Genomic DNA, 57,671 nt, shown 5'->3' with positions numbered 1-57,671 from the left:
AAAGATTGAGGAAAGCGGTATGACGGATGCACAGTGCTACAAGAAAGCAAATATTGACAGGAAGCTCTTCTCAAAAATTCGCTCGGATAGATTCTATAAGCCATCCAAACCTACGGTGCTGGCATTTGCCCTCGCTTTGGAGCTGCCGCTTGCCCAGATGCAGGAGATGCTCGGCAAGGCAGGATTCACATTGTCCCATTCGAGTAAATTCGACATCATTGTAGAATATTTTGTTGAACGGGGAAACTATAATGTGTATGAAATCAATGAAGCACTGTTTGCCTTTGACCAGAGTCTGATCGGTACATAAGGAAAAAGAAATGTCGCTTTCCATGCGACCACTCCGCAAAAGAAAATCGCTATACTATGGCTGTAAGGTACGAAATCGAGCAGTCATTTGCGTGAGGAATGAGCCAAAGCTCGAGCTTGCTCGAAACCTTGGCGAATACTGCGACAGCGAGCCCGTAAGGGCGAGATCTTTTAGAAGGATAAGCATATGAGAAAGAATTTAACAGAGATCGTTTTTATCTTAGACCGCAGCGGTTCTATGAACGGACTGGAACGGGATACCATCGGCGGATTCAATTCCATGATTGAGCAGCAGAAAAAAACAGAGGGCGAAGCACTGATTTCAACGGTACTGTTTGATAATGTGAGTGAAGTCTTGCACGACCGTGTAGATGTAAAGGACATCCGACCAATGACTGACCGGGATTATACGGTTCGCGGATGTACGGCACTCTTAGATGCCATCGGCGGTGCGATTCATCACATTGGAAATATTCATAAGTACGCACGACCGGAAGATGTCCCGGAGCATACCATGTTTGTAATCACTACGGATGGAATGGAAAATGCCAGCCGCCGGTATGACAGCGAAAAAGTGAAGCAGATGATCGAGCGGCAGAAAGCGAAATACGGTTGGGAGTTTTTGTTCCTTGGTGCCAATATTGACGCGGTAGAGACCGCAAGCCAGTTCGGAATCGGTGCAGACCGTGCAGTCAACTATCAGTGCGACAGCGAAGGAACTGCGTTGAATTATGAGGTGGTCAGCGAAGCAATCAGCTCTGTCCGGTGCAGTGCCCCGTTGAACGCAGACTGGAAAAAGCGTATAGACGAGGATTACAAAAAACGTGGAGGAAAATAGAAATATGCAGGCGTATACCTACGTTTCAAAAGGAAAATTCGAATTAAGAGAGAAGCCAAAACCGACCCTGATGCAGGAGCGGGATGCTATTGTTAAAGTGACACTCGCCAGCATTTGCTCCAGCGATCTGCATATCAAGCATGGCAGCGTTCCGCGGGCAGTACCCGGGATCACGGTTGGCCATGAGATGGTGGGGATTGTGGAAGAGGTTGGAAAGGCAGTTACCAAGGTAAAACCGGGAGATCGGGTGACAGTAAACGTGGAGACCTTCTGCGGTGAATGCTTTTTCTGCAAGAAAGGGTATGTGAATAACTGTACAGATGAAAATGGCGGTTGGGCGCTGGGCTGCCGGATCGATGGCGGCCAGGCGGAATATGTGCGTGTACCCTTTGCAGATCAGGGACTGAATAAGATTCCGGATGGCGTTACGGATCGACAGGCATTGCTGGTGGGCGATGTTCTGGCTACCGGTTACTGGGCAGCGCGTATTTCAGAGATCTCAGAGCAGGACACGGTGCTGATCATCGGAGCCGGCCCCACCGGTATCTGTACCCTGCTTTCGGTAATGCTGAAAAAACCAAGACGGATTATTGTGTGTGAAAAGGATAAAAATCGTCTGCAGTTTATCCGACAGCATTATCCGGAGATTTTGTTGGTTTCTCCGGAGAAGTGTGAAGCGTTTGTACGGGCAAACAGCGATCATGGGGGAGCTGACGTTGTGCTGGAGGTTGCGGGGGCGGAAGCTACCTTCCGTCTGGCCTGGGAATGCGCGAGACCCAATGGTCTGGTGACGGTGGTTGCTCTTTATGATCAGGCACAGATCCTGCCGCTTCCGGATATGTATGGAAAAAATCTTACCTTTAAAACCGGAGGAGTGGATGGCTGTGACTGTGAAGAAACATTACGGTTAATTGCAGAGGGAAAATTGAACACAGAGCCGCTTATCACCCACACCTATCCCTTAGAAAGGATAGAGGAAGCCTATGAACTCTTTGAAGGTAAGCGGGACGGTGTAATTAAGGTAGCAGTAGAATGCTAAAAGAAGATATAGATAATTCCAATCATTAATGTACTATATATGGTATGATAATGATTGGAATTTTGTTATAACAGGGGGATTTCCAACCATTAGTATATACGATCCATGAAAAATCAGGCAAAATTATGTATAGGTAATTAAGGGATCGGTTTTATGAATCCGCTGGGTCCGGATGTGGCGACAATCCGTACTTCTGGCTGTATCGTCTTTTCGCATGGAGGCAATGGCTGCCGGAGGATTTGCCGGAGAATATGAACGATGGATGGATATGGCAGATCTGCCGACCGAAGAGGAAGAGAAGGAATTAATTGCCGCGATGTTTTCTCTGAACTAAATGATCTGACGGCCGAAGCGAGGAATAAATTTACGGAAGAGGAAAACGGTTAATGCAGTGCTTTTGAGGGACAAACTTTCGTGCATTCATAGCAGAGAATACACTCTGTTCCGTTTTTCCGCCTGCGGGTTTCCTTATTAACCTCCACGTTCATGGGGCAGACCTGCAGACACTTCCCGCAATGGACGCACTTATCCTCATCGCAGTGGACGCGCAGAAGAGAGAAATAGCTCATAGGTTTGAGAAAAACCGTAATGGGACACAGGTACTTGCAGAATGCCCGGTTATCTTGAAACAGGAAGGCGAACACAATACCGACAAGGTAATAAAGCGCATTTCCGGCCAGGAAAAGCCAGAACATGATTTGCTCCAGATGTGCCACCTGCATCAGAAACAGCCCAGACACCAACGCCAGAGACAGAAGAAACATCACATAGCGAAGGAAGCCCAGCTTTTCTTTTCGTGGCTTCTGCGGCTGATTGTAGGGCAGAAAGTCCAGCACCATAGCTGTCCAGCAGGCGTAACCGCACCAGCCACGCCCAAAAAGCAGCGGTCCGAAAATTTTTGCAACCGCGTAGTGGATAGTTGCTGCTTCGAAAACGCCGAGAAACAGGTAGTACCAGAACCCTTCGATCTGCATATTTTCACGGGAAATCACGCCAAGGTACAGCAACATATAGCTGCCCACCGCCAACTGGACGAAATGCCGGGCATATCGTTTCCCGGCGGTAAACAGTGCCGTTCCAAGCCCAAGGCAGGCTCCGATGTAGCTGAAATTCAGCAGATAGAAAAAATTGTCCTTTGTGAGCCACAGCGTAACTGCCACTGCTTCAAACAGCAGAAACAGCAGCATAGATGGCACGTATTTGTGAAGTCTGTTTGGGATTTTCGTCATCTCTTTGATCCTCTGCTTTCTTATTTTTTCTCAATGCACGGACTGCCAGGCCGGTGCAAGAGCGTGTCTGGTATCTTAGCATAAGTATAGCAGAGAAATAAAAAAATAGTAATCAGATTCTTATAAAACATCTGCAAAAAAAGTGAAACGACTACAGGCGCAGACGGTTATGACCGCCTGCGCCTGTAATCGTTTGGAGTCATGCCAGACTGTTTTTAAAAGCTGTCTGGAAATGGCCTGGACTGGAAAAGTTTGATGTATTCCTATGCATAGGGTATAATGTCTTTAGGAAAAAAGATATGATTACGAAAACAAAATATTCCGCAAACATGATAGAGAAAGCAGGTATGCTATGAAAAGAAAAATTATGATTGCTGCAGTGGCAGCTGCTGTGATTTTTGCGGTGATTGCGATCATTTCCGTTTTGGCGCAGACACCGGCATTAATCTGAGAAATCGAAATGATCTGCTGTGAAATTTCCGGCGGATCATGGAAGGATGGGAAAACTGGCGTTTTGCAAATGATTTTGCCTACTTTCATACAAAAAATACTTTGAATATCAAGAAATCTATGCTACACTGATACTGCATGACAAAATAAAAGAAAGTGGGGATTGTAGTATGAGTGGTCTGTTTCGGGCTCTTCATCGGACAAAAGTGTTTCGAAATCTGACGGAGCAGGAGTTTGCATGGGTTTTATATGATGTGGGAAATTCGGCATTTATTATGCTTGCCTGTTCGCTGATTCCGATCTGGTTTAAGAGTCTGGCAATCGGTACAGGGCCGGGAAAAATCAGTTCGGATCAGGCGACGGCGTATTATTCGATTGCCATTTCCATTGTTACGGTGGTGGTGGCACTGATCGGTCCTGTCTGTGGTGTGCTGGCAGATCATAAGGATAAGAAAAAGATCTTTTTTACCACAACGGCAGGCCTGGGCATTGCAGGATGTGTGCTGAATGGCGTTGCAACGAGCTGGGTGATGTTTTTGGTCATTTATATTGTGACAAGAGTCTGCTATAATGCATCGCTGACGATTTACGATTCCATGCTGAATGATGTGACAACGGAGGAACGTATGGATGAGGTATCCTCCTATGGCTATGCGTGGGGATACCTGGGATCCTGCATTCCGTTTCTTGTAGCACTGATTGCTTACGTGTTGGGGCCGGATATGGTCGGGGTGCTGCCGGATTTTGTCTCTAAGATGATTGGCTTTGGCGTGACGGCTCTCTGGTGGCTGGTGGTGACGCTGCCGTTGCTGAAGGAGTATCGGCAGAAGAATTACGTGGAAATGAGAACGGTTACCGTCGGCCAGACATTTGGAAAAATATTCAGAACCCTGAAAAAAATCGCAGTTTCGGACCGGAAAGTATTTTTCTTTCTGATTGGATTCTTTCTCTATATTGATGGGGTCGGAACTATCATTGATAACTGCATCAACATCGGAACCGATCTGAACCTGAATACGGTCGGACAGGTTGTTTTCCTGCTTGCCACGCAGGTTGTCGCTTTTGGAGGATCTCTGTTTTTTGCAAAACTGTCGCGGAAAAAAGATACGGTATCCCTGATTCTGATCTGCATCGCAGGCTATTTTGTTATCTGCCTCTATGCGCTGACACTGCGGACGCTGGTGCACTTTGCGATTCTGGCATTTGGAGTGGGATGCTTTCAGGGATCAATTCAGTCGTTGTCGCGGTCGTATTATTCCAAAATTATTCCGGCGGAGAATTCGGGAGAATATTTTGGCATCTATGATATTTTTGCCAAGGGCGCTTCCTTCCTTGGATCTGTAGTCATTGCAGTTGTAAAGCTGGCGGGAGGAACGATCAACGTAGCAGTTGCATGTCTGGCGGTTTTCTTTGCACTTGGATTTGTTTTTCTGAAAATTGCAGACCATCAGCCGATGGCGGGTGAAAAATAAAAGATACACAGCATAAAAAATCTCAAAACCAGGAGAACAAGAGCAACTGGTTTTGAGATTTTTTGTTTTTGACTCCGGGGTTTCACAAAGAGAGGTTACGTGTTACGATAATCAGTGAGTCGGGCTGCCGGGAATGTGGCTGCCTGAAAAAAGCACAGACAGGCCAGATCCGGAAAGCCGGAAGAGTCGATCACAAGGATGCGTTTCTGGACACCGAGGAGCTGCACATTGGTACCAGACCCCATTACACTTCTATCTGCAGACCCCGATTGCACAGATTCATGATTACAGCATGGCGCAGTTTGAGCATTGGACGAAAGAAACATTCTCTGCCAATTTTCGCAAAATGCTGACGCTGGAACAATACCGCGATCCAAAACTTGCGCAGCTTCATCATGATTATCTGTGAGAAGAACCCGGAAGCTTTTGAAAAATTTGAAGCCGCATTCCCCAAAAAGGAAAAGCTGAAACTGCTGGGGCAGCTGTTCTGATTCGAGCGATAAAGTTTGGCAGCAGAACGATGCTGAGGGGTAAGCAGGTGTGTGATAAAAGGAGAACAGGACAATGGGGGAATCCCGTGTCCTGTTTTTTTGCCCCTGAAAAGTGGAAATTTCCTATCCCCTCTGCATACAATACAGGTAGAGTATCTTTTCAAACCCGTTCAGAAAGGATGATCATTATGACGAAAGGCATTGTAAAAATAAAGAAAAACCGTGCATTTGTAGAGCAGCAGAACGGCGAGGTGGAAGTGGCTTCCGGGCAGTATGTGTATCTGAAAGTGGAAAATTGCTGGATTCCGGTGGTGGTGCGGTATTCGGCGCGGAGGAAGAAGTGGTATTTTAAGTATCTCGAGGAAATCCCGGTCTGCGGGCAGAAGGTGCTGCTGAAGGCGTAGCCGGTAAAGGGCGTTTCACGTATGTTTAACATGTGTTTAATCTTTCTGAGTCAGAAATTCATTATGCAGCTCCTGGATTCTGCGCTGTTCGGCAGCTTCCTGTTTTTCACGCTCCGATCAATACGAAGATCCCGCAAGCAGAGCGCAGATCAGCGTCAGACCGAAAACAAGAAGAAAAGAATAAAGATATGGATGACCGGGATGATTTTCATGATTCATAGGAAGCCTGGCTTTCTGAATGTAAAATTCGTAGATAAGGATTTTCTGTGTCTAAAATTCAGTATAGCAAACGGAATTTTTCGCGTCAATGGAAAGGATTGGTTTCTCGATTTCCAAATTCATCATTTACGCCGTCCCCAAAGTCTGCTAAGATAAAGAAAACTTGTTACCAAACGAGAAAACAGGAGTGATTTACATTGAAAAAGATTTTATTTATCGCAACCGGCGGCACAATCGCTTCGAAGAAGACGGAAAATGGTCTGACTCCGCAGATTACGCCGGAGGAGTTATTGTCTTATATTCCGGAGGTGGAAGGCCTCTGTGAGATTACGGCGGTGAATCCGTTTAATCTGGACAGCTCGAATGTGGTTCCGGAGAACTGGAGCACGCTGGTGAAAGTGGCGAAGGAGCATTACGAGGATTACGACGGTTTCGTCATCGCGCACGGAACTGATACGATGGCGTACACCGCGGCGGCGCTTTCCTATATGATTCAGAATTCGGAAAAGCCGATCGTCATCACCGGAGCACAGCGGCCGATCAATTTGGATATCACGGATGCAAAGACAAACCTGTCCGATAGCTTTTATTACGCCTGTGATGATGCATCCCAGGGTGTACAGATTGTGTTCGACGGAAAAGTCATCGCGGGAACGCGCGCGAAGAAGGTGCGGACGAAGAGCTACAATGCCTTTTCCAGCATCGATTTCCCGTACCTTGCGGTAATACAGGACCGCAGGATTCTGCGGTATCTGCCGATGCTGCCGTATGAAAAGCCGGTTCGTTTTTATGAAAACTTAAGCGATAACGTTTTTCTCTTGAAACTGATCCCGGGAATCAGCCCGGTATTGCTTCCGGCGATTTTTGAGCACTACGATGCGATCATTGTGGAGAGCTTCGGTGTCGGCGGTATTCCGGCGAGCATCAAGGAGCCGTTTTACGAGCTCTGCCAGAAGTACCCGGAAAAACTCATCATCATGTGTACCCAGGTTTCTCACGAGGGAAGCGATATGACCGTCTATGAAGTCGGCCATGAGATGAAAACCCTGTGCAACATTCTCGAGTCATACGATATGACCCCGGAGGCAGTCGCAACTAAAACCATGTGGCTTCTCGGCAACCGTCCGGATGATCATGAGAGCCGGGAAAAAGCATTCTATAAACCGATCAACTACGATACGGTCTGGAAATAAGAAAAAGAAAGACGGCAAAAAGGCTGTCACGGTCCGCAGGAAAGAAATGTTTCTGCTGGCTGTGAACGCCTCTTTTTCTTTTTGAGGAAAAAGAAATTTTCTGCAAAATTTTCAGACAGTACGGACGCAAAATTGATTTTTATTGGAAGAATTGTGCAAATTTCATAGAAAAATCAGAAACAGGTTGATATCTTTTGAACATTTTAGTAGAATTGAATTCATGATGCAGTGCGGAAAACGGCGGATTTTGGATGACGAATCCAACCGCTGGTTACAGTTACAACATATGTCGATATCGAGGAGACACCGACCGGCATCCGCTTAAAGAAGTATATGGAGAAATATTTCGATCCACGGATTTATATCGCAGGAGAGCTTGGCATCGGACTGAATTCGTGCTCGAACTGCCTCGGCAACTGCTACATTGAGGATGAATCCGCGTATGGAACTTTCCACGTAGGGCTTGGACGCAATATCGCGCTCGGCGGCGTGCAGAATGCGAAAGGCCACTTCGACCTGGTCTGCCGGGAACCCGATATTTTTACCGATAACCGTCAGATTATGGACCGGGGAAAGATTATTGCACCCGAGCCTGTGTTATACTAAAGGACAGAACCAGGAGACAAAAATTAAGAGACAAAAGGAGAAAAGACGATGAAAGTTTTATTAACAGGATTTGACCCATTTGGAGGAGAGAGCGTGAACCCGGCATTCGAGGCCATCAAACTTCTGCCGGATACCATCGCCGGAGCAGAGATCGTAAAAGTTGAGATCCCGACCGAGTTTACCAGAAGTATTTCCTGCGTGGAAGCAGCCATCAAAGAGCACAATCCGGACGTTGTCATCGATGTCGGACAGGCAGGCGGACGCGCATGCGTAACCGTAGAGAAAGTCGGCATCAACCTTGCAGACGCAAGAATCCCGGACAACGCCGGAGAGCAGCCGTCCGATGAACCGCTGCAGGCAGACGGCCCGACCGCATACTTTGCAACGATTCCGGTCAAAGCAATGGTTCAGAACGTCCGCGAACACGGCCTTCCGTGCCACGTATCCTTCACCGCAGGCACCTACGTATGCAACTGCGTCATGTACAATGTGCTTCACCTGTGCGCAACGAAATATCCGAACATCCGCGCAGGCTTCATCCACGTACCGTTCGCATGCGAGCAGGTAGTCGGAAAAGCAAGCACCATGGCAAGCATGCCGCTGGAAACGATTGCAAAATCTCTGGAATACTGCATCGAGGCAGTCGTAACCAACAAAGAAGAAGTAGAAGAAGCAATGGGAACTACCCACTAAAACAGACTTTCAGACCGTCGTACCGGAATTTTGGTGCGGCGGTCTGCTTTTTTTGCTATTTTCTCTTTTGCAAACTATATCTTTTGTGATACAATAAGATTCGTCAGAATTTTTATGCGAAAGGAACGAAAGAAAGAAAATGGAACAGGGTAAAATTTTTAAATTTCATAATGACCTTGATACAGACCAGATCATCGCATCCCAGTATCTGCTTCTGCCGAATCTGGATGAGATGAAAGGTCATGCGTTTGAATCGTTAGATCCGGACTTTGCAAAAAAAGTAAAACCGGGAGATTTTGTCGTAGGAGGAGAAAACTTTGGCTGTGGTTCCTCAAGAGAGCAGGCACCGGGCGTTTTAAAGGCACTTGGTGTACAGGCTGTTATCGCAAAATCCTTTGCCAGAATCTTTTTCCGCAACGCCATCAACATCGGTCTGCCGGCGATTGTCTGTAAAGACCTGCCGGATGCCGTAGAAGACGGGGACACCATGGTCCTCCATATGTCCGAGGGAACCGCAGAGGTGAACGGCAAAACGTACACCTGCACCAAACTGCCGGAATATATGCAGAACATACTGAATCAGGGAGGCTTGATTGCCTCTTTGAACCGCGAGGAGGAGTAAGAACCATGGGAATGACAATTGCAGAGAAAATTATCGCCGCTGCAGCCGGCGTTCCGGAAGTAAAACCGGGAGATATCCACACCGTAACACTGGATCGTCTGATGAGCAACGACGGAACAACTCATCTGACGGTTGATATGTACCGCAACAAATTAAACCACCCGCACATTGCGGATCCGAAAAAGCTCGTTTTCATCGTCGACCACAACGTGCCGTCCGACAGCCCGAAAACAGCAGCATCCCAGAAAAAGATGCGTGATTTTGCAAGAGAGAACAACATTGACTTCTGGGAAGGAAAAGGCGTATGCCATCAGGTGATGATCGAGAACTATGTCCGCCCGGGCGAGCTGATCTTCGGCGCTGACAGCCATACCTGCTCTTACGGAGCACTCGGCGCATTCGGCACCGGTGTCGGCTGTACCGATTTCCTGTACGGCATGGTAACGGGAACTTCCTGGGTACTCGTACCGGAAAGCGTAAAATTCAATCTTGTAGGAAAACTGCCGGAGGGCGTTTATGCGAGAGACCTGATCCTCACCATCATCGGCGAGGTCGGCGCAAACGGATGCAACTACCAGGTGATGGAGTTTACCGGTGAGGGTGCAAAAACGCTGAGCATCAGTGACCGTATGGCACTTTGTAATATGGCAGTCGAAGCCGGCGCCAAGACCGGTATCTTTGAGGCAGATGAGAAAGCCATGGAATACCTGAAAGAGCACGGAAGAGAGCCAAAAGAAGTCTTCCACAGCGACCCGGATGCAAAATACGTCCGAGAGTATACCTTTGACCTCTCCAAAGTCCGCCCGGTTGTTGCAAAGCCAGACTTTGTGGACCGCGTTGTTCCGGCAGAGGAAACGTGCGGAACGCCAATCAATGAGGCATTCCTTGGTTCCTGCAACAACGGAAGAATCGAAGACCTCCGTGTCGGCGCAGAGATCATCCGCGGAAAGAAGGTCGCAGAGGGTGTCCGTTTCCTCGTTGTTCCGGCAAGCCAGACGATCTACCGTCAGGCATTAAAAGAAGGCATCATCGACACCTTCATGGAGGCCGGAGCCATCGTCATGAACCCGAACTGCAGCGTCTGCTGGGGAAGCTGCCAGGGTGTCATCGGCGAGAACGAAGTGCTGATCAGCACCGGAACCCGTAACTTCAAGGGCCGTGCCGGTCATCCAAGCTCCAAAGTATACCTGGGATCCGCTGCTACGGTAACCGCATCCGCGATTGCCGGAAAGATTGCGACGGCAGATCAGATCTGACCATTTTCTTTGAGGGATACATAATATTTTTGGGAGAATAAACATATGGAAGCATTTACAGGAAAAGTATGGGTGCTTGGAGACGATATTGATACCGATATCATTATCCCGACCGAGTATCTTGCTTTAAAGACAATTGACGATATGAAACAGTACGGCTTTTCCCCGCTCCGCCCGGAACTGGCCGGACAGATCGAAAAGGGCGACATCATCGTGGCAGGAAAGAACTTCGGCTGCGGCTCCTCGAGAGAGCAGGCACCGGAGATCATCAAGGCGCTCGGCATTTCCTGCGTTATCGCGAAATCCTTTGCTCGGATCTTTTTCCGCAACTCCATCAATAACGGCCTTCTTCTGATCGAGCAGCCGGATCTGCACGATGATATCAAAGAGGGCGACACCATCACCGTCAAGATGAATGAGCATGTTGATTACAACGGAAAAACATACCCGATCGCAGCTCTGCCGGAGAACCTGATGGATATCATTCAGGCAGGCGGCCTGGTAAAGGCAATGCGCAAGCGCAACGGATTGGATTAAGAGCGGGAGGAAGAAACGATGGGCAATACAGTAATTGAAAAAATCATCCGCCACAACACCGGAAAAGACGTAAAACCGGGCGACATTGTGACGGTCAACGTGGACAGAGTCATGATTCATGATATCTTCATCCCGTTTGTCGGCGATAAATTCGAGGAGATGGGCTTTACCAAACTGTGGGACCCGGATAAAGTCGTTCTGATCTACGACCACCTCGTTCCGACAAGCCAGGTGGACGATACGAGACATTTCCACAAAGGCGATGAATTTGCAAAGAAATATGGCATGAAAAACGTACACAGAAGCGACGGAATCTGCCATCAGTTAATGACAGAGGCAGGTTACGTAAAACCGGGCGACGTTGTTTTCGGAACCGACAGCCACACGACGACATACGGCTGTGTCGGTGCATTCTCTTCCGGAATCGGCTACACAGAGATGGCGAGCATCCTTGGAACGGGTACGATGTGGATCAAAGTGCCGGAGACGATCAAAGTTGTCATCGAAGGCGAGCTGCCGAAAAATGTGATGTCAAAAGACATTATCCTGCGTCTGATCGGTGACCTCGGTGCAGACGGCGCAACGTACCGCGCACTGGAGTTCTCAGGAAGCACCGTAGAAAATATGACCGTGGCAAGCCGTATGACGATTGCCAACATGGCGATCGAGGCAGGTGCCAAATGTGCACTTTTTACCCCGGATGAGAAGACCGCAGAATACTGCGAGATCGAACTCAATGACTATCAGAAGAGCTTAAAAGGCGATGAGGATGCAAAATATCTGTGCACCATCACCTACCGCGCCGAGGATTTTGTGCCGGTTATGGCATGCCCGTCCCAGGTAGACAAGATCCGTGATACCAGCGTTCTCGAGGGAACCCCGATCGATCAGGTCTTCATCGGTTCCTGTACGAACGGCCGTCTCGAGGATCTGCAGGCGGCAGCCGAGGTTTTAAAAGGCAAAAAAGTAGCCGACTACGTAAAACTGATCGTAACACCGGCAAGCCGCAAGATTTATCTGCAGGCAAGCAAAATGGGCATTCTCGATACACTGGCAGAGGCAGGCGCCATGATTACACATCCGGGATGCGGCCTGTGCTGCGGAAGAGCGGGCGGAATCCTCTCTGACGGCGAGCGTGTTGTAGCAACGAACAACCGAAACTTTCTTGGAAGAATGGGTACTTCTAAAGTTGAAATTTATCTGGCATCTCCAAAGACAGCGGCAGCATGTGCAGTAGCTGGAAAAATTGTGACGCCGGAAGTGTAAACGAACTTAACAGCAGAAAGGGAAAACAGACGACATGAATGGTTCAATGTTTATCGGAACCTGGTGGGCACTCGTCCCGCCGCTGCTTGCAATTCTGCTTGCATTTGTCACAAAAGAAGTTTACAGTTCCCTGTTCATCGGATCGGCAGTCGGTGTCCTTTTGTACACCGGCTTCCATCCGTGGGATGCGTTCACAAGCTTCTTTGAAATTTTACGGAACAGCATGAACATCAACATTCTGATCTTCGATATCCTGCTTGGCATGGTTGTCGTGCTGATGGCGAAATCCGGCGGCTCGGCGGCGTATGGAAAATGGGCGGGGACGAAGATCAAAACGAAGCGGAGTGCGCTTCTGGCAACGATGGGGCTTGGTGTTCTGATTTTTGTGGATGACTATTTCAACTGTCTGACAGTCGGCTCTGTCATGCGCCCGGTCACGGACAGCCACAAGGTTTCCCGCGCGAAACTCGCATACATCATCGACTCCACCGCAGCGCCGATCTGTATTATCGCGCCGATCTCAAGCTGGGCGGCAGCCGTCAACTCGTATGTGCCGGCGGATGCGGGAATCAGTGGATTCCAGCTGTTTCTGCGGACAATTCCGTATAACCTGTATGCGATCCTTACAATTGCGATGGTCTTTTACATCTGCTACACCGGCTTTGATTTTGGTCAGATGAAGCTCCACGAGGATAATGCCGCCAAAGGTGATCTTTTCACGACCGGAGGCGAGGAGTTTGAGCAGGTTTCCGAGCAGGAGGTCAATCCGAACGGAAAAGTCATCGACCTCGTGCTCCCAGTTGCCGTGCTGATTGTATCAGCGATTGGAGCGATGGTTTACACTGGCTTCCTCGGCGGCGCGGACAATGTGATTTCCGCGTTCGCAGGATGTGATGCAGAGACGAGTCTGATTTTTGCCTCCGTCGTGACGATCCTGTTTATGATGGCGCTGTATCTGCCGCGGAAGGTCATCACCTTCAAGAGCTTTATGGACAGCCTGTCCGAGGGCTTCAAGCTGATGGTTCCGGCGGTTACGATTCTCGTCTTTGCGTGGACCTTAAAAGGCGTCGGTGATGCGATGGGCCTGGCCCAGTTTGTCGGAAGCGTCGTGGGAGACCATGCATCCGCAAGTATTTTTATCCCGGTGGTGCTGTTCGCCGTGGCGGTGTTCCTTTCCTTTTCGACGGGAACCTCCTGGGGAACGTTCGCGATTCTTGTGCCGATTGCAACGGGCATGTTCGCCGCCGGAACAAATCTGGAGATGATGATTATCTCGGTATCCGCCGTCCTGGCAGGGGCGGTCTGCGGTGACCATATTTCGCCGATCTCGGATACGACGGTTATGTCAAGTGCGGGTGCGCAGAGCAACCATCTGAACCACGTATCGACGCAGATGCAGTATGCGGCCGTTACGGCGTGTGTCTGCCTGGTGGGATATCTGATTGCAGCCGTGACCAGAACGTGGTGGATCACACTTGGCGTCAGCCTTTTTCTTCTTTTGGCTGTTTTAACCGGAATGCGCAGATTTTGCGCAAAAAAAGCGGAAAACGGCAAAAAATAAAAAAGAAAACAGAAAAACGCGTGAAATGCTTGACGGGAGAGAAAAAGAACCGTATACTAAAAAATAGAACAAACATTCACAGGACAACGGTGTCCTGCAAAGAAGAAGCGGAACGCTTTTGGAGCAGGAATGTGAATTGGAACAGAAGGAATTGGATTTTTCAAAGTCCAGTTCCTTCTGTTTATCTCTGTTAAAATTGCATCGGAGCTGTGAAATGCAGGAGAAGAAAGGAGGCATTCCGGGGCGAAAACGCTTTGGAAAAGGGAAGGACTGTTATGGTCAGAAAGATCATAGCAGACAATGGCAAAAACAAAAAGAGGGAGAAAATATATGATATTTGGAAAGTACATTAACAAATACTACCTGAAGAATGCGCCCATTCTGATTCTCGGTCTTGCAGCGCTGATTCTCGTAGATTATTTCCAGCTTTTCATACCGGAGCTGTACCGCATGGTCATCAACGGCATGAACGGCGACCCTGTTCTGGTCAACGGCCAGGCGGCGGTGTTTGATATGGAATTTCTGCTGGATCAGGTCTGCCGGCCCATGATTATTACCATTATCGTCATGGTAGTCGGCCGTTTCCTGTGGCGAGTCTGCTTTTTCGGCTCCGCGATCCGCGTGGTGACCGATCTTCGTACCTGCATGTTCGCGCACAGCAAGGAGCTGTCCCAGGAGTATTATCAGGTCAACAAAGTCGGAAACCTGATGAGTCTTTACACGAACGATCTCGATACCGTGCAGGAGTGCTTCGGCGACGGTATTCTGATGTTCTGCGATGCGCTGTTTTTAGGCCTGCTTGCCGTGATCAAAATGTGGCGCATGAACCACTTCCTGACCGGCCTTTCCATGATCCCGATGGCATTTCTGATGGCCGCCGGCACAACGCTCGGCAAATACCTGATGAAAAAGTGGGAAGAGCGCCAGGCGGCCTTTTCCGAGCTGTCCGATTTCGCGCAGGAAAACTATTCCGGTCTTGCTGTCATCAAAGCATTCGTCAAAGAGACGAAAGAGCTGATGATGTTCCGCAGACTGAACCGCGAGAACGAGGACATCAACGTAGAATATACCAAAATTTCCACACTGCTGAACATTATGGTAACGCTGTTCGTCGAGTCCGTCATCTGCGTAATCTTAGGCTACGGCGGCTATCTCGTTTACTGCGGAAGCTTCGACGCCGGCCAGCTTGTCGAGTATATCGGCTATTTCTCGGCCGTTGTATGGCCGATCATGGCGGTCTCCATGCTGATTGAGAAGACATCCCGTGGAAAAGCGTCCTTAAATCGTATTACGGAACTGCTTGACGCAAAAGTCGATGTGAAGGACCGCGGCGGTGTGCAGGATCTGCCGTTCATCCATGGAAAAATCGAGTTCCGCAATCTGACCTTCCGCTATCCGGACGGGGAGTACGATGTGCTGAAAAACGTATCGTTTACCATTGAGCCGGGCGAGAGTGTCGGCATCGTCGGAAAGACCGGTTCCGGAAAAACGACCATCGTCGATCTGCTGCTCCGCACCTACAACGTGCCGGACGGAATGCTGTTTATTGATGACCACGATGTCAACACCGTTTCCATTCACTCCGTGCGTGAGGGCTGTGCCTACGTGCCGCAGGACAACTTCCTGTTCTCCGACACGATTTCCGGCAATATTTCCTTCGCCTTTGATGACGAAAACCAGGAGGCCATTGAGGATGCGGCGATGATGTCCGATGTCCATGACAATATCGCAGAGTTCAAAGAGGGCTACCGCACCGTTCTTGGCGAGCGCGGTGTGACGGTTTCCGGCGGACAGAAGCAGCGAATCTCGATTGCGCGTGCGCTGATGAAACACGCACCGATTCTGATTCTCGACGATTCCGTCTCTGCGGTCGATACCAAAACAGAGCGCACGATTCTCGACAATCTCAAAAAACGTGAGGGACTGACGACAATTCTGATCGCACACCGGATTTCAACGGTGGAGCAGATGGACAAGATCGTGTTCGTCGAGGACGGAGAAGTCCATGCAGTCGGAAAACACGAGGATCTGTACCGGACCTGCACGGCGTACCGCAAGATGGTCGATCTGCAGAAACTTGAAGAGGAAGCGGGGGAGGAGTAGAAATGCACAATTATTATCCGATTCTCTGGGTCGGCGCGATCATCGGCGTGATTTCCACCCTGCTGATTGTGGCCGCGTTTGTAGTGAAAGATGGAGAAAAAGAAACCGGCTTTGAGCGGAACATGAAAGACAGTGAAATCATGCAGCGTCTGATGGATTACGCAAAGCCGTTTTACCGCCAGTTTATCGTTGTTGGTTTTCTGATGCTGTTTTCGATCGCGTACGATATCATTTCGCCGCTGATCGTCGGCAAAATTGAGGAGCTCGTCGTTGGAAAATTCGCGCTGAATGCCCTGTTTCTGTGGGTAGCGGGCTATGCGGCAATCCTTCTTGTCTCGATGGCGTGCACGTATTTCCAGGCCGTGATTCTGCAGAAGACGGGTCAGAAAATTATTTCCAATATGAGGGAGGATCTGTTCGTCCACATCGAGCGCCTTTCCCACGAGCAGTTAAATGAGATTCCGGTCGGAAAGCTTGTCACGAGAACGACAAACGATACGAACGCGATTTCGCTGATGTTCACCAACCTTCTGGTCAATCTTCTGAAGAACTTCTTCGTGATCATCGGTATTCTGATTGCGATGCTGTTTCTGAACTATGAGCTGACGCTGATGGTGCTCTGCTTCGTGCCGTTTATCATGCTGTTCTCGATTATTTTCCGCAAATTCTCGCGAAGAGCACACCGGAAAGTAAAAGACTGTACTACGGACATCAACACGTATCTGTCGGAGAACCTTTCCGGTATGAAAATCACACAGATCTTCAATCGCGAGGATGCCAAGATGCGCGAGTTTACCGACAAGAGCAACGCACTCGGCCGCGCACAGCAGGAGCAGATTTTCGTGTTTGGTATTTTCCGTCCGCTCGTCTACATGCTGTATATCAGCTCCGTGCTCTGCCTTTTGTATTTAGGCGGCAAGGGCTATCTGGAGGGAACGTCGTTCCTCGGCCAGACGCTTACCAGCGGTATGATCGTCAGCTTTTACATGTATATTTCAAAATTCTTCAACCCGATCCAGAACCTGGCGGAGCAGTTCAACTGGCTGCAGTCCGCATTTGCATCCGCCGAGAAAGTATTCTCGATTCTGGATCTCGAGCCAAAAATGCAGGATGCGCCGGATGCGATCGAGCTTACCGACATCAGGGGCGAAATTGAGTTCCGCGACGTATGGTTTTCCTATATCCCGGGCGAGTGGGTGTTAAAAGGCGTTTCATTCCACGTCAACCCGAAAGAGACAATCGCATTTGTGGGTTCCACCGGTTCCGGAAAATCGACGATTCTTTCCCTGATCTGCCGGAACTACGAGTTCCAGAAGGGTGAGATTCTGATCGACGGCATCGACATCCGAAAGATCAAGATCGATTCCCTGCGGAAAAAATTCGGCCAGATGCTGCAGGATGTCTTCCTGTTCTCGGGAACGATCCGTAGCAACATTATTCTCCGCGAGGAGGGGATTTCCGATGAAGAGATCATGGACGTCTGCCATTACGTGAATGCTGACCAGTTTATCAACAAGCTGGATTACGGCCTCGACGAGCCGGTGCGGGAGAGAGGAAACAACTTCTCCGCCGGACAGCGCCAGCTTCTCTCGTTTGCGCGTACCATCATCCATAAGCCTTCGGTCATGATCCTTGACGAGGCGACGGCGAACATCGACACCGAAACCGAGCTTCTGATCCAGGATTCCATGGAAAAGATGAAGAACATCGGAACGATGCTGATCGTAGCGCACCGTCTTTCGACGATCCAGCATGCGGATGAGATTATCGTACTGTCCCACGGAAAAATCGTGGAGCATGGAACGCATCAGGAGCTTTTAACAGCGCAGGGAAGATATTACCAGCTCTACACGCTGCAGTACCACCGCGAGCAGAGTGAGAAACAGAGAGGAAGAAAGTAAGAAAATTTTAGAACAATAAAGACAATTTACAAAAAGGGAGAAATTTTGTTTGTGCAAAGTGACAAAATTTCTCCTTTTTTTACGGTGTATCATATTAAAATGATTTTAAATCAATATAGTCATATGAAAAATATATGAGCATAATACGATATCCGTTTTTCCATCTCAAAAAGCGGGCGGTTATAATAAGGGAAGCAAAACGGCAGGCACCAAAAAGCCGGGCCGTCTGTTGAAAGAAAGGGAAAATTTATGGAAAAGAAAGCAAGCCTTGTAGGACGCCTGCTCTCGGAAAATCAGATGTCGGAAGCATTTATCAACAGTATGTTTCTGGCGCTGTCCGGCGGTTTTCAGGATGCCTACACGTACAATTGCAGAGATGAAGTATTCTCAAATGCCCAGACGGGAAACGTTGTGCTGATGAGCCAGAACTTTCTGGAAGGAAACTTTACGGCAGGTCTTCGGTATCTCTTCCCGATCCTCTTTTTTGCGATGGGTGTATTTCTGGCAGAAAATTTCCAGGAGCATTACCGGTATGCAAAGAGGCTGCACTGGCGGCAGGTACTTCTCGCGGCGGAAATTGTGATCCTTGCGATCGTCGGATTTATTCCGTCTTCTTATAATATGCTCGCGGCGATGCTTGTATCGTTTGCGTGCGCGATTCAGGTACAGACCTTCCGCAAGGTCGGCGGTTATTCGTATGCAAGCACCATGTGCATCGGAAACCTGCGAAGCGGAACCGCAGCGCTGTCTATGTATATGCGGGATAAGAAAAAAGAACAGCTCCGTCAGGCCGGATACTATTTCGGCGTGATTCTGGCTTTCGCCATCGGCGCCGGAATCGGAGGCGTGTTCTCCATGCTGTATGGAATCCATGTAATCTGGATTTCCTGCGGACTTCTTCTGGTGAGCTTCCTTCTGATGTCACTGGAAAAGTACCGCTGAGAAATAAGAGAGAGTGAAGAAAGAAGGCTGAAAAAATGGAAGTATTTCTGGAGTGCTGTATGACACTATTCTTTTCAGCGGCCATGCTGCTGCTGATCGTCCGCCTGGCAAAGGGTGAGGAGAAAAACATGATGTTTGCGCGTGTGTTCTCCCTGGCGTCCAACGTCGGTTTCTGGATTGGAATTGTCCGCATCGCTGTGCTGAACCGGAGCGGATTTCTGATGTTCTTCTACATCACAGGCGCAATGCTTTCCTACACGGCGATGGTATTTGCCATGCCGCATAAAAAAGAGCAGATTGCCGGACAGCAGGCATAAATAAAAAAGAGACCCTGTATACGGGAAGGATGGAGCAGCGATGTTCCGTCCGCCGGTAGACAGGGTCTTTTTCTGTTTCAAACAAAAGTTCATAAAATCTTATACGCGTTCCAGAAGCTCCTCGATCAGCTCTTTTGCCGCCGCGTTCTGGTGCTGCCGCGGGTTGATGATAAGACAGATTTCACGTTTGGGGGCCTCCTCGATGAGCGGAATCCGACAGACGGTACGGCTCTTTAAGGCATCGCGTGCCAGCTCCTCCGGATAAAATCCGATGCCGAGGTTATACTCGACCATAGGAAGAATCTGATCCGTTGTCGCCGCCTCCATATCGGGGTGGAAGGCGAGGTTGTGATTCAGAAAGTACTCGGCGTACAGCTCCCGCGTGCCGGTGTCTTTGGCAAGCGAGATAAAAGGATATTCTGACAATTCGCCGAGATGATGCGGCTCTGCGGAAAGGGATGCATATTTCGATCCGCCGATCAGAATTTCCTGGAATGGGAAAATCGGGATCTTGTGCAGCGGTTTGCGGATTTCCACCGGGCTTGTGACGACTGCGAAGTCGACCAGACCGTTTTCGAGCGCCTGGATGGCCTGCGGCGTCGAGTGGTTGGAGATGCGCAGGCGGACGTGCGGATAGCGGGTGTGGAAGTGCTCCAGGCGGGAGAGCAGCATCAGACGAAGTGCCGTCTCGCTCGCACCGATTGTGATAAGGCCGCTCTCAAGAGACCGCTCAAGAGCCAGCTCCTCCTCAACCGTGCGGAGCTGTTCGTAGGCAACGGCCACACGCTCATACACCTTTTCGCCCTCCGCTGTCAGTGTGACACCCTGGTGGGAACGGATAAAAAGTTTGCAGCCAAGCTCACTTTCCAGATTGTTCATGCACCGTGTGATGTTGGGCTGGTTGTTTTTCAGAATTTCCGCGGCTTTTGTAAAGCTGTGATATTGTGCTACGAAGTAAAAAATGCGATAATAATCATATGTAATCATAAAAACCTCCGAAGGATGAAGAAGAAAAAATCATCCATGATTGCTTCAATATAAAATACATGCGCCGGGTTGTCAAGGGATTTCTGAGGATGGTCCGGCCGGATTGTGCGGGGGATGGCAGAAGAGAAGTGGAAATTTTTTGAAAAAACACTTGCAAAATACCCGGACAGGGTATATAGTGTAGAAGAAAACAAGATACCCCATTAGGGTATATGAAATAGAAAATCCAGAACTACAGAAAGGAAGACATACGATGGAACAGTACAATGTAACCGGCATGAGCTGCGCCGCCTGCCAGACCCGTGTCGAAAAAGCCGTGTCAAAGGTACCCGGTGTCACATCCTGCGCAGTCAGCCTTCTGACAAATTCCATGGGCGTGGAGGGAACGGCCTCCCCGGCAGAGATTATTGCCGCCGTGGAAAATGCAGGCTACGGTGCGTCGAAAAAAGGCGAGAAGGGAAGCACATCACAGTCGGCTTCCACAGCAGAATACGAAGAGATGCTGAAAGACAAGGAAACACCGGTCATGAAACGCCGTCTGTTGAGCTCCGTTCTTCTTTTGATTCCGCTCATGTATTTCTCCATGGGCCATATGATGTGGGGATGGCCGCTGCCGAAATTCTTTGAAGGAAATCACATCGCAATGGGACTGGTACAGCTCCTGCTTACCATTGCGGTCATGGTCATCAACCAGAAATTCTTTATCAGCGGTTTCAAGAGTCTCTGGCATAAAGCACCGAACATGGACACGCTGGTAGCGCTTGGTTCTACCGCATCGTTTGTATACAGCGTCTACGCCCTGTTTGCCATGACGGGAGCGCAGGTACAGGGGGACATGGATGCAGTCATGAGCTATATGCATGAATTTTACTTCGAGTCCGCAGCCATGATTCTGACCCTGATTACCGTCGGAAAAATGCTGGAGTCGATTTCCAAAGGAAAAACGACCGATGCGTTAAAGAGTCTGATGAAGCTGGCTCCGAAGACCGCCGTTCTCTTAAGAGACGGAAAAGAAGTGGAAGTCGGCATTGATCAGGTGAAAAAGGGCGATCATTTCATCGTCCGCCCGGGCGAAAATATTCCGGTGGACGGCGTTGTCCTGGAGGGAACGAGTGCCGTCAACGAATCCGCGCTGACTGGCGAGAGTATTCCGGTGGATAAAGAGGCCGGCGACCGCGTATCGGCGGCGACCTTAAACCAGTCCGGTTTCCTGACCTGTGAGGCGACGAGAGTCGGAGAAGACACAACACTCTCCCAGATCATTCAGATGGTCAGCGATGCGGCAGCGACAAAAGCGCCGATCGCCAAAGTGGCCGATAAAGTTTCCGGTATTTTTGTGCCGGCCGTTATCTGCATTGCACTTGCTACGATTGTGATCTGGCTGTTTGCAGGAGAGAGCGTCAGCTTTGCTCTTGCAAGAGGTATTTCCGTTCTCGTTATCAGCTGCCCGTGTGCGCTCGGCCTTGCAACACCGGTTGCGATCATGGTCGGAAACGGAATGGGAGCAAAACACGGAACGATGTTCAAAACCGCAGTTTCTCTCGAGGAGACAGGAAAAACACAGATCGTTGCACTCGATAAGACTGGAACCATCACAAGCGGAGAGCCGCAGGTAACCGATCTTGTCCCGGCGGACGGTGTAAGTGAGGAGGAGCTTTTAAAAGGTGCCTTTGCACTGGAGCAGAAAAGTGAGCATCCGCTGGCCCGTGCGATTCTTGCACTTGCAGAGGAAAAAGGCCTGGCCCGCGAAGAAGTCAGTGATTTCTCTGCGCTTCCTGGAAACGGCCTTGTGGCAAAACGGAACGGAAAAGAGCTCTGCGGAGGCAACCGCGCACTGATTACGAAAAAAGCGGTTCTCTCGAAACAGATGGAAGAGCAGGCAGCAAAACTTTCCGAAGAAGGAAAGACACCGCTGTTCTTCAGTGAAGACGGAAAGATGCTCGGTATGATCGCGGTTGCGGATGTCATCAAAGAGGACAGCCCGCGTGCGGTGAAAGAGCTGCAGAATATGGGAATCCGTGTCGTGATGCTGACCGGAGACAATGAGCGCACCGCGCGTGCCATCGGCGCTGAGGCAGGTGTGGACGAAGTCATCGCAGGCGTTCTGCCGGATGGAAAAGAAGCGGTCATCAGCCGCCTGAAAGAAAAAGGAAAAGTAGCGATGGTAGGAGACGGCATCAACGATGCACCGGCTCTGACCAGTGCGGATATCGGTATTGCCATCGGAGCAGGAACCGATATCGCGATCGATGCGGCAGACGTTGTCCTGATGAAGAGCCGCCTCTCCGATGTACCGGCAGCGATCCGCTTAAGCCGTGCGACCCTCAGGAACATTCACGAGAATTTGTTCTGGGCCTTCATTTACAATATCATCGGTATTCCGCTGGCTGCGGGCGTATGGATCCCGCTGTTCGGCTGGAAGCTGAACCCGATGTTCGGTGCGGCGGCGATGAGCCTTTCGAGCTTCTGCGTTGTGACAAACGCCCTGCGTCTGAATCTGTTTCGGATGCACGACGCGTCAAAAGATAAAAGAATCAAAAACGAAATTCTAAAGGAGGATCTGAACATGACAACAGAACAGGGAATGGTAAAAACCATGACAATCGAGGGCATGATGTGCGGCCACTGCGAGGCAAGAGTGAAGAAAACACTTGAGGCAATCGAGGGTGTTGCATCCGCAGAAGTAAGCCATGAAAAAGGAACAGCCGTTGTAACACTGACAGCTCCTGTATCAGACGATGTGCTGAAAACAGCCGTAGAGGCACAGGATTACACCGTAAAAGGAATCCAGTAAAACAGGAAACGTTGAGAAAAGGGAAACGCGCCTGGAATGAAAATTTCCGGGCGCGTTTCTTTTTTTTACCAGATATAGCAAAAATATTGCAATTTGTTCGGAATTTTCGTGACAAAAGGACAAAAATCCGTTAGGATAGAGAAAAAGAAGAGCAAAAACAAAAGGGTTTTTAGGATCAGGAGGTTTTTACATTATGACAGAGTACAGACTTGCAAAGCCGGAAGAGTGGGAGGACTGCATCGAACTTGCAAACTACGTGTTCAGCACGGCACACCGTCCGCACGACTTTGAGCAGTTAATTCCAAGGGTTTATCAGGCAGGACCGGAAATGGCACGGATCCACCGCGTCGCTGTTGCGGAAAACGGCAGACTCCGGGCCGAGATTGCGGTGCTTCCGCAGCAAATGGCAGCAGGGGGTAAGCTGCTCCGCGCAGGATATGTGGGAAGCGTTTCCGTGCATCCAAAGGCAAGGGGCGAAGGCCACATGAAGCGTCTTCTTGGCGACTGGATTACGGATCTGGAAGGAACGTGTGATCTTCTGGCACTGGACGGCCAGAGACAGCGGTATGCCTACTTTGGCTTTACGCCGGGAAGTGAAAAATACACGTTTTACCTGGATGTGGCAAATGTGCGCCATACCTGGAAAAACGGGGAACTCTCCGCTTACACCTTTGCGCCGCTGTTTCCGGAAAACGGCGAAGCGGACGAAGAGGCGGCAGCCTTTGCAAAGAAGCTGAATGAGGAAAAACCGCTTTACGTGGTAAGAGAGGATGTGAAAGCCTGCCTGAAAACGTTCGGCGAGCAGGCAATTGCAATCTGGAAAAACGGTGAGCGGATCGGATATCTGGCACTTTGCGGCGGAAACCAGGTTGTGGAAGCAGAAGTGTTGGAGGAACAGGATTTCGTTCCTGCACTTGCCGCTTATTTAAAAGAAAATGCGCTTGACTCTCTTTTCATTTCCATTCCGGTGTATGAGACCGGAAAAGCAGCAGCGTTATCGGAAGTCTGCGAAAGCTTCACAAAAGAGCGCTGCGGTTCCGCGATGTACCGTATTTTCCAATTTGCAGACGTCATCGAGGCAATGCTGACCATGAAAGCAGAGACGATGGGCATCAGCGATGGAACGTGGTCTGCCGTACTGGAGGGACAGCCGCTGACCGTGACGGTAAAAGATGGAACTGTGACCGTGACACGGGAAGCCCATCCGGGGGCAGATGTACTCAACCGGGAGCAGGCGCAGGAACTGCTTCTTTCACCGCTGGCAAGTAAGGGAAGCAAGGTTCCATCTGAAATCTGGAAGAACATTCCATCCGACTGGTTCCCGCTTCCGCTGTACTGTGCGACGGCAGACGAATTTTAGGCAATGACTGTTGGGAGGCAGAGAAATATGAACGAGACAGCGAAACGAGACAGAAGAGACGAAAAAGAAGAAATCCGGTACCATGTGATTTTCTACGGCCAGGTGCAGGGCGTGGGGTTCCGTTACCGGGCGTATTATGCTGCCTACCAGCTCGGGCTGACAGGCTGGGTGAGAAACTGCTGGGATGAGACGGTGGAGATGGAGGTGCAGGGTGATGAGGAGACGATCACGGAGATGATCAAAAGGATCCGCACCTCCAGCTACATCGAAATCACGGATGCAAAATGGACGAAGATTCCGCTGGAATCGGAATTCGGTTTTCATATCCGTTGATCAGGGCTGTTTTTTCTCTTTTTCCGGAATTTCGACGAGAATGATATCGTTGCCGATCTGGCAGATGCGGTCCCATGGGATCACAAAATCCTCGCCGTGGCAGAAAAAGCCGCAGAATTTCACAGGACCCGGAAGAACGAGTCCGGTAAGATGTCCCGTTTTTGGATTGAATTCCACATCAATCGGACAGCCGAGCGTTTTGCAGGTGCAGATATTGATAACTTCTTTCTGGCGGAGATCTACAACGCGCATGCGGTGCTCCTTTTTACTGATTCCTATGGAAAAACATATGCGAAAATGTTGCTGCAGTTGACTTGAATTTCACGGAAAAATGCGTATACTGTAAAAGTAGAAAACTTTCCGAAATACTTATTTAGAAACGAGGACGAAAGATATGAGATGTCCATTTTGTAATCAGGATAATACCCGGGTTGTGGATTCACGCCCGATTGAAGACAGCAATGCGATCCGCCGCCGCCGGATGTGCGATGTCTGCGGCAGACGCTTTACGACATACGAAAAAGTGGAGACGATCCCTTTGATCGTCATCAAAAAAGATATGAACCGCGAGCAGTATGACCGCTCGAAAATCGAGACCGGTATCCTGCGCGCCTGCCACAAACGGCCGGTGTCCGCCGAGAAGATCAACGAGATGGTCAACAAGGTGGAGACGGAGCTTTTCAACGGCGAGGAACGCGAGATTCCAAGCTCTGTGATCGGAGAGAAGGTCATGCATTACTTAAAAGACCTGGATCAGGTGGCGTACGTCCGCTTTGCGTCGATTTACCGTGAGTTCAAGGACGTCAACACGTTCATGGACGAGCTGAAAAAGATGCTCGACAAATAGCGGGAGGCAAAAAAATGGAAGTGTCGAACTATATTAAAATGCGTGATCAGATGCAGGAACGTTTTCTGACATACGATCAGAAGGAGATCGAAGGAAAGTATGGCTTTGCGTTTGATGGCGATTATTTCTATGTGCCGTATCTTTTTGAAGAATGGAGAGTGAACCGCCATACCGGCGTTGTAGAGGGATCAAAAGACCATTTTCTTCATGTACATCAGGGCAGTTTCAATGAGACGCTGACGATTTTCGACCTGCTCTGCTGCGGAAAGAAGGAGATTGTGCTCGCCGGCACGTATGCGCGTACCAATTCCTTAAAGGGAACGATCAAAGGCCGCACGATTGCGTCCGGCGTTCACGACAGCCGCGCCGCACGGTATGACGGGCATGTGGAACAGCTGAAAAAAGCATGCGTTTCCCTTGGCGGAAAACCATATTTCCCGGGAGACGCTGCTTTTGTTTTTCATGTCTTTCCGTTTCTGCCGCTCGTCTTCCAGTTCTGGGAGTCCGATGAGGAATTCCCGCCGGTGCTGAAGTTTATGTGGGATGAAAACGTCCTCGATTATCTGCGGTTTGAGACGCTGTATTACGTGATGGGAGATTTCCTGGACGCACTGGATCAAGCCTTCGATGCATGTAAAACAGAAGCCTGATACCTTTTGTGAGACAAAATCTTACGAAAATTTTTCGAATGTTTATAAAAATTTCAGTATACGAATCCCTTGGTTTAATGCTATAATGAGCGAAAGTGAGTAAAAAAAGAGAAGAGAAAGGGGAATGCATATGGCTTTTAGCATGAAAGTAACACCGGAAATAGAGGAACTGACAAACATCTGTCTGGATAACTCCAAAATGGATGTTTCGCTGTATGGGCAATACGATGTAAAACGCGGACTGCGCGATGTCAACGGCGTTGGCGTCCTTGCGGGACTGACACAGATTTCAAACGTTGTGTCTTCGGATATCATTGACGGCGTCAAAACACCGTGTGACGGACGTCTGTACTACCGCGGCATCAACGTGGAAAAACTGACCCAGGGATTTTTGAGTGAAAACCGTATGGGATTTGAAGAAGTCGCTTATCTGCTCCTGTTTGGAAATCTGCCGAATGAAGAGCAGCTTAAGCATTTTAAGACGATTTTAAAACAGCAGCAGTCCCTGCCGAAGAACTTTGTGCGTGACGTTGTTATGAAAGCGCCGACCAAGGACATGATGAACACTCTGTCCCGAAGCGTTCTGACCCTGTACGCGTACGACAACCACGCAGATGATACCTCCCTTCCGAATGTGCTTCGCCAGTGCATTAACCTGATTTCTGTTTTCCCGATGCTGTCCGTCTATGGCTATCAGGCGTACAACCATTATATCAAGGGAAAAAGTTTATATATCCACAATCCGTCGAAGAAGCTTTCCACCGCAGAAAACATTCTGCTGATGCTCCGCCCGGATCAGAAATACACCCCGCTGGAGGCGAAGATCCTCGATCTTGCCCTCGTCCTCCACATGGAGCACGGCGGCGGTAACAACTCAACCTTTACAACACATGTTGTTTCTTCTTCCGGAACCGATACGTACTCCGCAATTGCAGCGGCGCTCGGCTCCTTAAAGGGACCGAAGCACGGCGGTGCAAACATCAAGGTTGTGCGGATGTTCGACGATATGAAGTCACACGTCAAAGACTGGACGGATGAGGAAGAAGTATCGAATTACTTAAGAAAGCTGCTGCACAAAGAGGCGTTCGACCAGAAAGGTCTGATTTACGGTATGGGCCATGCGGTTTACTCCATTTCCGACCCGCGTGCGCGCATCTTCAAGACCTTCGTTGAGCAGCTGGCAAAAGAAAAACACAGAGAGAAAGATTACCGGCTGTACGCTATGGTCGAGGAACTGGCTCCGAAGATCATCGGCGAGGAGCGCCATATTTACAAAGGTGTATCCGCAAACGTCGACTTCTACAGCGGCTTCGTTTACAGCATGCTGGATCTTCCGCTGGAGCTCTACACCCCGATGTTCGCCTGCGCGCGTATCGTCGGCTGGAGTGCACACCGGATGGAGGAACTGATCAACACCGACAAGATCATCCGCCCGGCGTACAAGAGTGTCAAAGATGAAGTGGACTATGTTCCGCTGGAAAACAGATAAAACAGGCAGAAGGGCCGGAGCGTGTCGGGATTTTCCGATCTGCTCCGGCATTGCTCTGTGCAGGAAGTAATGTGTCATTGTGAAAAATAGGAGAGTGCAGGAGAATGAATGAGACAAAAAATTACAGCATAACAAAATCCGGAGCAGTCATATTGGAAGGAGGGGCCAATCGCGGCGTCTTTACAGCAGGAGCGCTGGACTTTCTGATGGAGCAGGAGTATTATATCCCTCATGTGATCGGCGTTTCCGCCGGAGCCTGCAATGCGCTGGACTATGTATCGCGCCAGATTGGCAGAACGAGGGACTGTATGATTGTCACGGATGAGAAAAACCGCTACGTCAATAAGAATATCAAGACAATCGTTGAGAAAAAAGCACTGCTCGACATGGATATGGTGTTCGAACGGTATCCGTATGAGATTTTTCCATTTGATTTTGATACGTATTTTGCATCGCCGCAGACGTGTGAGCTGGTTGTGACAAACTGTGAGACGGGACGCGCGGAATATCTGGATGACCGCGAAAATAAAGAACGTCTGCTTGCAATTGGCCGTGCATCATCGAGCATGCCGATCGCCTGCCCGATGGTGGAGATCGACGGAAACGAGTACGTCGACGGCGGTGTTGCCGATTCGATCCCGATTATCCGTTCCTTAAAGACGGGACACCGAAAAAATGTCATTATTCTGACACGGAATTTCGGTTACCGCAAAAAAGAGGGAACGAGAGGCTGGGAGCTGTATGTGGCGGCATTCCGCAAATACCCGAATCTCGTGCGTGCGCTTGTAAACCGCGCGAAACATTATAACCAGGTACTCGAATGCATCGAAAAATGGGAAGAAGAAGGCTCCGTCTTTGTGATCCGCCCGGAGATACCGGCGGTATCGCGTCTCGAAAAGGACGAGGAGAAGCTGCGGGAATTTTACCAGCACGGCTATGACCAGATGAAAGCAAATTTTGAGGCTCTGCAGGAGTTTCTGAAAGAAGAATAAAGTTACTGTATAAACGAAAAGAGGATTGGAGAAAGAAGATGAGTGGAAAAAACCAGAAGAACCGGGGAACTATACTGATGCGGATGTTTTACCCGGACCGGAGAGAAAAAAGTGCCTATACGATCGATTACGCGGATCTGTACCGGAAAGGATACCGGGGCGTGATTTTTGATATCGATAATACGCTTGTTCCGCACGGTGCGCCGGCAACGAAGGAGGCGGCTGCGTTCTTTGCGTCTCTTCGGGAGACTGGTTTTTCCACCTGTCTGCTTTCCAACAATCAGAAACCGCGTGTGGCTCCGTTTGCCGATGCGGTCGGTTCTATCTATATCGAAAATGCGCACAAGCCTTCGGTGAAAAACTACCAGGAGGCATGCCGGAGAATGGGGATCAAAGAGGAGCAGGCGGTCTTTGTCGGGGATCAGCTTTTCACCGATGTGTACGGTGCAAAACGGACCGGACTTTACAATATTCTGACCGAGCCGATCAATCCGAAAGAGGAAATTCAGATCGTTCTGAAACGGTATCTGGAGCACATTGTACTGTTCTTTTATGAGCGTGATCTGGCCCGCGGCAGGATTACGAAAAAAAACAGTTGAAAAATCGGGAAAAATATTATATTATAAGATAAGCCTATGGTGCGCATTTGGCGCATCGTACTATGTTAAGGAGGAAAAATCAGAATGATTTCAGCAGGAGATTTTAGAAACGGCGTTACCCTCGAGATCGATGGTCAGGTCGTTCAGATTCTTGAATTTCAGCATGTAAAACCTGGTAAAGGAGCTGCATTCGTAAGAACAAAATTAAAAAATGTCATCAACGGTGGTGTGGTAGAGCGTACCTTCCGTCCGACTGAGAAATTCCCGCAGGCTCGTATCGAGCGTGTAGACATGCAGTATCTGTACAGCGATGGTGATTTATTCTACTTCATGAACGTAGAAAACTATGAGCAGATCGCTCTGAACGAAGAGACCATCGGAGATGCTCTGAAATTTGTAAAAGAAAACGAAATGGTTAAAGTATGTTCCTACAACGGAAATGTATTCGCAATCGAACCGCCTCTGTTTGTAGAGCTTGAGATCACCGAGACTGAGCCAGGCTTCAAGGGAGATACCGCACAGGGTGCTTCCAAACCGGCTACCGTTGAGACTGGTGCTACCGTAAGCGTTCCGCTGTTCGTAAACCAGGGAGACAAAATCAAAATTGATACCAGAACAGGTGAATATCTGTCCCGTGTATAAGTAAGACTGTTCCCGCCGTTGTCCGTCACAACTTTCTTTGTGGCGGACACGGTTTTCTAAATAAATAGAATATTCGTCTGAAAAATGGCTGATAAAGGCTGTCGGAAGCAGTCCGGGCCCGTTTTTCTCATCGTTCGAAGTTCCGCGAACCAACGAATCTCTGGCATATACAGATCTGTACAGAGGTTTTTAAGTTGTGTTTTTCGGAGCTTTTTTTGTTCCGTAAAGCAAAAATACAAAAGGCAATCAAACAGGAAAGGTGGGAAAAAATGGACTATCAGATGTTCAAAGAGCAGCTTGCCGCGCTGCTGAAAAGAAAAGCCGGCGATGATTTTGAGGTGAAGATAGAATCGGTGCAGAAGCTGAACGGTATCGAAAAAGAGGCGTTTGTCATCAGCAGAAAGAAGGACTGGATTGCACCGACGATCTACGTGGAGCTTCTGTATGAATGCTGTCTGCAGGGCGTGCCGCTTTCTCAGATTGCAGAAAAGGTACTGGAGCAGTACCGGAAAGTGGAAGCGGAGGCGAGAAGACCGGAGAAAGCTGCCTTTTTTACCAACTGGAAAAATGCTGCGCCGCAGATCTACTGCGAGCTCATTCATGCGGAGAAAAACCGTACGCTGCTCTCCGAAGTTCCGCACAGAAAATTTCTCGATCTCGCGGTCGTGTACTATTACCAGATGCGGGGAAACCGCGTGCCGGATGCGACAATTCTGATCCACGAGACGCACCGGGAGCTGTGGGGAATTTCGGCGGAGGAGCTGGATGCCCGTGCCTGGGAGAACACCCTGCGGGATCTGCCGGTGCGCACAGACAGCCTTATGGTGTATTTGAAAGAGGAGTACGGAGTAACATTTCCCCTGTTCGAGCTTGGTCCGCTGGCGGAACAGTTTTACCTGGTCAGCAACCGCAGAGGAAAGCTGGGTGCAATCTGCATGTGCTATCCCGGCGTGCTGGAGAGTCTTTCGCAGCGCTTTGAGGCAAGTCTTTATGTGATTCCGAGCAGTATCCATGAGTGCATGGTGATTCCAGATTATGATGTGTTCCCAGAGGAGTGTCTTTCCGACATGGTACGGGACGTGAATGAAAAGACGGTCAAGCCGCAGGAGATTCTGTCGGATCACGTTTATTATTACCACCGGGAAAGCGGGGAACTGACGCTGTGTGAGGAAGAAACGTAAGCTGTGTGGCAGAATAGTCTGCGAATAATTTAAGAAAAAAATGGGCGGCTGGGTGGGAAAAATACTTTACAATTGCAGGAGTCTGTGGTAAACTATCATAGTGTGGTTGAGAAAACAGATCACATCAGCGTCTGTAGCTCAGGGGATAGAGCAACGGTTTCCGGTACCGTGTGTCGGGGGTTCGAATCCCTCCAGACGCGTTTTTGCTACATGGCATGCTGCGGCGGGCAGGACCGGCGCAGGATAAGGAAAGCCCCTGCTTCGGTGTGAAGTAGAGGTTTTTTTGCTTGCTGAGCATATCAATAACTGATCCGGCGGATCAGTTTTGATGAAGGAGGAAAAATATGGCAAAACCAATGACAACAAAAGATAAAATCCGGGAATGGATTTCCGATAATCTGCGCTACATGCTTCTGATCGGAGCAATTCTCCTGATTGTGGCAGCGGTTCTTCTCATCGTTCATCTGGTGTCACCAAAAAACGATGGAAAATCGAGCGGCGGAACCGTAACAAGCAGCAGCACCGGAAACAATGTGCCGGATAAAAAGACACAGGTAAAAGCAGACAGCAAAGCAGATTCTGAGGACAGCACAGGCATTTCATCGGACGTTTCGGATTCCGCGAATGATTCCAGTGCAGATGCTTCCAGTACCGATACTGCCAGCGCGCCGGATGCAGAGGCTGAGCCGACAAGTGAGCCGGAAGCGGCAGACGATACCAGTAATACAGAGAATACCGATAATACGGCTGTCTCCTTTGCCACGGACAATGTCCCGGAAGTAAGCACCGTGCTGGAGCAGTATTACACCGCGCTCGGTGCAAGGGATATCAACGGTCTTTTTGCAGTAACAGATAATCTGACCGCGGAGGAGCAGGCGCAGATTGAGGCAGAAAGCGATGTGGAGTCATACGGAGATGTAAAGGTCTACACGATCAGCGGTCCAAGCGACGGAACGTACATCGCGTTTGTCAGCAGCAGATGCAAATATCTGGGAATCAACCAGACCCTGCCGATGCTTTCGGAGTATTATCTCTACACGACAGAAGACGGCGGCCTGAAAATCATGGATGATACTGACAGCGATGCGGCCGTAACCGAGGCTATGAAAGCGGCGCTCGAAAACGAAGAAGTCAAAAATCTGATCGAACAGGTTCAGAACGATTATCGGAATGCACTCGATGCAGATGCTTCCCTGAGAGTATATGTAGAGAGCATTCAGTAGGAACAATAGAATAATACAAAACAAAAAAAGCAGTTTCTGGTTTTTATGAAACTGCTTTTTTGGAAGGATAAAACCATGCGCTTAAACAAATACTTAAGTGATGCGGGCGTCTGCTCGCGGCGGGAGGCGGACCGTCTGACAGAAGCGGGCGAGATTACGGTAAACGGAAAACGCGCGGAAACCGGCATGCAGGTGGAGTCTGGCGACGTTGTTGTCGTGAAAGGCAAAACCGTTGTCCCGGAGGAGAAAAAAGTCTATCTCGCCTTCAACAAACCGCGCGGCATCGTCTGTACTGCGGAAAAACGGGAGAAAAACAACGTCATCGATTATCTGTCCTACCCGGTGCGGATTTACCCGGTGGGAAGACTCGATAAAGATTCCGAAGGCCTCCTTCTGATGACGAACGACGGTGCGATCGTAAACGGTATCATGCGTGCCAGAAACCGCCACGAAAAAGAATACCAGGTCGAGGTAAACAAAGAGATTACACCGGAATTTCTGAAAGAAATGGCATCCGGCGTGCCGATTCTCGATACCGTGACGCGCTCGTGCCGGATCCAGAAAACGGGAGAGCGCAGCTTTACGATTATTCTGACGCAAGGGCTGAACCGTCAGATCCGGCGGATGTGCGAAGCATTAGGATATCGTGTCACAAAGCTGAAACGTGTGCGGATCATGAATATTCACTTGAAAGACCTGAAAACAGGGGAGTACCGCCCTTTAACGGAAAAAGAATTAGCAGAACTGAAAAAGCAGATCGGGGAGGAAAAGCGATGAACGAGACAGAACGGATGAAAGAACTGGTCAAAAAGCTGAACGAAGCGGCAAAAGCCTATTACCAGGAAGACCGGGAGATCATGAGCAACCTGGAGTACGACACGCTGTATGACGAACTGCAGGTATTAGAGGAAAAAACAGGCGTAACACTCGCCGGAAGCCCGACCACAAAAGTCGGCTACGAGGCGATGGACGAACTGCCGAAAGAAGCGCACGAGTCGCCGATGCTTTCCCTTGATAAAACGAAAGATGTGGAAGTGCTCCGCAGCTTCATCGGGGATCACAAAACGCTGCTATCCTGGAAGATGGACGGTCTGACCGTCGTTCTGACGTACCGCGGCGGTACCCTCGCAAAGGCCGTCACCCGTGGAAACGGCGTGATCGGAGAGGTTGTCACGAACAATGCAAAAGTGTTTGAAAATATTCCCTTAAAAATCCCGTACCAGGGAGAGCTGGTTCTGCGCGGCGAGGCGATCATCCGCTATTCCGATTTTGAGAAGATCAACGAGGAGATTGAGGATGTCGATGCGAAATACAAGAATCCGAGGAACCTCTGCAGCGGTTCTGTGCGCCAGCTGAACAATGAGATTACGGCAAAACGCCACGTTCATTTTATGGCATTTGCGCTTGTGAGCGCTCCGGAACAGGATTTCGAAAATTCCAGAATCCGTCAGATGGAGTGGCTGAAAGAGCAGGGCTTCGAGGTGGTGGAATACAAGGTTGTCACCAAAGATAACCTCGACGAGGCGATGCAATATTTCTCCACGAAAATCGAGACAAACGATTTCCCGTCCGATGGCCTTGTCGCGTTGTATGACGATATCGCCTACGGAGAATCACTCGGCACAACCGCGAAATTCCCGCGGAACGCTTTCGCCTTCAAATGGGCGGATGAACAGAAGGAGACCACTCTGCTTGAAATTGAGTGGAGCCCGTCGAGAACCGGTCTCATCAATCCGGTTGCGGTTTTTGAGCCGGTCGAGCTGGAAGGAACTTCGGTTTCCCGCGCAAGCGTCCACAACATCAGTATCATGCGTTCGCTGGATCTCGGTGTGGGTGATAAAATCCTTGTCTACAAAGCAAACATGATCATTCCACAGATCTCAGAGAATCTGACGAGAAGCGGTGTGCGCGATATTCCGGAAACGTGTCCTGCCTGCGGCGGTGCCACCCGGATTCAGATGATGAACAATGTCGAGACCCTCTACTGTACGAATCCGGAGTGCCCGGCAAAATTCATGAAGGCATTCACCCTGTTTGTAAGCCGCGACGCGATGAACATCGACGGCATGTCGGAGGCAACGCTCGAAAAATTCGTGGGCCACGGCTTCATCCGTGAGTTTGCCGATATTTTCCGTCTCGACCGCTACCGCGACGAGATTGTGGAGATGGACGGTTTCGGTGAAAAATCATACCAGAATCTGATCGACAGCATCGAGCGCGCGAAAAACACAACGCTGCCCCGTCTGATTTTCGGACTTGGCATCTTAAATATCGGTCTTGCAAACGCGAGAATGATCTGCAAAGCCTTCGATTTCGATCTCGACCGGATCCGGAATGCATCGGCGGAGGATTTCGCGCAGATCGACGGTGTCGGAGAAGTGATTGCAAAAAGCATCGTGGATTACTTTGCGGATGAGGAAAATAAAGAACGCCTTGAGCGCCTTCTGTCGTATCTGACGATTGAGAAGCCGCAGGCAAGCCAGGAAGAACAGAAATTAGCCGGTCTTACCTTCGTCATCACCGGAAGTGTGGAACATTTCCCGAACCGGAATGCATTAAAGGCAAGAATCGAGGAGCTCGGCGGAAAAGCCACCGGAAGTGTAACGGGAAAGACGAGCTATCTGATCAACAACGACACGACATCCAGTTCCTCCAAAAACCGGAAAGCGCGCGAACTCGGCGTGCCGGTGATCTCAGAAGAGGAATTTCTGAAGATGACAGAAGAATAACGAAATATCTGCAAAGGCGGTTTGCATCCCGCGCGGGAATCTGCTATAATCGGAAGCAGACGGCAGAAATTCCTGCCGGAAAAAGCAAACCGCCTGTCTGCGCAGAGAAAAGCGCGGCAGATCAAGAAGAATAGAAACGAGGAAAAAGAATATGCCGGTTAAAGTTCAGGCAGATTTACCTGTAAAAGAAATACTCGAAAGCGAAAATATATTCGTCATGGACGAGACAAGAGCGGTTCATCAGGACATCCGTCCGCTGAAGATTATGATCCTGAATCTGATGCCGCTCAAAGAAGATACCGAGCTGCAGCTTCTGCGCTCCCTTTCCAACACCTCCCTGCAGGTTGATGTCACCTTTCTGATGGTGGCAAGCCACGAGGCGAAAAATACATCGACCAGCCATCTGAACACGTTCTATGTGAAATTTGAGGATGTGCGGAAAAATTATTACGACGGTATGATCATCACCGGTGCACCGGTCGAGCAGATGGAATTTGAAGAAGTTGACTACTGGGATGAACTGACAAAGATCATGGACTGGACGAACACACATGTTACCTCCACGATGTTCCTCTGCTGGGGAGCCCAGGCGAGTCTGTATCATTTCTACGGACTGAAGAAACGGATGCTTCCGGAGAAGAAATTCGGGCTGTTCTGGCACAAAGTCAACAACCGCAAGATCCCGCTTGTGCGAGGCTTCGATGACGAATTTCTGGCACCGCATTCCCGCCACACAGAAGTACCGATCGACGATATCCGTGCCTGCAAAGATGTCACGATTCTCGCAGAGTCCGACGAAGCCGGATTCTATCTTGGCATGGCGGAAGAGGGAAGAAAGATTTTTGTGATGGGTCATCCGGAGTACGACCGTATGACGCTCGACGGCGAGTACCACCGCGATAAAGACAAAGGACTCCCGATTGAGATTCCGAAGAACTATTATAAAAACGACGATCCAAATACAAAACCAGTGCTTTTATGGCGGTCACATGCGAACAATCTGTACACGAACTGGCTGAACTACTATGTATACCAGGTGACCCCGTATAATCTTGACGGAACTCCGGATTTTTCGGGAAAATAAGAGAGAAAAAGCCCCCCGCACCGGGCGCACACCGGCTGCGGGGGGTTGCTGTAAAAATCTGCTATAAAAAACGGAAAGCTTTCCGGGCTTACCGTTTGAAATCAAATAATGTTTTCAGCGGAATTTCGAGTGCTTCCGCAATATCCATCAGCTTGTTTAGAGACAGAGAGGTATGACTGTTTGGCGCTTCGATGTTGCTCATATGTGTACGGCTGATCTGGACAGCTTCGGCAAGCTCACTTTGCGTTAATCCGCGTGCTCTGCGATAAAAAGCGATGGTAAGACCGAGGAGGCGCATCTCCTCCGTATGACGTTCTCCCATTGCTGCGGCTCCTTTCTGAACAGAGTGATACAAAGACTTATATAATATTTATCTTAAACGATTAAATACCAAAAAGAAACAACTTTAAATTTTTATAATGCACATGTAAATTGTGCAAAATATAGAAATTATCCATCAGAATAATAGAAAAACAGGAAAAAGAGTTCTTTTGACAAATGAGAGGTTTTTGTGTATGCTGTAGAAAGCACCAACAAATAAAATCGGAGGTTTTTGCATATGAAAGAGTCGATCCATACCATTCCGCTGATGGATGCATTTAAGGCGGAAGATGAGTGCCCGTTCTGCTATCTGGAGCGGGAAGCAGAGCAGCATGCGATTTCGTTTGCGCTTGGTTCCGGCGCATCCTACATGGAGGATGATGTGCGTGCGGAAACAGACGCGATGGGATTCTGCCGCCACCACTATAAAATGATGTACGATTACGGAAACCGTCTCGGAAGCGGTCTGATTTTATCCACCCATCTGAAAAAACTGAACCAGGAGCTTGCCGCACAGATGGATCTGTTTGCACCGGGAAAATCCTCGGTGTTCAAGCGGATGCAGAAGACATCCCTCGACAAACAGGGCCGTGAGACTGCGATCGGCCAGTGGATTGATGAGAAGACGCATTCGTGCTACGTCTGCGATCACTTCAAGGCAAACTATAACCGCTATCTTGATACGTTCTTTGATCTCTACAAAAAAGACGAGGAGTTTGCAAGACTGTTCCGCGAGGGAAAAGGCTTCTGTCTGCCGCATTTTGCGGATCTGGTAGAAACGGCGGAGAAAAAGCTGAATGATAAACAGAAAGCGGAATTTTACCCGACTCTGTTCAAAATCATGAAAGAAAATTACCAGCGGCTGCAGGAAGAGGTAACATGGTTTACTGACAAATTCGATTACCGCAACAAGGATAAGGACTGGGGAAATTCAAAAGATTCCATCCAGCGCTGTATGCAAAAATTAGGCGGCGGCTATCCGGCGGACGAGCCGTTTACGGAAGGATTATAATTCTTGTTTATAAAAGGAGCATAAAGTTTCGATGCAGAAGTTTTATCAGAGATTAAAAGAGAATCAAAAGGAGCGCGCCCGGTGCGCGTTTCTTGTTTTGTATTTCGGCGTGCTGGCGGTGCTGCTGTTTCTGGCGCGCCCGCTGCTGGATACGACGGCGGCAGACCGGGAGTGGAGTATTCACTTTCTGTTCCCGTGCCTGCTGGCGTGTATCATACTGACGACAGTTGTCAGTTTCTGCCGGTTTGCTGCAAAGCCGGACCAGAAACCAAAACCGCGCTATGTGGGATGGAAACAGCCGATTCTGATGCTGGCAAACGCAGCCTATCTGTTTGCCACACTGGAATTTGTCACAAACAGCCAGTTCCGGGAGATGAAATGGTATTATGCGTTGTTGAATATCGGTGTCATTTTCGTACTTTCCATTCTCATTTCCCTCTTTCTGAACTCCATCCGCCGCGCGATGATTTTCATGAACATCTTTTATTTCTGCATGAGTCTGGTATTCTACTATGTTTATCTGTTCCGCGGAGAAGCGTTCCAGCTCATTGACCTGTACAGCATTGCGACGGCGGCGGACGTAGTCGGCGGTTACAAATTCGAGATCACAGGTGAAATCGTGACTTCGTTTATCACGATGATGCTCGTTGTGCGCCTCTGGCTGCAGAGCCAGGAATACCGTTTTGCACGGAAAACGAGAAATAAAATTCTGCTCCGCGTGGCTGCTGCTGCGCTGACGCTCGGAACATACCTGGCGTACATGAATCTGAACTGGAACGCCGAGTTCGGTGTCATCAGTGACCTCTGGAATCCGGCGAAGACATACCGCCAGTACGGAACGACAGTCGGTTTTACCGCGGTCGCCAAATACATGCGCCTGACACCGCCGGACGGCTATTCGAAAGACGAAGTGACAGCGATTGCCGATACGAGCGAGAAAGAGACGAAAACAGAAGATCTTCGAAAAGATAATGCGGATAGCGTGACACCCGTCAACATCATCGCGATCATGAACGAGTCGTGGTTTGACTACCGTTCCGTCGGCGATCCGCAGACGAGCGAGAGCTACATGCCGTTCCTCGATTCGCTGACCGAAAATATCATCAAAGGGCACACGCTGACGTGTACCAAGGGCGGCGGAACAGCAAAAACGGAGTATGAGTTCCTGACCGGAAACTCCTGCAAGCGGTTCCCGGGCATGGTGCCGTACGTCAGCTACTTTACGCACAGCCAGTATTCCCTTGTCACGACGTTAAAAGACCAGGGTTATCAGGCAATTGCGATGCATCCGAACAAGGCGACAAACTGGAAGCGGAGCACGGCATACCGTTTCCTTGATTTTGATGATTTCATCTCGATTGATCAGTTCTCCGATACGGCCAAGCGGTACCGCGGCATGATCAGCGATCAGGCGAACTATGAGAAGATCGTGGAAACCTACGAGAACAAGGAGCCGGGCAGCCCGTTCTTCCTCTTTGATGTGACGATGCAGAACCACAGCGGCTACACGAACCGTTATTTCCAGGCGGATATCAACTGCAACGGCTACGACAGTGATGAGGCCGATCAGTATTTCTCCCTGTTAAAGCTTTCCGATGAGGCAATTTCCTATCTGATCCGGTATTTCCAGCAGGTAGACGAGCCAACGATGATCATTATGTTCGGCGATCATTCCCCGAAGCTGCCGGATGCGTTTGAAACATGGATTGCCGGAGACGCCTATCAGAATCTTTCGGTCGAGGATCAGGAGAAGTTCTATGGAACCCCGTTCTTCATCTGGACCAACTACAGCATGAAATCCGAGAGCAATGTCTGGATCAGCACAAACTATCTCTCAAGCTATGCGTTAAGTCTTACCGGCCTGGAACTAACGCCGTACAACGAGTATCTGCTTGACCTGCGCGAGAAGATGCCGGCGCTCAATCACCTCGGCTTTTTAGCAAGTGACGGAACCTGGTACCGCTGGAACGACAGCGATGCGCCGGAGGAGGATCTCGAGTACGAACGGCAGTATGAATGCCTGCAGTACAATGAACTGATCGACAAAAAAGACCGGGATGACAGCTTTTTTACAATTTCCGGTGAAAAAGACGAAGAATAAGGGCTTTCCCTACTTGCCAGAAAACGGAAACCTATGGTAGACTATACTCCGTATGACCGGGAAACCCCGGCGGTAACTTCACGTTTACAATTAAGAATAAGAAAATGAGGTTTTAAAAAGTATGATTGCAGCAAATAATGTGACACTTCGTGTCGGAAAAAAAGCGTTGTTTGAAGATGTCAATATCAAATTCACCGAGGGAAACTGCTACGGCATGATCGGTGCAAACGGAGCAGGAAAATCGACGTTCCTGAAGATTCTGTCCGGCCAGCTTGAGCCGACCAACGGAGACGTAACCATCACACCGGGTCAGCGTCTTTCCTTCCTCGAGCAGGACCACTTCAAATACGACAGCTATCCGGTGCTCGACACCGTTATCATGGGAAATGCCCGTCTCTATGAGATTATGAAAGAGAAAGAGGCACTGTACGCAAAAGAAGACTTTACCGACGAAGACGGTATCAAAGCGAGCGAACTCGAGGGCGAATTTGCAGAGATGAACGGCTGGGAAGCTGAGACGGACGCAGAACAGCTTTTAAACGGTCTTGGCATTGAGCCGGAACTGCATTACGCACAGATGGCGGATCTGACCGGCAGCCAGAAGGTCAAAGTTCTTCTTGCAAGAGCCCTGTTCGGAAACCCGGACATCCTTCTTCTCGACGAGCCGACCAACCACCTGGACCTCGATGCGATCGAGTGGCTTGAGGAGTTCCTGATCAACTTCGAGAATACCGTTATCGTCGTATCCCACGACCGTTACTTCCTGAATAAAGTCTGCACCCAGATCGCAGATATAGATTACGGAAAAATCCAGCTCTATGCCGGAAACTACGACTTCTGGTTTGAGTCCAGCCAGCTGCTGGTAAAACAGATGAAAGAGGCGAACAAGAAGAAAGAGGAGAAGATCAAAGAGTTACAGGACTTCATCTCTAGATTCAGCGCCAATGCATCGAAGAGTAAACAGGCTACTTCCCGTAAGAAAGCCCTGGAGAAAATCCAGCTCGACGATATCAAACCGTCCAGCCGGAAATATCCTTACATCGATTTCCGTCCGAACCGTGAGATCGGAAACGACGTTCTGCAGGTAGAGGGACTGACCAAAACCGTAGACGGCGTGAAAATCCTGGATAACTTAAGCTTCACCCTCGGAAGAGAAGATAAAGTTGCTTTCGTCGGAAGCAACGAGCAGGCGATCACCATGCTGTTCAAGATTCTGACCGGAGAAGAAGAGCCGGATTCCGGTTACTACAAATGGGGCGTAACCACTACACAGGCTTACTTCCCGAAGGACAACACCGCAGAATTCGACTGCGACCTGACGATCGCAGACTGGCTGACCCAGTATTCCGAGATCAAGGACGTAACGTATGTCCGCGGATTCCTCGGAAGAATGCTTTTTGCCGGTGAGGACGGCGTGAAACGTGTCAGAGTCCTTTCCGGAGGAGAGAAAGTGCGCTGCCTGCTCTCCAAGATGATGATTTCCGGTGCAAACGTTCTCGTTCTTGACGAGCCGACCAACCATCTGGATATGGAGTCCATCACTGCACTGAACAACGGTCTGATCAAATTCCCGGGCGTGCTGCTGTTCACCTGCCACGACCATCAGTTTGTACAGACTACAGCAAACCGTATCATGGAGATCCTTCCGAACGGCGCGCTGATCGATAAGATGACCACCTACGACGAGTATCTTGCAAGCGATGAGATGGCAAGAAAACGTCATGTCTATACAATGACAGAGGAAGATAATTAAAGATGAGCAAAAAGACGACAGTTTCCGGCATTCTGCTGGTGTTGCTTGTGCTGGCCACAACGCCGCTTCTTGGAACGGACAACGTTTCGTTCCTGAAGTGGTGGCTTATGACCCTGGTGCTCGGTATTGGATTTTATCCGGCTGCCGCAGCGCTGTTTCCGCGGTTTCATGACCGGGGATGGATGTTTTCTAAAGTGCTTGGCATCGTTGTTTCCGGTTTTGCTGTATTTGCTCTTGGAAGCTTCGGACTGGTTCCGTTTACCGCACCGGTCTGCCTGATCACAGTCGGTGTACTGATCCTGGCTTCTTGGATTTTCGGATGTTTTAAGGTACGCGTCCATGCGCCGGAAATCGACTTCCTGATGATGGAAGAAGTGTTGTTTTTCGCCTTTTTCCTTCTCTGGACCTATCTTGCGGGCTTTCACCCGGAGGCACACGGAACCGAAAAATTCATGGATTATGGTTTTATGAAGGCCATGATGCGCAGCACCGCCGTTCCGGCAGAGGATCTCTGGTACAGCGGAAGCGGTATTAACTACTATTACGGCGGCCAGTTCTATGCCGTATTTCTGACGAAGATTACCTTCACGGATGTAAAGCAGACGTACCATCTGATGCGTACGATGGTGGCATCGTTCGCGTTTGTTCTGCCGTTTTCGATCACCTACCATCTGGCAGAGTCGCGTGCGTGCCACCGCATCCGGAAAGAGGGCGGCAATAAAAGCCAGATTGCACCGGTGCTTGGCGGTCTTCTTTCGGGAGGCGCCGTTTCCCTTGCCGGAAATATGCACTATGTGATTTACGGCTGCATCCGCCAGTGGCTGGGACTGAACGAATCGGCTTACTGGTTCCCGAGTTCGACCCGCTATATCGGGTATGACCCGCTTGTGGAAAATGACCGCACGATTCATGAGTTTCCATCGTATTCCTTTGTGCTCGGCGACCTGCATGCCCATGTGGTGAATGTCATGTTCGTCCTGCTGGTGCTGGGCCTTTTATATTCCTACGTGAAAAATACCTGCCGTGATCCGGAAAAAGAGTGGAAATGGTCGTTAAAAGACGTTCTGCTTCAGCCGCAGATCATCGCGGCGGGCTTTCTGATCGGTGTGTTCCACTGGTCCAACTACTGGGATTTTGTTATCTATTTCGTCGTGATTGCAGGCTTCTCTCTGTACGGTGCGCTGTACCGGTATCATGCGCGGGCGAAAGAGACGATCGGAACGGTTCTCCTGCAGGCTGCAGAAGTTTTTGCAATTGGAACGATTGTCGCCCTTCCGTTTACAATGAAGTTTGAGACGATGGTTTCCGGTGTCGGCATTGCCAGGCACCATTCGATGCTGTATCAGCTGACGATTCTCTGGGGCCTTCCGACGGTGCTCGTTGTGCTGTTTATCGCAGCCGTTCTGCTAGCATGGCGGAAAAACTGTCATCTTCCGGGCATGGAGCGGCAGGGACAGATTGTACTTGCCGATGGAAAGACGCAGGAAGAGGTGGAAGAGCAGGCCGTTGCCCTGATTCTGGGAGAGAAAAAACCGGAGCCGGGCGAAAAAGAAACGGCGGAAAAGCCAAAAAAAGTTTCTGCCTTCTGTAATTTCTGGAGAGAGATTGCGGTGAGCGATATGGTGATCGGTATTTTAGGCCTCTGTGCCATCGGCCTTATCATCATTCCGGAGCTCGTCTATGTGCGCGATATCTACGAAGAATCGTATGCGCGCTCCAACACGATGTTCAAGCTGACGTATCAGGCATTTATCCTGTTTGGGATCTGCATGAGCTACATCATCACGCGGTTCCTGCTCTGGAAAAAAGAGCGGATTCTGCAGGTGTTCGGCGGAATCGGGCTGGTACTGCTTTTATGGACCTTCGGCTATTTTGGAACGAGCGTGTACTCCTGGTTCGGAAATATTTTCGATCTGTCCGAGTACCGCGGACTCGATGCGACAGCGTATCTGGAAAATGTCTTTTCCGAGGACGCAGGTGCCATCCGCTGGCTGGATGAAACAATAGAAGGACAGCCGGTTGTGCTTGAGGCGAACGGCGACAGCTACAGCGATTACGAGCGCGTTTCCGCAATGACCGGTCTTCCGACCGTGCTTGGATGGTATGTCCATGAATGGCTCTGGAGAGGGGATCCCGCAGACTTAAATGTCCGCGCCGAGGATGTGAAACAGATGTACACCTCGACCGATACGAATGAAGTGCTGCGCCTGCTGGAGCAGTATCATGTGACCTACATTTTTGTGGGAAGCAAAGAAAAGGAGAAATATGGCGATGCGCTGAATGAATCGCTGCTGCAGTCCATCGGAGATATCGTTTACCAGGATACTGCGTCCGGTACGTATATTCTTCAGGTACAGGATACATAAAGAACAAAAACAGGAGAAAAGAACCGCCGGGTGCGGCATCTTTTCTCCTGTTTTTCATATAATACAGAGAATGCAGAAGAAAGTGCGAAGGGCAGACCATGCGGAGATTCCGAAAAGTGCGGCACGTTCCTCTGCCGCTTCTGGCTGTGATAATGGCGGCTATTCTGTTTGCAGAGCTGGCACGGTGTGAAAGAGAAGGCGCGAAAGAGACAGCGGCGGAAGTAGAAAAAAGTGTGCCCCGCCGTGCGGCGCTGACATTTGATGACGGGCCGAATGCGTGCTATACGCCGGAGGTGCTTGAAATTTTAAAAGAAAATGAAATTCCGGCAACGTTTTTTCTGCAGGGGCAGTGTCTTGCCGGAAACGAAGAAATCGTCCGCCGGATGCATGCGGAAGGCCATCTGATCGGAAATCATACGTTTCATCATGTTCAGCTTACGAAAGTATCAGAAGAGGAAGCGAGGGAGGAGGTCGTGAAAACAAGCAATGCAATCTACGAGATCACAGGGGAATATCCCGTCTATATCCGTCCGCCGTTCGGGGAATGGAGAGAGGGGCTGGACCTTGCAGTGACGATGATCCCGGTACTCTGGGATGTGGATTCCCGCGACTGGGAGAGCCAGAACACCGCGTCGATCTGCAGCGCGGTGCTTCCGAATGTGAAGGATGGCAGCATTATTCTCATGCATGACGGCTACCGCGCGACGGTGGAAGCGCTGCGGCGGATCGTAAAAGAATTAAAAGAAGAGGGATACACGTTTGTGACGGTGCGTGAGCTGATTGAAGAATAGCTTCCGCGGATTCCATCGAACATAGTTGCGGAGAATCCGAGATTAAGGGGTTGAGGATACCCGCCAAAATGTGATAAGATAAATGGCAGGAAGAAAAATGGGGTGAAAAATACATGGATTTGTTTGATTATATGAAAGAAACCACAATGGAAAAAGAGTCCCCCCTCGCATCGCGCATGCGCCCGACAACGCTGGACGAGGTGGTTGGACAGGAGCACATCATCGGCCCTGGAAAGCTGTTGTACCGTGCGATCAAGGCGGATAAACTCGGCTCCGTCATTTTCTACGGCCCTCCGGGAACGGGAAAAACGACGCTTGCCCGCGTCATCGCCAACACGACAAGCGCAGAGTTTACCCAGCTGAATGCCACGACAGCCGGCAAAAAGGATATGGAAGAAGTCGTAAAAGAAGCGCAGCAGCGGATCGGCATGTACGGCAAAAAGACGATTCTTTTTGTCGACGAGATCCACCGCTTCAACAAGGGGCAACAGGATTATCTGCTTCCGTTTGTGGAGGACGGCACACTCGTTCTGATTGGCGCGACGACGGAAAACCCGTATTTCGAGGTCAACGGGGCGCTGATTTCGCGTTCCATTATCTTTGAATTAAAGCCGCTCGAAAAAGAGGACATCGAAAAACTGCTGGAGCGCGCGGTGACGGACCCGGTAAAGGGGCTCGGGACGTACAACGTTGTGCTCGATGCGGATGCAAAAGAGTTCCTTGCCGACATCGCAGGCGGTGACGCGAGAGCGGCCTTAAATGCAATCGAGCTGGGCGTCCTCTCAACGGAACGTCAGGCGGACGGAAAAATCCATATCGATCTCGAAACGGCATCGGAGTGCATCCAGAAGCGCGTCGTGCGGTACGACAAGACGGGCGATCAGCATTACGATACGATCTCTGCATTTATCAAGAGCATGCGTGGTTCTGACCCGGATGCGGCGGTCTTTTATCTGGCCAAAATGCTGTATGCCGGGGAGGATATCAAGTTTATCGCCCGCCGCATCATGATCTGCGCGGCGGAGGATGTCGGCCTTGCCGATCCGAATGCCTTAAATGTAGCAGTTTCCGCGTCCCTTGCCGTGGAACGCGTCGGCATGCCGGAGGCGCAGATTATTCTGGCGGAGGCAGCCACGTATGTTGCCTGTGCACCAAAGAGTAATTCTTCGTGCGAGGCAGTCTTTGCGGCGATGAAGACGGTCGGAAGTGTGCGGACGTCGGTTCCGCCGCATCTGCAGGACGCCCATTACAAAGGTTCTGCCAAACTCGGCCACGGTCAAGGCTATCAGTATGCACATGATTACCCGAATCACTACGTCGAGCAGCAGTATCTGCCGGACGAGATCTTAGGAAGCCGTTTCCTTCATCTTGGAACGAACGGCTATGAGCAGAAGATCCGGGAAAACTTCAAAAAAATTGGAAAAGACATCGAATAAAAGGGGAAGAAATCATGACAGACTGGCTTGGAAAGCCGTATTATTCGCTGGACGCCTATCTGAAAAAGACGTTCGGGGAAAAAGTGTACAAGCTCTCGCTCGACGGCGGGATGACGTGTCCGAACCGGGACGGCACCTGCGGTGACCGGGGCTGCATTTTCTGCAGTGCGGGCGGCTCCGGTGATTTTGCCGGGGACAGAAACAAATCCATCCCGGAACAGATCCGGGAGCAGAAATCCCTCCTGCAGCAAAAGCGGCCGGTGCATAAGTTCATCGCCTATTTCCAGGCGTATACGAACACGTACGCGCCGGTGGAATATCTGGAAAAAATTTTCCGGGAGGCAATTTCGGACGAGGAGGTCGTGGTCCTTTCGATCGGAACGAGACCGGACTGCTTAGGGGAAGAGGTTCTTTCTCTGTTAGAAGAGCTGAACCGGATCAAACCGGTCTGGGTGGAGCTGGGACTGCAGACGATGCATGAAAAAACGGCACAGTATATCCGAAGGGGCTATCCGCTTTCCTGTTTTGAACAGGCAGTAAACGAGCTGCACAGGCGGGGGATTCCCGTGATTGTCCACACGATCCTCGGTCTGCCGGGGGAGGGACAGGAAGAAGTCTTTGCAACAATGGATTACCTGAATGGACTTTCCATTTCCGGCATCAAGCTTCAGCTGCTTCATGTGCTGAAAAACACGGATCTTGCGGCGGACTACGCGGCCGGAAAATTTGAGGTGCTGGAGCAGGATGCGTATCTTGCCCTTGTCATCGACTGCCTGCGGCGCCTCCGTCCCGATCTTGTGATCCACCGTGTGACGGGAGACGGCCCCGGGGATCTTCTGATTGCACCAACATGGAGCCAGGCAAAACGCGCCGTCTTAAATGAGCTGCATCACCGCATGAAAGAAGAACATGCGTATCAGGGACAGCTTCTGGACGAAGAAAAAGGAGGAAACACACCGTGATTGAATCATCCTTTACGTTATACAAACTGATTATTCTCTACATGCTGCAGAATGTGAATTTTCCGCTGTCAAATACACAGATTTCGGATTTTATCCTGGAAAAAGAGTACACGAACTACTTTCATCTCCAGGAGGCGTTAAGCGAGCTGCAGGATACAAAGCTGATCGAGATCGAGAAGGTGCGCAACACCTCGTACTACCACATGACTGAGGAGGGCAGCAAGACGCTTTCCTTCTTCGAAAACGAGATCTCTCCGGAAATCCGGGAGGAAATCGACCGCTATATGAAGGAACACTCCTATGAACTGCGGAAAAAAGCGTCCGTTGTGGCCGATTACTACAAGACCGCGGGAGATGACTACGAGGTCCGCTGTCAGGCAAGAGAGCGGAAGACGACTATTTTTGAGATTGTCGTGACGGTTCCGTCCGAGGAGGCGGCCAAAAAGATCTGCAGCAACTGGGAAAACCGGAGTCAGAAGATTTATGCTTCGATTATGAATGAACTGTCAAGATAACGATTGACAGGAATGGTGGCATATAATAGAATAAATTAGTATGTCTAAAAAGCATAAACATGGAAAACATAGTAAATAAGATTTTATATTCCAAAGGAGATAAAACTGTGCCTGATTATACAAAAGAAATTGAAAGACGGCGTACCTTTGCCATCATTTCCCACCCGGATGCCGGTAAAACCACACTGACTGAGAAATTCCTGCTGTACGGAGGAGCGATCAATCTCGCCGGTTCCGTAAAAGGAAAAGCGACTGCGCGCCATGCCGTATCCGACTGGATGGAGATCGAGAAAGAGCGTGGTATTTCCGTTACCTCTTCCGTTCTGCAGTTCAATTACGACGGCTACTGCATCAACATTCTGGATACCCCGGGACACCAGGACTTCTCGGAGGATACGTACCGTACCCTGATGGCAGCCGATTCCGCCGTCATGGTTATCGATGCATCGAAGGGTGTCGAGGCACAGACCAGAAAGCTGTTTAAAGTCTGTGTCATGCGCCACATCCCGATCTTTACCTTCATCAACAAGATGGACCGCGATGCGAACGATACCTTCGAGCTGCTCGACGAGATCGAAAAAGAGCTCGGCATTGCAACCTGCCCGATCAACTGGCCGATCGGTTCCGGAAAGAAATTCCGCGGTGTTTACGACCGTGACAAAAAGAAAGTCCTTACCTTCTCCGATACAATGAAGGGAACAAAGGAAGGTATCGAGGAAGAAATCGATATCGACGATCCGCATCTTCTCGATGTGGTCGATGAGGACCAGAAAGAACAGCTCATGGATGAGATCGAGCTGCTCGACGGCGCAAGTGCAGAGTTTGACCAGGAGCTTGTCAGCAAGGGAGAGCTCTCCCCGGTATTCTTCGGATCTGCGCTCACCAACTTTGGTGTGGAGACTTTTCTGCAGCACTTCCTCACGATGACGATGCCGCCGCTTCCGCGTACGGCAGACTGCGGCGTGATCGATCCGGTCAAAGAGGATTTCTCTGCGTTTGTCTTTAAAATCCAGGCAAACATGAACAAAGCACACCGTGACCGTATCGCATTCATGCGCATCTGCTCCGGCAAATTCGACGCCGGAATGGAAGTCTTCCATGTGCAGGGAGGAAAGAAAATGCGTCTTTCCCAGCCGCAGCAGATGATGGCGAGTGACCGTCATATTGTTGATGAAGCATACGCCGGCGATATCATCGGTGTATTTGACCCGGGTATCTTCTCCATCGGAGATACGATCTGTATGCCGGGCAAAAAATTCGCATACGAGGGAATTCCGACCTTCGCGCCGGAGCATTTTGCAAGAGTGCGCCAGCTCGATACGATGAAGAGAAAACAGTTCGTCAAGGGAATTTCCCAGATTGCACAGGAAGGTGCGATCCAGATTTTCCAGGAGTACAAAGGCGGCATGGAGGAGATCATCGTCGGCGTTGTCGGCGTCCTGCAGTTTGACGTTTTAAAATACCGTCTGGAGAACGAGTACAACGTGGATATCCGTCTGGAGAACCTGCCGTATGAGCACATCCGCTGGATCGCAAACAAAGAGGAGATCAACCTGGACCGTATTCAGGGTACATCCGATATGAAGAAGGTCATGGACCTCAAGGGAAATCCGCTGCTTCTCTTCGTCAATCCGTGGAGTGTCGGCATGGTACAGGATCGAAACAAAGACCTTGTGCTGACCGAATTCAGCAAAAACTAAGAACAAAAGCGCGGGATGCCGCTTAAAAAGGAGAAGGAATGAACTTATTCGATATTCTGGGCCCTGTGATGGTCGGTCCGTCGAGTTCGCACACAGCGGGGGCGGTGCGGATTGGATGGATGACGCAGAAACTTCTCGGGGAACAGCCGGTGGAAGCAAAAATACTGATGTACGGTTCCTTTGCCGCAACGGGAAAGGGCCATGGAACAGACCGCGGTCTCGTCGCGGGTCTTCTCGGCATGCGGCCGGATGACGAGCGGATTCCGGACAGCTTTGAAATTGCCCGGAAGATGGGTCTTTCCTATTCATTCGGCATCGCCAATCTGACGAGTGCCCATCCGAACAGCGTCGTTCTGGAAGTAAAGGGAAAGAGCGGCCGGACGCTCGAGGTGCAGGCGTGCTCCCTTGGCGGCGGCCGTATCATGATCAACCGCCTCGACGGGCTGGATGTCAACTGCAGCTGCGAGATTCCGACCCTGATCGTCCACAATCTGGACCAGCCGGGCCACGTAGCCGAGGTTACGTCGATGCTGGCACATAAGTCAGTCAACATTGCGAATATGTCCCTCTACCGCGACAAGAGAGGCGGATCGGCCGTCATGGTCGTGGAGATGGATCAGCCGCTTCCCAAAGAGTCGCTGGAATGGCTGGAGCATCTTGAGGGCATTGTAAAGGTAACATACATCAACGTAACGGAAGGAGAAGAGGACGATGTCTTATAATTCACTGGAAGAAATTGTCCGGGAGTGCCAGGAAAAAGACCTGCCGTTTGATGAAGTCATCCTTCTGGACGATATGAATGAGAGAAATGTAAGCCGCGAAGAGTCCATTGAGACGATGCGCGGCATGTGGGAAGCCATGAAAGGCGCTGAACGGAATTATGACGGTTCGCTGCAGTCGAGAAGCGGTCTTGTGGGCGGCGCCGGAAAGACGATGCGCGCGTATGTCGAGAGCGGGAACACGCTCTGCGGACCGTTTGTCGGAAAAGTTATGGCATCTGCACTTGCGATGGGTGAGTCAAACGCCTGCATGAAGCGGATCGTTGCAGCACCGACCGCAGGAGCGTGCGGTGTGCTTCCGGCTGTGCTCGTGAATTACCAGAAAGAGAAGGGGACAGCGGATGAGCAGATCGTGCGTGCGCTCTACACGGCAGCCGGTATCGGCCAGGTCGTTGCGGCGCGGGCCTACATTGCGGGCGCTTCCGGCGGCTGCCAGGCCGAAATCGGAACAGCAAGCGCGATGGCGGCAGGCGCACTGACCGCACTTGGCGGCGGCACTCCGTCCCAGATCACGCATGCGGCAGCGATGGCATTAAAGAACCTGCTCGGTCTCGTGTGTGACCCGGTCGGCGGTCTTGTCGAGGTCCCGTGCGTCAAGCGGAATGTGATCGGTTCCGTGAATGCACTTTCTGCGGCGGACATGGCACTTGCGGGAATCATAAGCCGCATTCCGCCGGATCAGGTGATCGATGCGATGCGGGAAGTCGGCGACCAGATGCATCCGAGTCTGCGCGAAACCGGCCAGGGCGGCCTTGCCAACACGCTGGCAGCACGCGAGTGGTGCGCGGCACAGGAAGAAGAATAAAAAAAACTTTTATTTTCGGAAAACTTTTGGTATAATAAAGGAAAGTCAGCCAAGGAGGAGGTTCTTTAAGATGGCAGAGGCAAAAATTCAGAAAAGAAACACTTATACGATATATGATGACGAAGGAATCGGAACCGTGCAGATTGCAGACGAGGTGGTAGCTATTATCGCAGGACTTGCGGCAACGGAAGTGGACGGGGTAGCCTCCATGGCCGGAAATATTACCAACGAATTAGTCAGCAAGCTTGGCATGAAAAATCTTTCCAAGGGTGTCAAAGTTGATGTACTCGACGGCGTTGTCTGCGTGGATCTTGCCCTCAATCTCAAATATGGATACGAGATTCCGGCAACCTGCAAAAACGTACAGGAAAAAGTAAAAACAGCGATCGAGAATATGACAGGCCTGGAAGTTTCCGATGTCAATGTAGCCATTGCAGGCGTGAATATGGAACAGACGAAATAAAAAACAACGAACCGCGAGGGAATAAGGCGACCCCTTACAACCCCGCGGTTCTTGTTAACTATTCAGAGCCAGATGAAATGGAAGAAAAATAGTTAATTAACTATACAGGAAGGAATTAAAACAGACAATGAACAGAAGCAAACTTCGCGAAAATATTTTTAAACTTCTCTATACCGCAGAGTTCCAGGAGAAAGAGGAGATGCCGCAGCAGATGTCTCTTTACTTTACGTACTCTGACGACAACGACGAGGATGAAGAAGTAACCGTAAGCGAAAAAGATCAGACCTATATGGAAGAGAAATACCATCATGTGACCGAGCACATCCCGGAAATCGACGAGATGCTGAACCGTACTTCCGAGGGCTGGAAAACGACCCGTATGGGAAAAGTAGACCTGGCGATCCTGCGTCTTGCCGTTTACGAGATGAAATTCGACGAGGACGTTCCGGTCGGTGTAGCCATCAACGAGGCCGTTGAGTTGGCAAAACGCTTCGGCAGAGACCAGTCTCCGTCCTTTATCAACGGTATTCTTGGAAAACTGGCAAGAGAAGAAGATGAGAAATAAAAATCAGAATGTTTACACCGTAGGCCAGGTCAATTCATACATCAAAAACATCTTTGACCAGGACTATATGCTCCGCCGGATTTACGTCAGCGGAGAAGTAAGCAACTGTAAATACCATCCGTCCGGCCATATCTATTTTTCCTTAAAAGATGCGGAAGGAACCATTTCCTGTGTCATGTTCGCCGGTTCGCGGCGCGGCCTTGCCTTCCCGATGCGGGACGGCGATAACGTGATTGTCGGCGGCAGCATCAGCGTCTATGAGCGGGACGGAAAGTATCAGATCTATGCAAAAGAGATCACAAAAGAGGGCGCCGGCCTTTTATACGAAAAGTATCTGGCCCTAAAAGCAGAACTGGAAGAGATGGGCATGTTTGCCCCGGAGTACAAGCAGCCGATTCCTGCGTATGTAAAGAAAATCGGCGTTGTCACAGCACCGACGGGAGCTGCTGTGCAGGATATCAAAAACATTGCACTCCGCCGGAATCCCTTTGTCCAGATCATCCTCTATCCGGCCCTGGTGCAGGGAGAGGGAGCGGCGGACAGCATCGTGGAGGGCATACGCCGTCTGGACGTACTGAATCTGGATGTGCTGATCGTGGGCCGCGGAGGCGGTTCGATCGAGGATCTTTGGGCGTTCAATGAGGAAAAAGTAGCGCGTGCCGTTTTTTCCTGCCATACGCCGGTGATCTCCGCCGTCGGCCATGAGACCGACACAACGATCATCGATTTCGTGGCAGATCTGCGCGCCCCGACCCCGTCCGCAGCGGCGGAGCTGGCGGTCGCTGATGTCCGCGCGGTACTCAACACACTGGAAAATTATAAAAGCCGCATGAACCATGCGATGGCAAACCAGACGCAGAGAGCGAGAAGCCGCCTTCTGCAGTACGAGACAAAGTGGAAGTATCTCGGACCGGAAAATAAGATCCGTGACCAGAGAGCACGCCACGCCGAGCTGGAGCGTCGGTATACAGATGCGATGGAAGAAAAGCTCAAAGAAGCGCGCCACCGCCTTGCCCTTTACATTCAGGCGATGAAGGGTCTGTCCCCGCTGGACAAGCTGAACCAGGGCTATTCCTACGTGGAAAAAGAAGGAAAAGCCATCACTTCGGTGCAGGATGTCAAAGAAGGTGATCTGCTTGAAATCTGTGTATCAGACGGAAAGATCACAGCGCGCGCAGAGAAGACATCGGCCGTATCCTGGATGGAACAATCGTGAAAAAGCAGAGAATCGAGAAAACATGGGAAATATGGAAGCAGAAGAGAGAAAAGAAGAAGGAACCCCTTCCGGTGAGACACTGGAAGCAGCATTTGGAAAACTGGATCAGATGCTCGAAACGCTGGAGAGCAGCGATGTCAGCCTGGAAGACTCCTTTCGTTTATACAAGGAGGGAATGGAGCTTTTGAATGAATGCAGTCAGAAAATTGACCGCGTCGAGAAAAAAATGCTCCAGATGAATGAGGATGGAACATTCAGAGAATTTTAAAGCGGTACTCGAAGAAAAAACGCGGGAAACGGAAAGTATCATTGCCGCTTACCTGCCGAAAGAGGAAGGCTTTGCAAAGGAACTGGCAAAAGCCATGAATTACAGTATGACAGCGGGCGGAAAGAGGCTTCGTCCGCTGCTTTTGCAGGAGAGTTTCCGTCTGTTCGGCGGAACCGGGGAGGCAGTAAAACCATTTATGGCAGCCATGGAGATGATTCACACCCATTCCCTGATCCACGATGATCTCCCTGCGATCGACAACGACGATTACCGCCGCGGCAGAAAAACGACCCATGTCGTCTTCGGGGAGGCCGTCGGCGTGCTGGCAGGAGATGCCCTTTTAAACTATGCATACGAGACAGCCTGGAAAGCCTTTCCACTGGAGGAGCACACCGACCGCGTAGTGCGTGCTTTTGGCATTCTCTGTCAGAAAACCGGAATTTCCGGCATGTTGGGCGGTCAGAGTGTTGACGTGATGAATGAAAAAGCCGGCCATTTCGCCATCGACCGTGAGATGCTGGACTACATTTACGAGAACAAGACTTCGGCGCTTTTAGAGGCTGCCATGATGGCAGGTGCGGCACTTGCAGGAGCAAACGACGATGATCTTGACGCGCTCTGCCGGATTGCCTCCAAAGTCGGAATCGCGTTCCAGATCCGGGACGACATCCTGGATGTCACATCCACGATGGAGGAGCTTGGAAAGCCGGTTTTCAGCGATGAAAAGAATGAAAAAACAACGTATGTGACGATGTTTGGCACAGACGGGGCGGAGCAGGAGGTAAAACGGCTCACGAAAGAGGCCGTGGACGAACTGAAAAATCTGTCCTGTCCGGGAGATAAAATATTTCTGGAAGAGCTGTTTGAATCTCTGACTTCCAGAAAAAAGTAAGGGATGATTTCATGTTAGAAAAAATACAGAAACCAAACGATATTAAGAAGATTCCGGCGGACCAGCTTCCGGCGCTTGCAGAGGAAATCCGGGAATTTATTATCGAGTCTTTGAGTAAAACCGGCGGCCATCTGGCGTCCAATCTTGGTGTCGTGGAACTGACGATTGCGATGCACCGCGTCTTCGATCTTCCAAAAGACAAGCTGATCTGGGATGTGGGACACCAGTCCTACACGCACAAGATTCTGACCGGGCGGAAAGACGGGTTTGAAACGCTGCGCCGGGAAGGCGGCATCAGCGGATTCCCGAAGCGGAGCGAGAGTGACTGCGATGTATTCGACACCGGCCACAGCTCGACCTCGATTTCCGCAGGCGTCGGCTATGTGCGTGCACGGGAACTGAAAAAAGAAAATTATTCCGTTGTTTCGATCATCGGAGATGGTGCGCTGACCGGCGGCATGGCGTACGAGGCGCTGAACAATGCGGCCAGCCTGAAATCGAATTTTATTATCGTTTTAAATGACAACGAAATGTCGATCACCGAGAATGTCGGCGGTATGTCATCGTACCTGTCCGGCCTTCGGACGGCATCGGCGTACACGGATTTCAAGATGGATGTCACAAAGGCATTGAACCGCATTCCGGGCATCGGACCTGGCATGGTGGATGCGATGCGGAAGACGAAAAGCAGCATCAAACAGATCATCATTCCGGGCATGCTGTTTGAGGATATGGGACTTACGTATTTAGGTCCTGTGGACGGCCACAACATTCCGCAGCTGATCAAGATCTTCCAGGAAGCAAAACGGTTTGAAGGACCGATTCTGGTGCATGTCCTGACACAGAAGGGCCGCGGCTATGAGCCGGCGATGCGCCACCCGGCAAGATTCCACGGTGCGGGTCCGTTCGATGTGAAAACAGGATTGCCGGTTGGAAAATCCAATCCGACGTACACGGATGTCTTTTCCACGGTCATGCGGAAAATGGGAGATCGAAGAAAGGATGTTGCGGCAGTCACGGCGGCGATGATGACCGGTGTCGGACTGAAACGCTTCTCCAACATGTTCCCGGACCGCTGTTTCGATGTGGGAATCGCAGAAGAGCACGCGGTGACATTTGCAGCGGCACTGTCACTCGGCGGCATTACGCCTGTCGTTGCGATTTATTCTTCATTCCTGCAGCGGGCGTACGATCAGATCATGCATGACGTCTGTATGCAGAATCTCCATGTCGTCTTTGCGATTGACCGCGCCGGTCTTGTGGGCTACGACGGGGAGACACACCACGGCATTTTCGACCTTTCCTATCTGGGTTCGATGCCGAATATGACAATTCTTGCACCGAAGAACCTCTGGGAGCTTTCGGATATGATCAAATTTGCGGTCAATTACGACGGCCCGATCGCGGTGCGCTACCCGAGAGGGGAAGCGTATACGGGATTAAAAGAGTTCCGTGCGCCCATCTGCCTCGGAAAATCAGAAGTGATCCATGAGGGAAGCCGTGTTGCACTTCTTGCCGTCGGCAGTATGGTAAAAATGGCAGAAGAAGTGCAGAAACAGTTAAAAGAGCGGATGGATATGGATGCGGCGCTTGTGAATGCGCGGTTCGTCAAACCAATCGATGAAGAACTTCTTCGAAGCTTTGCCGATACGTATGAGCTTGTCGTAACACTCGAGGAAAATGTAAAAGACGGCGGCTTTGGAGAGCGCGTCCTTGCTTTTGCCGAGGAAGAAGACCTTCCGTTCGGCGTGGAGATCATTGCACTGCCGGACCGCTTTATTCCGCACGGAAGTGTATCATACCAGATGAAACAGGTCGGCTTTACGCCGGAAGATATCTGCGGCAGAATTGAGGAATACTACAGAAAACAGGGGCAGGAAGAAAGATGAAAAAACGATTAGATGTATTACTGGTAGAACGGGGCCTTGCCACATCGCGGGAAAAAGCGAAAGCCATGATTATGGCAGGAGAAGTTCTGGTGGACAATGAGCGGGAGGACAAAGCCGGTTCCATGTTCCCGGAAGAAGTGGAGATTGTCTTAAAAGGAAAACCACTGCCGTATGTGAGCCGCGGCGGCTTAAAATTAGAGAAAGCAATGAAAAACTTTAACCTTACCCTGGATGGAAAGGTCTGCATGGATGTCGGAGCATCCACCGGCGGCTTTACTGACTGTATGCTGCAGAACGGCGCCGTCAAGGTATATTCCGTGGATGTCGGCCACGGCCAGCTCGACTGGAAGCTGCGGAACGATCCGCGCGTTGTCTGTATGGAGCGCACGAACATCCGTTACGTCGTGACGGAGGATATCGAGGAGAGACCGTCCTTCGTATCGATCGACGTATCGTTTATCTCCCTGACCAAGGTGCTGCTTCCGGTCCGGAATCTGATGGAAGAGAACGGCGAAATTGCAGCTCTGATCAAGCCGCAGTTTGAGGCAGGACGCGAAAAAGTCGGCAAAAAAGGTGTTGTCCGTGATCCGGCTGTACACAAAGAAGTCATTGAGATGGTCATTTCCTATGCGAAAAGCATTTCCTTCGGCGTGCGCCATCTGGAATTTTCTCCGATCAAAGGACCGGAGGGAAATATCGAGTATCTCGTTCACCTTGTCCGGCTGCCGGACGGCGTGACAGAGGAAGAGACCAATGTCGATGTAGACGCCGTTGTAAAGAGCGCACACGATACACTGGATAAATAAAAGGGTTAAGGAGCATGATATGGAGCGATTTTACCTGATCACAAACAGAGCAAAAGACCCGGACCTTACCGTGACAGACCAGATCAGGCAATATCTGGAGGAGCGCGGAAAAACGTGTCTTCTCTGCGATAACAGCGAAAAAGGGGAAAAATACCATTATACGGATCCGGCGAAGGTTCCGTCAGATATCGACGGCATTCTGGTGCTCGGTGGTGACGGCACGCTTCTGCAGGCAGCAGGCGACGTGGTGGATTTACAGATTCCACTGCTCGGCATCAATCTGGGAACGCTCGGCTATCTTGCGGAAATCGACCGTGACACGCTTTATCTGGCGCTGGATCATTTGATGGCGGATGAGTATACGATTGAGCACCGCATGATGCTCTGCGGATCGATTTACCGGGACGGAAAGCTGATTGCGGAGGACGCGGCACTCAACGACATTACGATCACCCGTGAGGGAAACCTGCGTGTCGTCCGGTTCGACAATTACGTCAACGGGGAGTTTTTAAATTCCTACAGCGCCGATGGCATCATCGTCGCAACGCCGACTGGTTCGACCGGCTACAGCCTCTCCGCGGGCGGCCCGATCATCTCACCGTCAGCCAGCCTGATGCTGATGACACCGCTTGCCCCGCACACCCTGAATACGAGAAGCATTGTCTTTCCGGCA

56 protein-coding genes and 1 tRNA gene (2 of these 57 cut by a window edge) are annotated in these 57,671 nt (G+C 50.2%); 53 read left to right on the top strand and 4 right to left on the bottom strand.

Annotated elements, in window-relative coordinates; all coding sequences use genetic code 11:
- The 4 genes from DW642_RS02360 to DW642_RS15785 form a co-directional block, all read left to right on the top strand.
- Positions 1-310, top strand: the final stretch of a protein-coding gene (locus tag DW642_RS02360) for an O-acetyl-ADP-ribose deacetylase (protein WP_117509133.1). 707 nt of this gene lie to the left of the window's left edge; 310 of the gene's 1,017 nt are visible here — the last part of the coding sequence; its start codon lies beyond the left edge, outside the window; the stop codon is at positions 308-310.
- 186 nt (positions 311-496) lie between these two features.
- The gene (locus DW642_RS02355) at positions 497-1,147 is read left to right on the top strand and encodes a vWA domain-containing protein (protein ID WP_022462485.1); all 651 of its coding nucleotides are present in this window, start codon (positions 497-499) and stop codon (positions 1,145-1,147) included.
- Positions 1,148-1,151: 4 nt separating this feature from the next.
- A complete protein-coding gene (locus DW642_RS02350) occupies positions 1,152-2,186 on the top strand; it encodes an alcohol dehydrogenase (protein WP_055228476.1) in 1,035 nt (344 codons plus the stop codon).
- Positions 2,187-2,358: 172 nt separating this feature from the next.
- Positions 2,359-2,520 carry a hypothetical protein gene (locus DW642_RS15785; RefSeq protein ID WP_158554958.1) on the top strand — a complete coding sequence of 54 codons (162 nt, stop codon included), beginning with the start codon at positions 2,359-2,361 and terminating at the stop codon, positions 2,518-2,520.
- Between the two features lie 49 nt (positions 2,521-2,569).
- Here DW642_RS15785 and DW642_RS02345 read toward each other — a convergent pair whose 3' ends face one another.
- Entirely contained in the window at positions 2,570-3,406 is an 837-nt protein-coding gene (locus tag DW642_RS02345; protein WP_442857741.1) for a 4Fe-4S binding protein, read from the bottom strand.
- A 629-nt stretch (positions 3,407-4,035) separates the two neighbouring features.
- On the opposite strand from DW642_RS02345, the gene DW642_RS02340 reads away from it, so the two are divergent.
- The 15 genes from DW642_RS02340 to DW642_RS02260 all read left to right on the top strand — a co-directional run bounded on the left by DW642_RS02340 (position 4,036) and on the right by DW642_RS02260 (position 19,448).
- A complete protein-coding gene (locus tag DW642_RS02340) occupies positions 4,036-5,337 on the top strand; it encodes an MFS transporter (protein ID WP_117509131.1) in 1,302 nt (433 codons plus the stop codon).
- Positions 5,338-5,470: 133 nt separating this feature from the next.
- Positions 5,471-5,746, top strand: coding sequence for a hypothetical protein (locus DW642_RS16125; RefSeq protein WP_242991103.1), 276 nt, complete (start codon positions 5,471-5,473; stop codon positions 5,744-5,746).
- Between the two features lie 270 nt (positions 5,747-6,016).
- A complete protein-coding gene (locus tag DW642_RS02325; protein WP_022462490.1) occupies positions 6,017-6,232 on the top strand; it encodes a hypothetical protein in 216 nt (71 codons plus the stop codon).
- Between the two features lie 416 nt (positions 6,233-6,648).
- Positions 6,649-7,644, top strand: a complete 996-nt coding sequence (locus DW642_RS02315) for an asparaginase (RefSeq protein WP_117509129.1) — start codon at positions 6,649-6,651, stop codon at positions 7,642-7,644.
- 333 nt (positions 7,645-7,977) lie between these two features.
- Positions 7,978-8,250 (top strand): hypothetical protein, encoded by a 273-nt coding sequence (locus tag DW642_RS02310; RefSeq protein ID WP_191892600.1) that lies wholly within the window; start codon positions 7,978-7,980, stop codon positions 8,248-8,250.
- Positions 8,251-8,298: 48 nt separating this feature from the next.
- Positions 8,299-8,943, top strand: a complete 645-nt coding sequence (pcp, locus tag DW642_RS02305; RefSeq protein ID WP_117509128.1) for a pyroglutamyl-peptidase I — start codon at positions 8,299-8,301, stop codon at positions 8,941-8,943.
- A gap of 139 nt (positions 8,944-9,082) precedes the next feature.
- Positions 9,083-9,565, top strand: coding sequence for a LeuD/DmdB family oxidoreductase small subunit (locus DW642_RS02300; RefSeq protein WP_055218301.1), 483 nt, complete (start codon positions 9,083-9,085; stop codon positions 9,563-9,565).
- 5 nt (positions 9,566-9,570) lie between these two features.
- Positions 9,571-10,821: a 3-isopropylmalate dehydratase large subunit gene (locus DW642_RS02295; protein WP_117509127.1), complete on the top strand. Its 1,251-nt coding sequence runs from the start codon at positions 9,571-9,573 to the stop codon at positions 10,819-10,821.
- A gap of 45 nt (positions 10,822-10,866) precedes the next feature.
- Positions 10,867-11,358 carry a LeuD/DmdB family oxidoreductase small subunit gene (locus tag DW642_RS02290; protein WP_022462500.1) on the top strand — a complete coding sequence of 164 codons (492 nt, stop codon included), beginning with the start codon at positions 10,867-10,869 and terminating at the stop codon, positions 11,356-11,358.
- 18 nt (positions 11,359-11,376) lie between these two features.
- Positions 11,377-12,624 carry a 3-isopropylmalate dehydratase large subunit gene (locus DW642_RS02285; protein WP_117509126.1) on the top strand — a complete coding sequence of 416 codons (1,248 nt, stop codon included), beginning with the start codon at positions 11,377-11,379 and terminating at the stop codon, positions 12,622-12,624.
- Between the two features lie 34 nt (positions 12,625-12,658).
- Positions 12,659-14,185, top strand: a complete 1,527-nt coding sequence (locus DW642_RS02280; protein ID WP_117509125.1) for a Na+/H+ antiporter NhaC family protein — start codon at positions 12,659-12,661, stop codon at positions 14,183-14,185.
- Between the two features lie 330 nt (positions 14,186-14,515).
- Positions 14,516-16,288 carry an ABC transporter ATP-binding protein gene (locus DW642_RS02275; RefSeq protein ID WP_158554957.1) on the top strand — a complete coding sequence of 591 codons (1,773 nt, stop codon included), beginning with the start codon at positions 14,516-14,518 and terminating at the stop codon, positions 16,286-16,288.
- 2 nt (positions 16,289-16,290) lie between these two features.
- Positions 16,291-18,189 (top strand): ABC transporter ATP-binding protein, encoded by a 1,899-nt coding sequence (locus DW642_RS02270; protein ID WP_117509123.1) that lies wholly within the window; start codon positions 16,291-16,293, stop codon positions 18,187-18,189.
- A gap of 249 nt (positions 18,190-18,438) precedes the next feature.
- Positions 18,439-19,131 carry a YoaK family protein gene (locus tag DW642_RS02265; RefSeq protein ID WP_242991102.1) on the top strand — a complete coding sequence of 231 codons (693 nt, stop codon included), beginning with the start codon at positions 18,439-18,441 and terminating at the stop codon, positions 19,129-19,131.
- Between the two features lie 35 nt (positions 19,132-19,166).
- Positions 19,167-19,448 (top strand): hypothetical protein, encoded by a 282-nt coding sequence (locus DW642_RS02260; RefSeq protein ID WP_022462506.1) that lies wholly within the window; start codon positions 19,167-19,169, stop codon positions 19,446-19,448.
- 99 nt (positions 19,449-19,547) lie between these two features.
- On the opposite strand, the gene DW642_RS02255 is transcribed toward DW642_RS02260, so the two are convergent.
- Entirely contained in the window at positions 19,548-20,435 is an 888-nt protein-coding gene (locus tag DW642_RS02255; protein ID WP_117509122.1) for a LysR family transcriptional regulator, read from the bottom strand.
- 253 nt (positions 20,436-20,688) lie between these two features.
- On the opposite strand from DW642_RS02255, the gene DW642_RS02250 reads away from it, so the two are divergent.
- The 3 genes from DW642_RS02250 (at position 20,689) to DW642_RS02240 (ending at position 24,922) form a co-directional block, all read left to right on the top strand.
- Positions 20,689-23,229: a heavy metal translocating P-type ATPase gene (locus tag DW642_RS02250; RefSeq protein WP_117509121.1), complete on the top strand. Its 2,541-nt coding sequence runs from the start codon at positions 20,689-20,691 to the stop codon at positions 23,227-23,229.
- A gap of 193 nt (positions 23,230-23,422) precedes the next feature.
- Positions 23,423-24,589, top strand: a complete 1,167-nt coding sequence (locus DW642_RS02245; protein ID WP_117509120.1) for a GNAT family N-acetyltransferase — start codon at positions 23,423-23,425, stop codon at positions 24,587-24,589.
- A gap of 27 nt (positions 24,590-24,616) precedes the next feature.
- Positions 24,617-24,922, top strand: coding sequence for an acylphosphatase (locus DW642_RS02240; protein WP_022462510.1), 306 nt, complete (start codon positions 24,617-24,619; stop codon positions 24,920-24,922).
- Here the strand turns inward: DW642_RS02240 and DW642_RS02235 are convergent, their stop codons facing one another.
- Entirely contained in the window at positions 24,923-25,174 is a 252-nt protein-coding gene (locus DW642_RS02235; RefSeq protein WP_022462511.1) for a YlmC/YmxH family sporulation protein, read from the bottom strand. It lies immediately after the preceding gene.
- Positions 25,175-25,316: 142 nt separating this feature from the next.
- On the opposite strand from DW642_RS02235, the gene nrdR reads away from it, so the two are divergent.
- The 12 genes from nrdR (at position 25,317) to metA (ending at position 36,358) form a co-directional block, all read left to right on the top strand.
- A complete protein-coding gene (nrdR, locus tag DW642_RS02230) occupies positions 25,317-25,769 on the top strand; it encodes a transcriptional regulator NrdR (RefSeq protein ID WP_022462512.1) in 453 nt (150 codons plus the stop codon).
- Between the two features lie 14 nt (positions 25,770-25,783).
- The gene (locus DW642_RS02225; protein WP_117509119.1) at positions 25,784-26,419 is read left to right on the top strand and encodes a DUF3786 domain-containing protein; all 636 of its coding nucleotides are present in this window, start codon (positions 25,784-25,786) and stop codon (positions 26,417-26,419) included.
- A gap of 130 nt (positions 26,420-26,549) precedes the next feature.
- Positions 26,550-27,908, top strand: coding sequence for a citrate/2-methylcitrate synthase (locus tag DW642_RS02220; RefSeq protein WP_117509174.1), 1,359 nt, complete (start codon positions 26,550-26,552; stop codon positions 27,906-27,908).
- Between the two features lie 104 nt (positions 27,909-28,012).
- Positions 28,013-28,900: a patatin-like phospholipase family protein gene (locus DW642_RS02215; RefSeq protein ID WP_055218274.1), complete on the top strand. Its 888-nt coding sequence runs from the start codon at positions 28,013-28,015 to the stop codon at positions 28,898-28,900.
- A gap of 74 nt (positions 28,901-28,974) precedes the next feature.
- Positions 28,975-29,499, top strand: a complete 525-nt coding sequence (locus DW642_RS02210) for a YqeG family HAD IIIA-type phosphatase (protein WP_117509173.1) — start codon at positions 28,975-28,977, stop codon at positions 29,497-29,499.
- An 84-nt stretch (positions 29,500-29,583) separates the two neighbouring features.
- Positions 29,584-30,141, top strand: coding sequence for an elongation factor P (efp, locus tag DW642_RS02205; RefSeq protein WP_022462517.1), 558 nt, complete (start codon positions 29,584-29,586; stop codon positions 30,139-30,141).
- 269 nt (positions 30,142-30,410) lie between these two features.
- Entirely contained in the window at positions 30,411-31,322 is a 912-nt protein-coding gene (locus tag DW642_RS02200) for a DUF5688 family protein (RefSeq protein ID WP_118666314.1), read from the top strand.
- Between the two features lie 127 nt (positions 31,323-31,449).
- Positions 31,450-31,522: transfer RNA gene (locus DW642_RS02195), tRNA-Arg, on the top strand.
- 144 nt (positions 31,523-31,666) lie between these two features.
- Complete coding sequence (locus tag DW642_RS02190; RefSeq protein ID WP_117509117.1) at positions 31,667-32,545, top strand: hypothetical protein; 879 nt, start codon at positions 31,667-31,669, stop codon at positions 32,543-32,545.
- 75 nt (positions 32,546-32,620) lie between these two features.
- The gene (locus DW642_RS02185) at positions 32,621-33,322 is read left to right on the top strand and encodes a pseudouridine synthase (protein WP_117509172.1); all 702 of its coding nucleotides are present in this window, start codon (positions 32,621-32,623) and stop codon (positions 33,320-33,322) included.
- The gene (ligA, locus tag DW642_RS02180; RefSeq protein WP_055228463.1) at positions 33,319-35,274 is read left to right on the top strand and encodes an NAD-dependent DNA ligase LigA; all 1,956 of its coding nucleotides are present in this window, start codon (positions 33,319-33,321) and stop codon (positions 35,272-35,274) included. The genes DW642_RS02185 and ligA overlap by 4 nt, the downstream gene beginning before the upstream one ends.
- A gap of 151 nt (positions 35,275-35,425) precedes the next feature.
- Entirely contained in the window at positions 35,426-36,358 is a 933-nt protein-coding gene (gene metA / locus DW642_RS02175; RefSeq protein WP_055228462.1) for a homoserine O-acetyltransferase MetA, read from the top strand.
- 88 nt (positions 36,359-36,446) lie between these two features.
- Here metA and DW642_RS02170 read toward each other — a convergent pair whose 3' ends face one another.
- Positions 36,447-36,680, bottom strand: a complete 234-nt coding sequence (locus tag DW642_RS02170; RefSeq protein WP_022462523.1) for a helix-turn-helix domain-containing protein — start codon at positions 36,678-36,680, stop codon at positions 36,447-36,449.
- A gap of 237 nt (positions 36,681-36,917) precedes the next feature.
- Here DW642_RS02170 and DW642_RS02165 point away from each other — a divergent pair, with 237 nt between their 5' ends.
- The 19 genes from DW642_RS02165 to DW642_RS02075 all read left to right on the top strand — a co-directional run.
- Positions 36,918-37,691 (top strand): DUF6062 family protein, encoded by a 774-nt coding sequence (locus tag DW642_RS02165; RefSeq protein WP_117509116.1) that lies wholly within the window; start codon positions 36,918-36,920, stop codon positions 37,689-37,691.
- A 31-nt stretch (positions 37,692-37,722) separates the two neighbouring features.
- Positions 37,723-39,792: an LTA synthase family protein gene (locus tag DW642_RS02160; protein ID WP_117509115.1), complete on the top strand. Its 2,070-nt coding sequence runs from the start codon at positions 37,723-37,725 to the stop codon at positions 39,790-39,792.
- A 121-nt stretch (positions 39,793-39,913) separates the two neighbouring features.
- A complete protein-coding gene (locus DW642_RS02155; protein ID WP_022462526.1) occupies positions 39,914-41,545 on the top strand; it encodes an ABC-F family ATP-binding cassette domain-containing protein in 1,632 nt (543 codons plus the stop codon).
- A 2-nt stretch (positions 41,546-41,547) separates the two neighbouring features.
- On the top strand, positions 41,548-43,911 hold the full coding sequence (locus DW642_RS02150; RefSeq protein ID WP_117509114.1) for a DUF2298 domain-containing protein: 2,364 nt from the start codon (positions 41,548-41,550) through the stop codon (positions 43,909-43,911).
- 98 nt (positions 43,912-44,009) lie between these two features.
- Complete coding sequence (locus DW642_RS02145; RefSeq protein WP_117509113.1) at positions 44,010-44,702, top strand: polysaccharide deacetylase family protein; 693 nt, start codon at positions 44,010-44,012, stop codon at positions 44,700-44,702.
- A 113-nt stretch (positions 44,703-44,815) separates the two neighbouring features.
- The gene (locus DW642_RS02140) at positions 44,816-46,138 is read left to right on the top strand and encodes a replication-associated recombination protein A (RefSeq protein ID WP_022462529.1); all 1,323 of its coding nucleotides are present in this window, start codon (positions 44,816-44,818) and stop codon (positions 46,136-46,138) included.
- Between the two features lie 14 nt (positions 46,139-46,152).
- A complete protein-coding gene (locus DW642_RS02135) occupies positions 46,153-47,100 on the top strand; it encodes a TIGR01212 family radical SAM protein (protein ID WP_117509112.1) in 948 nt (315 codons plus the stop codon).
- The gene (locus DW642_RS02130; RefSeq protein WP_022462531.1) at positions 47,097-47,615 is read left to right on the top strand and encodes a DUF4364 family protein; all 519 of its coding nucleotides are present in this window, start codon (positions 47,097-47,099) and stop codon (positions 47,613-47,615) included. Before DW642_RS02135 ends, DW642_RS02130 begins: the two co-directional genes overlap by 4 nt.
- A 107-nt stretch (positions 47,616-47,722) precedes the next feature.
- Positions 47,723-49,315, top strand: coding sequence for a peptide chain release factor 3 (locus DW642_RS02125; RefSeq protein WP_022462532.1), 1,593 nt, complete (start codon positions 47,723-47,725; stop codon positions 49,313-49,315).
- A gap of 38 nt (positions 49,316-49,353) precedes the next feature.
- A complete protein-coding gene (gene sdaAB / locus DW642_RS02120) occupies positions 49,354-50,037 on the top strand; it encodes an L-serine ammonia-lyase, iron-sulfur-dependent subunit beta (RefSeq protein WP_055218253.1) in 684 nt (227 codons plus the stop codon).
- Positions 50,027-50,899 carry an L-serine ammonia-lyase, iron-sulfur-dependent, subunit alpha gene (gene sdaAA, locus DW642_RS02115; protein WP_117509111.1) on the top strand — a complete coding sequence of 291 codons (873 nt, stop codon included), beginning with the start codon at positions 50,027-50,029 and terminating at the stop codon, positions 50,897-50,899. Before sdaAB ends, sdaAA begins: the two co-directional genes overlap by 11 nt.
- Before the next feature lie 70 nt (positions 50,900-50,969).
- On the top strand, positions 50,970-51,362 hold the full coding sequence (locus DW642_RS02110; protein ID WP_022463352.1) for an Asp23/Gls24 family envelope stress response protein: 393 nt from the start codon (positions 50,970-50,972) through the stop codon (positions 51,360-51,362).
- Between the two features lie 127 nt (positions 51,363-51,489).
- Complete coding sequence (nusB, locus tag DW642_RS02105) at positions 51,490-51,927, top strand: transcription antitermination factor NusB (protein ID WP_022463351.1); 438 nt, start codon at positions 51,490-51,492, stop codon at positions 51,925-51,927.
- Positions 51,917-53,143, top strand: a complete 1,227-nt coding sequence (gene xseA, locus DW642_RS02100) for an exodeoxyribonuclease VII large subunit (RefSeq protein ID WP_117509110.1) — start codon at positions 51,917-51,919, stop codon at positions 53,141-53,143. The genes nusB and xseA overlap by 11 nt, the downstream gene beginning before the upstream one ends.
- A 22-nt stretch (positions 53,144-53,165) precedes the next feature.
- Positions 53,166-53,411, top strand: a complete 246-nt coding sequence (gene xseB, locus DW642_RS02095; protein WP_226906307.1) for an exodeoxyribonuclease VII small subunit — start codon at positions 53,166-53,168, stop codon at positions 53,409-53,411.
- Positions 53,389-54,303, top strand: coding sequence for a polyprenyl synthetase family protein (locus DW642_RS02090; protein ID WP_330410087.1), 915 nt, complete (start codon positions 53,389-53,391; stop codon positions 54,301-54,303). Before xseB ends, DW642_RS02090 begins: the two co-directional genes overlap by 23 nt.
- An 11-nt stretch (positions 54,304-54,314) precedes the next feature.
- Positions 54,315-56,192 (top strand): 1-deoxy-D-xylulose-5-phosphate synthase, encoded by a 1,878-nt coding sequence (gene dxs / locus DW642_RS02085; RefSeq protein WP_117509108.1) that lies wholly within the window; start codon positions 54,315-54,317, stop codon positions 56,190-56,192.
- Positions 56,189-56,998, top strand: coding sequence for a TlyA family RNA methyltransferase (locus tag DW642_RS02080; RefSeq protein ID WP_022463346.1), 810 nt, complete (start codon positions 56,189-56,191; stop codon positions 56,996-56,998). Before dxs ends, DW642_RS02080 begins: the two co-directional genes overlap by 4 nt.
- Before the next feature lie 19 nt (positions 56,999-57,017).
- Positions 57,018-57,671 carry the 5' portion of an NAD(+)/NADH kinase gene (locus DW642_RS02075; RefSeq protein WP_117509107.1) on the top strand. The gene runs 204 nt beyond the window's last position, so the window shows 654 of its 858 coding nt (coding positions 1-654); the start codon lies at positions 57,018-57,020; its stop codon lies beyond the right edge, outside the window.

The organism is Blautia sp. AM23-13AC, assembly GCF_003435675.1.
GTDB lineage: Bacteria > Bacillota > Clostridia > Lachnospirales > Lachnospiraceae > Fusicatenibacter > Fusicatenibacter saccharivorans.
The sequence above is the reverse complement of the archived record's forward strand: the minus strand, read 5'-3'. Positions and strand labels throughout refer to the sequence as shown.

Excerpts from the sequence above, each read along its gene's own strand:
- DW642_RS02355 (WP_022462485.1), top strand. The coding sequence starts at position 497 with ATGAGAAAGAATTTAACAGAGATCGTTTTTATCTTAGACCGCAGCGGT.
- DW642_RS02350 (WP_055228476.1), top strand. The coding sequence starts at position 1,152 with ATGCAGGCGTATACCTACGTTTCAAAAGGAAAATTCGAATTAAGAGAG.
- DW642_RS15785 (WP_158554958.1), top strand. The coding sequence starts at position 2,359 with ATGTGGCGACAATCCGTACTTCTGGCTGTATCGTCTTTTCGCATGGAG.
- DW642_RS02340 (WP_117509131.1), top strand. The coding sequence starts at position 4,036 with ATGAGTGGTCTGTTTCGGGCTCTTCATCGGACAAAAGTGTTTCGAAAT.
- DW642_RS16125 (WP_242991103.1), top strand. The coding sequence starts at position 5,471 with ATGTGGCTGCCTGAAAAAAGCACAGACAGGCCAGATCCGGAAAGCCGG.
- DW642_RS02325 (WP_022462490.1), top strand. The coding sequence starts at position 6,017 with ATGACGAAAGGCATTGTAAAAATAAAGAAAAACCGTGCATTTGTAGAG.
- DW642_RS02310 (WP_191892600.1), top strand. The coding sequence starts at position 7,978 with ATGGAGAAATATTTCGATCCACGGATTTATATCGCAGGAGAGCTTGGC.
- pcp (WP_117509128.1), top strand. The coding sequence starts at position 8,299 with ATGAAAGTTTTATTAACAGGATTTGACCCATTTGGAGGAGAGAGCGTG.
- DW642_RS02300 (WP_055218301.1), top strand. The coding sequence starts at position 9,083 with ATGGAACAGGGTAAAATTTTTAAATTTCATAATGACCTTGATACAGAC.
- DW642_RS02295 (WP_117509127.1), top strand. The coding sequence starts at position 9,571 with ATGGGAATGACAATTGCAGAGAAAATTATCGCCGCTGCAGCCGGCGTT.
- DW642_RS02290 (WP_022462500.1), top strand. The coding sequence starts at position 10,867 with ATGGAAGCATTTACAGGAAAAGTATGGGTGCTTGGAGACGATATTGAT.
- DW642_RS02285 (WP_117509126.1), top strand. The coding sequence starts at position 11,377 with ATGGGCAATACAGTAATTGAAAAAATCATCCGCCACAACACCGGAAAA.
- DW642_RS02280 (WP_117509125.1), top strand. The coding sequence starts at position 12,659 with ATGAATGGTTCAATGTTTATCGGAACCTGGTGGGCACTCGTCCCGCCG.
- DW642_RS02275 (WP_158554957.1), top strand. The coding sequence starts at position 14,516 with ATGATATTTGGAAAGTACATTAACAAATACTACCTGAAGAATGCGCCC.
- DW642_RS02270 (WP_117509123.1), top strand. The coding sequence starts at position 16,291 with ATGCACAATTATTATCCGATTCTCTGGGTCGGCGCGATCATCGGCGTG.
- DW642_RS02265 (WP_242991102.1), top strand. The coding sequence starts at position 18,439 with ATGGAAAAGAAAGCAAGCCTTGTAGGACGCCTGCTCTCGGAAAATCAG.
- DW642_RS02260 (WP_022462506.1), top strand. The coding sequence starts at position 19,167 with ATGGAAGTATTTCTGGAGTGCTGTATGACACTATTCTTTTCAGCGGCC.
- DW642_RS02255 (WP_117509122.1), bottom strand. The coding sequence starts at position 20,435 with ATGATTACATATGATTATTATCGCATTTTTTACTTCGTAGCACAATAT.
- DW642_RS02250 (WP_117509121.1), top strand. The coding sequence starts at position 20,689 with ATGGAACAGTACAATGTAACCGGCATGAGCTGCGCCGCCTGCCAGACC.
- DW642_RS02245 (WP_117509120.1), top strand. The coding sequence starts at position 23,423 with ATGACAGAGTACAGACTTGCAAAGCCGGAAGAGTGGGAGGACTGCATC.
- DW642_RS02240 (WP_022462510.1), top strand. The coding sequence starts at position 24,617 with ATGAACGAGACAGCGAAACGAGACAGAAGAGACGAAAAAGAAGAAATC.
- DW642_RS02235 (WP_022462511.1), bottom strand. The coding sequence starts at position 25,174 with ATGCGCGTTGTAGATCTCCGCCAGAAAGAAGTTATCAATATCTGCACC.
- nrdR (WP_022462512.1), top strand. The coding sequence starts at position 25,317 with ATGAGATGTCCATTTTGTAATCAGGATAATACCCGGGTTGTGGATTCA.
- DW642_RS02225 (WP_117509119.1), top strand. The coding sequence starts at position 25,784 with ATGGAAGTGTCGAACTATATTAAAATGCGTGATCAGATGCAGGAACGT.
- DW642_RS02220 (WP_117509174.1), top strand. The coding sequence starts at position 26,550 with ATGGCTTTTAGCATGAAAGTAACACCGGAAATAGAGGAACTGACAAAC.
- DW642_RS02215 (WP_055218274.1), top strand. The coding sequence starts at position 28,013 with ATGAATGAGACAAAAAATTACAGCATAACAAAATCCGGAGCAGTCATA.
- efp (WP_022462517.1), top strand. The coding sequence starts at position 29,584 with ATGATTTCAGCAGGAGATTTTAGAAACGGCGTTACCCTCGAGATCGAT.
- DW642_RS02200 (WP_118666314.1), top strand. The coding sequence starts at position 30,411 with ATGGACTATCAGATGTTCAAAGAGCAGCTTGCCGCGCTGCTGAAAAGA.
- DW642_RS02190 (WP_117509117.1), top strand. The coding sequence starts at position 31,667 with ATGGCAAAACCAATGACAACAAAAGATAAAATCCGGGAATGGATTTCC.
- DW642_RS02185 (WP_117509172.1), top strand. The coding sequence starts at position 32,621 with ATGCGCTTAAACAAATACTTAAGTGATGCGGGCGTCTGCTCGCGGCGG.
- ligA (WP_055228463.1), top strand. The coding sequence starts at position 33,319 with ATGAACGAGACAGAACGGATGAAAGAACTGGTCAAAAAGCTGAACGAA.
- metA (WP_055228462.1), top strand. The coding sequence starts at position 35,426 with ATGCCGGTTAAAGTTCAGGCAGATTTACCTGTAAAAGAAATACTCGAA.
- DW642_RS02170 (WP_022462523.1), bottom strand. The coding sequence starts at position 36,680 with ATGGGAGAACGTCATACGGAGGAGATGCGCCTCCTCGGTCTTACCATC.
- DW642_RS02165 (WP_117509116.1), top strand. The coding sequence starts at position 36,918 with ATGAAAGAGTCGATCCATACCATTCCGCTGATGGATGCATTTAAGGCG.
- DW642_RS02160 (WP_117509115.1), top strand. The coding sequence starts at position 37,723 with ATGCAGAAGTTTTATCAGAGATTAAAAGAGAATCAAAAGGAGCGCGCC.
- DW642_RS02155 (WP_022462526.1), top strand. The coding sequence starts at position 39,914 with ATGATTGCAGCAAATAATGTGACACTTCGTGTCGGAAAAAAAGCGTTG.
- DW642_RS02150 (WP_117509114.1), top strand. The coding sequence starts at position 41,548 with ATGAGCAAAAAGACGACAGTTTCCGGCATTCTGCTGGTGTTGCTTGTG.
- DW642_RS02145 (WP_117509113.1), top strand. The coding sequence starts at position 44,010 with ATGCGGAGATTCCGAAAAGTGCGGCACGTTCCTCTGCCGCTTCTGGCT.
- DW642_RS02140 (WP_022462529.1), top strand. The coding sequence starts at position 44,816 with ATGGATTTGTTTGATTATATGAAAGAAACCACAATGGAAAAAGAGTCC.
- DW642_RS02135 (WP_117509112.1), top strand. The coding sequence starts at position 46,153 with ATGACAGACTGGCTTGGAAAGCCGTATTATTCGCTGGACGCCTATCTG.
- sdaAB (WP_055218253.1), top strand. The coding sequence starts at position 49,354 with ATGAACTTATTCGATATTCTGGGCCCTGTGATGGTCGGTCCGTCGAGT.
- sdaAA (WP_117509111.1), top strand. The coding sequence starts at position 50,027 with ATGTCTTATAATTCACTGGAAGAAATTGTCCGGGAGTGCCAGGAAAAA.
- DW642_RS02110 (WP_022463352.1), top strand. The coding sequence starts at position 50,970 with ATGGCAGAGGCAAAAATTCAGAAAAGAAACACTTATACGATATATGAT.
- nusB (WP_022463351.1), top strand. The coding sequence starts at position 51,490 with ATGAACAGAAGCAAACTTCGCGAAAATATTTTTAAACTTCTCTATACC.
- xseA (WP_117509110.1), top strand. The coding sequence starts at position 51,917 with ATGAGAAATAAAAATCAGAATGTTTACACCGTAGGCCAGGTCAATTCA.
- xseB (WP_226906307.1), top strand. The coding sequence starts at position 53,166 with ATGGGAAATATGGAAGCAGAAGAGAGAAAAGAAGAAGGAACCCCTTCC.
- DW642_RS02090 (WP_330410087.1), top strand. The coding sequence starts at position 53,389 with ATGGAACATTCAGAGAATTTTAAAGCGGTACTCGAAGAAAAAACGCGG.
- dxs (WP_117509108.1), top strand. The coding sequence starts at position 54,315 with ATGTTAGAAAAAATACAGAAACCAAACGATATTAAGAAGATTCCGGCG.
- DW642_RS02080 (WP_022463346.1), top strand. The coding sequence starts at position 56,189 with ATGAAAAAACGATTAGATGTATTACTGGTAGAACGGGGCCTTGCCACA.